The 57,671-nt window shown below is 67.8% G+C and carries 49 protein-coding genes (1 of these 49 only partly in view); 29 read left to right on the top strand and 20 right to left on the bottom strand.

Annotated features, from left to right (window positions below):
- Positions 1–221: 221 nt before the first annotated feature.
- The 3 genes from AC5Y30_RS23870 to dapE are packed head-to-tail and all read left to right on the top strand — an operon-like array spanning position 222 to position 3,305.
- Positions 222–1,031, top strand: coding sequence for a PPE family protein, SVP subgroup (locus AC5Y30_RS23870; RefSeq protein ID WP_499921541.1), 810 nt, complete (start codon positions 222–224; stop codon positions 1,029–1,031).
- 35 nt (positions 1,032–1,066) lie between these two features.
- Positions 1,067–2,209 carry a PPE family protein gene (locus AC5Y30_RS23865; RefSeq protein ID WP_499921540.1) on the top strand — a complete coding sequence of 381 codons (1,143 nt, stop codon included), beginning with the start codon at positions 1,067–1,069 and terminating at the stop codon, positions 2,207–2,209.
- A gap of 31 nt (positions 2,210–2,240) precedes the next feature.
- Positions 2,241–3,305 (top strand): succinyl-diaminopimelate desuccinylase, encoded by a 1,065-nt coding sequence (gene dapE, locus AC5Y30_RS23860; protein WP_499921539.1) that lies wholly within the window; start codon positions 2,241–2,243, stop codon positions 3,303–3,305.
- Here dapE and AC5Y30_RS23855 read toward each other — a convergent pair.
- Positions 3,290–5,428 carry an AAA family ATPase gene (locus tag AC5Y30_RS23855; protein WP_499921537.1) on the bottom strand — a complete coding sequence of 713 codons (2,139 nt, stop codon included), beginning with the start codon at positions 5,426–5,428 and terminating at the stop codon, positions 3,290–3,292. The genes dapE and AC5Y30_RS23855 overlap by 16 nt on opposite strands.
- 88 nt (positions 5,429–5,516) lie before the next feature.
- On the opposite strand from AC5Y30_RS23855, the gene log reads away from it, so the two are divergent.
- The 7 genes from log (at position 5,517) to AC5Y30_RS23820 (ending at position 11,298) form a co-directional block, all read left to right on the top strand.
- Positions 5,517–6,080, top strand: a complete 564-nt coding sequence (gene log, locus AC5Y30_RS23850; protein WP_499921536.1) for a cytokinin riboside 5'-monophosphate phosphoribohydrolase — start codon at positions 5,517–5,519, stop codon at positions 6,078–6,080.
- Positions 6,081–6,154: 74 nt separating this feature from the next.
- Positions 6,155–7,933: a long-chain-acyl-CoA synthetase FadD6 gene (gene fadD6 / locus AC5Y30_RS23845; protein ID WP_499921535.1), complete on the top strand. Its 1,779-nt coding sequence runs from the start codon at positions 6,155–6,157 to the stop codon at positions 7,931–7,933.
- A gap of 202 nt (positions 7,934–8,135) precedes the next feature.
- A complete protein-coding gene (gene folP / locus AC5Y30_RS23840; protein WP_499921534.1) occupies positions 8,136–8,960 on the top strand; it encodes a dihydropteroate synthase in 825 nt (274 codons plus the stop codon).
- Positions 8,957–9,964 (top strand): glucosyl-3-phosphoglycerate synthase, encoded by a 1,008-nt coding sequence (locus AC5Y30_RS23835; RefSeq protein ID WP_499921533.1) that lies wholly within the window; start codon positions 8,957–8,959, stop codon positions 9,962–9,964. The genes folP and AC5Y30_RS23835 overlap by 4 nt, the downstream gene beginning before the upstream one ends.
- A 59-nt stretch (positions 9,965–10,023) precedes the next feature.
- Entirely contained in the window at positions 10,024–10,380 is a 357-nt protein-coding gene (locus tag AC5Y30_RS23830) for a DivIVA domain-containing protein (protein WP_499921531.1), read from the top strand.
- Positions 10,377–10,958 carry a DNA-3-methyladenine glycosylase I gene (locus tag AC5Y30_RS23825; protein ID WP_499921530.1) on the top strand — a complete coding sequence of 194 codons (582 nt, stop codon included), beginning with the start codon at positions 10,377–10,379 and terminating at the stop codon, positions 10,956–10,958. The genes AC5Y30_RS23830 and AC5Y30_RS23825 overlap by 4 nt, the downstream gene beginning before the upstream one ends.
- 166 nt (positions 10,959–11,124) lie before the next feature.
- Positions 11,125–11,298 carry a DUF3117 domain-containing protein gene (locus tag AC5Y30_RS23820; protein ID WP_066995255.1) on the top strand — a complete coding sequence of 58 codons (174 nt, stop codon included), beginning with the start codon at positions 11,125–11,127 and terminating at the stop codon, positions 11,296–11,298.
- An 18-nt stretch (positions 11,299–11,316) separates the two neighbouring features.
- Here the strand turns inward: AC5Y30_RS23820 and glgA are convergent, their stop codons facing one another.
- A complete protein-coding gene (gene glgA, locus AC5Y30_RS23815; protein ID WP_499921529.1) occupies positions 11,317–12,489 on the bottom strand; it encodes a glycogen synthase in 1,173 nt (390 codons plus the stop codon).
- Positions 12,490–12,658: 169 nt separating this feature from the next.
- Between glgA and glgC the strand changes: the two genes are divergently transcribed.
- Positions 12,659–13,873, top strand: coding sequence for a glucose-1-phosphate adenylyltransferase (gene glgC, locus AC5Y30_RS23810; RefSeq protein WP_499921527.1), 1,215 nt, complete (start codon positions 12,659–12,661; stop codon positions 13,871–13,873).
- Between the two features lie 93 nt (positions 13,874–13,966).
- Here the strand turns inward: glgC and AC5Y30_RS23805 are convergent, their stop codons facing one another.
- From AC5Y30_RS23805 to AC5Y30_RS23785, 5 genes are all read right to left on the bottom strand, one after another.
- Positions 13,967–14,641, bottom strand: a complete 675-nt coding sequence (locus tag AC5Y30_RS23805; protein WP_499921526.1) for a methyltransferase family protein — start codon at positions 14,639–14,641, stop codon at positions 13,967–13,969.
- A gap of 7 nt (positions 14,642–14,648) precedes the next feature.
- Positions 14,649–16,292: an ABC transporter permease gene (locus AC5Y30_RS23800; RefSeq protein ID WP_499921525.1), complete on the bottom strand. Its 1,644-nt coding sequence runs from the start codon at positions 16,290–16,292 to the stop codon at positions 14,649–14,651.
- Positions 16,289–17,242: an ABC transporter ATP-binding protein gene (locus AC5Y30_RS23795; protein ID WP_499921523.1), complete on the bottom strand. Its 954-nt coding sequence runs from the start codon at positions 17,240–17,242 to the stop codon at positions 16,289–16,291. Before AC5Y30_RS23795 ends, AC5Y30_RS23800 begins: the two co-directional genes overlap by 4 nt.
- Positions 17,232–17,870: a TetR/AcrR family transcriptional regulator gene (locus AC5Y30_RS23790; protein WP_499921522.1), complete on the bottom strand. Its 639-nt coding sequence runs from the start codon at positions 17,868–17,870 to the stop codon at positions 17,232–17,234. Before AC5Y30_RS23790 ends, AC5Y30_RS23795 begins: the two co-directional genes overlap by 11 nt.
- A gap of 126 nt (positions 17,871–17,996) precedes the next feature.
- Entirely contained in the window at positions 17,997–18,665 is a 669-nt protein-coding gene (locus AC5Y30_RS23785; RefSeq protein WP_499921521.1) for an O-methyltransferase, read from the bottom strand.
- A 201-nt stretch (positions 18,666–18,866) separates the two neighbouring features.
- On the opposite strand from AC5Y30_RS23785, the gene sigE reads away from it, so the two are divergent.
- From sigE to tatB, 4 genes are all read left to right on the top strand, one after another.
- Positions 18,867–19,622: an RNA polymerase sigma factor SigE gene (sigE, locus tag AC5Y30_RS23780; RefSeq protein WP_499921519.1), complete on the top strand. Its 756-nt coding sequence runs from the start codon at positions 18,867–18,869 to the stop codon at positions 19,620–19,622.
- A gap of 129 nt (positions 19,623–19,751) precedes the next feature.
- Complete coding sequence (gene rseA, locus AC5Y30_RS23775) at positions 19,752–20,147, top strand: anti-sigma E factor RseA (RefSeq protein ID WP_499921517.1); 396 nt, start codon at positions 19,752–19,754, stop codon at positions 20,145–20,147.
- Between the two features lie 143 nt (positions 20,148–20,290).
- Positions 20,291–21,805 (top strand): serine protease HtrA, encoded by a 1,515-nt coding sequence (gene htrA, locus AC5Y30_RS23770; protein WP_499921515.1) that lies wholly within the window; start codon positions 20,291–20,293, stop codon positions 21,803–21,805.
- Complete coding sequence (gene tatB / locus AC5Y30_RS23765; RefSeq protein WP_499921513.1) at positions 21,805–22,221, top strand: Sec-independent protein translocase protein TatB; 417 nt, start codon at positions 21,805–21,807, stop codon at positions 22,219–22,221. Before htrA ends, tatB begins: the two co-directional genes overlap by 1 nt.
- A gap of 33 nt (positions 22,222–22,254) precedes the next feature.
- Here tatB and AC5Y30_RS23760 read toward each other — a convergent pair whose 3' ends face one another.
- The 5 genes from AC5Y30_RS23760 to AC5Y30_RS23740 all read right to left on the bottom strand — a co-directional run bounded on the left by AC5Y30_RS23760 (position 22,255) and on the right by AC5Y30_RS23740 (position 27,533).
- Entirely contained in the window at positions 22,255–23,412 is a 1,158-nt protein-coding gene (locus AC5Y30_RS23760; protein ID WP_499921512.1) for an Mrp/NBP35 family ATP-binding protein, read from the bottom strand.
- Between the two features lie 62 nt (positions 23,413–23,474).
- Complete coding sequence (locus AC5Y30_RS23755; RefSeq protein ID WP_499921510.1) at positions 23,475–24,881, bottom strand: lytic transglycosylase domain-containing protein; 1,407 nt, start codon at positions 24,879–24,881, stop codon at positions 23,475–23,477.
- Positions 24,882–24,988: 107 nt separating this feature from the next.
- Entirely contained in the window at positions 24,989–25,531 is a 543-nt protein-coding gene (locus tag AC5Y30_RS23750; protein ID WP_499921509.1) for a DUF1003 domain-containing protein, read from the bottom strand.
- Positions 25,528–26,835 (bottom strand): magnesium transporter MgtE N-terminal domain-containing protein, encoded by a 1,308-nt coding sequence (locus AC5Y30_RS23745; RefSeq protein ID WP_499921507.1) that lies wholly within the window; start codon positions 26,833–26,835, stop codon positions 25,528–25,530. Before AC5Y30_RS23745 ends, AC5Y30_RS23750 begins: the two co-directional genes overlap by 4 nt.
- 71 nt (positions 26,836–26,906) lie before the next feature.
- On the bottom strand, positions 26,907–27,533 hold the full coding sequence (locus AC5Y30_RS23740; RefSeq protein WP_499921505.1) for a DUF4190 domain-containing protein: 627 nt from the start codon (positions 27,531–27,533) through the stop codon (positions 26,907–26,909).
- A 224-nt stretch (positions 27,534–27,757) separates the two neighbouring features.
- Between AC5Y30_RS23740 and AC5Y30_RS23735 the strand changes: the two genes are divergently transcribed.
- The 6 genes from AC5Y30_RS23735 to AC5Y30_RS23710 are packed head-to-tail and all read left to right on the top strand — an operon-like array spanning position 27,758 to position 33,247.
- Entirely contained in the window at positions 27,758–28,282 is a 525-nt protein-coding gene (locus AC5Y30_RS23735) for a YflT domain-containing protein (protein WP_499921504.1), read from the top strand.
- A 24-nt stretch (positions 28,283–28,306) separates the two neighbouring features.
- Positions 28,307–29,719: an extracellular solute-binding protein gene (locus AC5Y30_RS23730; RefSeq protein WP_499921502.1), complete on the top strand. Its 1,413-nt coding sequence runs from the start codon at positions 28,307–28,309 to the stop codon at positions 29,717–29,719.
- Between the two features lie 44 nt (positions 29,720–29,763).
- Positions 29,764–30,651, top strand: a complete 888-nt coding sequence (locus AC5Y30_RS23725) for a carbohydrate ABC transporter permease (RefSeq protein WP_499921594.1) — start codon at positions 29,764–29,766, stop codon at positions 30,649–30,651.
- Positions 30,641–31,480, top strand: a complete 840-nt coding sequence (locus AC5Y30_RS23720) for a carbohydrate ABC transporter permease (RefSeq protein WP_499921500.1) — start codon at positions 30,641–30,643, stop codon at positions 31,478–31,480. Before AC5Y30_RS23725 ends, AC5Y30_RS23720 begins: the two co-directional genes overlap by 11 nt.
- Positions 31,481–31,484: 4 nt before the next feature.
- Entirely contained in the window at positions 31,485–32,663 is a 1,179-nt protein-coding gene (locus AC5Y30_RS23715; RefSeq protein WP_499921498.1) for an ABC transporter ATP-binding protein, read from the top strand.
- Positions 32,660–33,247 (top strand): suppressor of fused domain protein, encoded by a 588-nt coding sequence (locus AC5Y30_RS23710; protein ID WP_499921496.1) that lies wholly within the window; start codon positions 32,660–32,662, stop codon positions 33,245–33,247. Before AC5Y30_RS23715 ends, AC5Y30_RS23710 begins: the two co-directional genes overlap by 4 nt.
- A gap of 76 nt (positions 33,248–33,323) precedes the next feature.
- Here AC5Y30_RS23710 and corA read toward each other — a convergent pair whose 3' ends face one another.
- Positions 33,324–34,424, bottom strand: coding sequence for a magnesium/cobalt transporter CorA (corA, locus tag AC5Y30_RS23705; protein WP_499921495.1), 1,101 nt, complete (start codon positions 34,422–34,424; stop codon positions 33,324–33,326).
- A gap of 190 nt (positions 34,425–34,614) precedes the next feature.
- Here corA and AC5Y30_RS23700 point away from each other — a divergent pair, with 190 nt between their 5' ends.
- From AC5Y30_RS23700 to AC5Y30_RS23690, 3 genes are all read left to right on the top strand, one after another.
- A complete protein-coding gene (locus AC5Y30_RS23700; protein WP_499921493.1) occupies positions 34,615–35,604 on the top strand; it encodes a malate dehydrogenase in 990 nt (329 codons plus the stop codon).
- Between the two features lie 72 nt (positions 35,605–35,676).
- Positions 35,677–36,885 (top strand): NAD(P)-dependent malic enzyme, encoded by a 1,209-nt coding sequence (locus tag AC5Y30_RS23695; protein ID WP_499921491.1) that lies wholly within the window; start codon positions 35,677–35,679, stop codon positions 36,883–36,885.
- Entirely contained in the window at positions 36,882–37,751 is an 870-nt protein-coding gene (locus AC5Y30_RS23690) for a glycine betaine ABC transporter substrate-binding protein (RefSeq protein WP_499921489.1), read from the top strand. The genes AC5Y30_RS23695 and AC5Y30_RS23690 overlap by 4 nt, the downstream gene beginning before the upstream one ends.
- 4 nt (positions 37,752–37,755) lie before the next feature.
- On the opposite strand, the gene AC5Y30_RS23685 is transcribed toward AC5Y30_RS23690, so the two are convergent.
- The 3 genes from AC5Y30_RS23685 to AC5Y30_RS23675 all read right to left on the bottom strand — a co-directional run bounded on the left by AC5Y30_RS23685 (position 37,756) and on the right by AC5Y30_RS23675 (position 43,349).
- The gene (locus AC5Y30_RS23685; protein WP_499921487.1) at positions 37,756–38,583 is read right to left on the bottom strand and encodes an SDR family NAD(P)-dependent oxidoreductase; all 828 of its coding nucleotides are present in this window, start codon (positions 38,581–38,583) and stop codon (positions 37,756–37,758) included.
- A 93-nt stretch (positions 38,584–38,676) separates the two neighbouring features.
- Positions 38,677–42,387 (bottom strand): multifunctional oxoglutarate decarboxylase/oxoglutarate dehydrogenase thiamine pyrophosphate-binding subunit/dihydrolipoyllysine-residue succinyltransferase subunit, encoded by a 3,711-nt coding sequence (locus AC5Y30_RS23680; protein ID WP_499921485.1) that lies wholly within the window; start codon positions 42,385–42,387, stop codon positions 38,677–38,679.
- Positions 42,388–42,569: 182 nt separating this feature from the next.
- Complete coding sequence (locus AC5Y30_RS23675; RefSeq protein ID WP_499921483.1) at positions 42,570–43,349, bottom strand: hypothetical protein; 780 nt, start codon at positions 43,347–43,349, stop codon at positions 42,570–42,572.
- Positions 43,350–43,620: 271 nt separating this feature from the next.
- Here AC5Y30_RS23675 and AC5Y30_RS23670 point away from each other — a divergent pair, with 271 nt between their 5' ends.
- Complete coding sequence (locus AC5Y30_RS23670; protein WP_499921482.1) at positions 43,621–45,600, top strand: MFS transporter; 1,980 nt, start codon at positions 43,621–43,623, stop codon at positions 45,598–45,600.
- Positions 45,601–45,605: 5 nt separating this feature from the next.
- Here AC5Y30_RS23670 and AC5Y30_RS23665 read toward each other — a convergent pair whose 3' ends face one another.
- Together AC5Y30_RS23665 and AC5Y30_RS23660 are read right to left on the bottom strand one after the other, a co-directional pair.
- Positions 45,606–49,022 carry a TM0106 family RecB-like putative nuclease gene (locus AC5Y30_RS23665; protein WP_499921480.1) on the bottom strand — a complete coding sequence of 1,139 codons (3,417 nt, stop codon included), beginning with the start codon at positions 49,020–49,022 and terminating at the stop codon, positions 45,606–45,608.
- A gap of 51 nt (positions 49,023–49,073) precedes the next feature.
- Positions 49,074–49,658 (bottom strand): LppP/LprE family lipoprotein, encoded by a 585-nt coding sequence (locus AC5Y30_RS23660; protein WP_499921479.1) that lies wholly within the window; start codon positions 49,656–49,658, stop codon positions 49,074–49,076.
- Between the two features lie 229 nt (positions 49,659–49,887).
- Between AC5Y30_RS23660 and AC5Y30_RS23655 the strand changes: the two genes are divergently transcribed.
- Positions 49,888–51,591, top strand: a complete 1,704-nt coding sequence (locus tag AC5Y30_RS23655; RefSeq protein ID WP_499921478.1) for a DEAD/DEAH box helicase — start codon at positions 49,888–49,890, stop codon at positions 51,589–51,591.
- The gene (locus AC5Y30_RS23650) at positions 51,588–52,739 is read left to right on the top strand and encodes an acyltransferase family protein (protein WP_499921477.1); all 1,152 of its coding nucleotides are present in this window, start codon (positions 51,588–51,590) and stop codon (positions 52,737–52,739) included. The genes AC5Y30_RS23655 and AC5Y30_RS23650 overlap by 4 nt, the downstream gene beginning before the upstream one ends.
- A gap of 199 nt (positions 52,740–52,938) precedes the next feature.
- Here the strand turns inward: AC5Y30_RS23650 and AC5Y30_RS23645 are convergent, their stop codons facing one another.
- Together AC5Y30_RS23645 and AC5Y30_RS23640 are read right to left on the bottom strand one after the other, a co-directional pair.
- The gene (locus AC5Y30_RS23645; protein WP_499921475.1) at positions 52,939–53,520 is read right to left on the bottom strand and encodes a TetR/AcrR family transcriptional regulator; all 582 of its coding nucleotides are present in this window, start codon (positions 53,518–53,520) and stop codon (positions 52,939–52,941) included.
- The gene (locus AC5Y30_RS23640; RefSeq protein ID WP_499921473.1) at positions 53,520–54,761 is read right to left on the bottom strand and encodes a cytochrome P450; all 1,242 of its coding nucleotides are present in this window, start codon (positions 54,759–54,761) and stop codon (positions 53,520–53,522) included. The genes AC5Y30_RS23645 and AC5Y30_RS23640 overlap by 1 nt, the downstream gene beginning before the upstream one ends.
- A 333-nt stretch (positions 54,762–55,094) precedes the next feature.
- On the opposite strand from AC5Y30_RS23640, the gene AC5Y30_RS23635 reads away from it, so the two are divergent.
- Positions 55,095–55,760 (top strand): TnsA-like heteromeric transposase endonuclease subunit, encoded by a 666-nt coding sequence (locus AC5Y30_RS23635; RefSeq protein ID WP_224112302.1) that lies wholly within the window; start codon positions 55,095–55,097, stop codon positions 55,758–55,760.
- Positions 55,757–57,671 carry the 5' portion of a TnsB C-terminal domain-containing protein gene (locus AC5Y30_RS23630; RefSeq protein ID WP_499921593.1) on the top strand. The gene runs 215 nt beyond the window's last position, so 1,915 of the gene's 2,130 nt are visible here — the first part of the coding sequence; the start codon lies at positions 55,757–55,759; its stop codon lies off the right edge, out of view. Before AC5Y30_RS23635 ends, AC5Y30_RS23630 begins: the two co-directional genes overlap by 4 nt.

The raw sequence follows: 57,671 nt of genomic DNA, 5'->3' as shown, positions 1-57,671 counted from the left end.
AGTCACCCCGGCCTGCGTCCAAAGACCCACGCGCGCAAGATAATTCGTCACCGCGGGATGCGTCGCCCGCGGCCGGGGACGCTCGACGGTGGCGGTCTCAGCAGGTCAAGGCGTGAATTTCGGCGTATCGGGTACGCAGCTTCCGGGGTCGTTACCGGCCTAGCCGCAGGTCCCTTTGTCGCCGGCCCGTCGTGGCCGCCCGATTGCGCGAGGAGAAGAACATGTCCTTTGTCACCACACGGCCCGAGGCGCTGTTGTTCGCGGCGAGCACCCTCGAAGGCCTCGGCTCTTCGATGGCCGCCCAGGACGCCGCGGCCGCGGCTCCCACCACGAGCATCGCTCCCGCGGCCGCCGACGAGGTGTCCGCTTTGCAGGCGGCGCAATTCTCCGCCTACGGCGCGTGGTACCAGCAGGTCAGCGCCCAGGCGAAGGCTGTTCACCAGACGCTGGTGAACAACCTGGACAGCAACGCCGGCTCGTATGGAACGACGGAAGCCGCGAACAAAGTCACCACCAGCGCCGCGGCGCTGCCCGCCGCACCGGCCGCTGCCGCCGACCCACCCCCCGGGGACGCCGCGGCCGGCACCCTCATCGAGTGGGGTCAGAACACCGGTGCCGCCGCCTCGGACTTCATCACCTTGGGCGAGGGGCAATTCGCTCCCGTCCCCGGCGCGGCCGGTATCCCCAACTTCACCGGCGGGCTCGCGTCAGCAACCCCGGCAAGCGCGCCCGCCCCGGCGGCGCCGGCAGCCATTGGTGGGGCGCCGTTGCTGGCGAGCATGGGCCGCGGACCCTCGATCGGCGCATTGTCGGTACCACCGAGCTGGGCGGCAAGTGGTGTCCCCGAGGTCAGCTCCACCCCGGTGACGCTGACCGGCGCCGGGTTCACCAGCGCCGCGCCCCAGGCGACGACGGTGAGCGCCATTCCGGGTGGCGTGCCGTCGATGGCCACCGCCGGACGCGGCGGCTACGGCCTCGGCGCGCCCCGCTACGGCGTCAAGCCCACCGTGATGCCCACGCCGGCCGTCTAACAACCCGCAAGGTCAGCAAGAACAGGAGCACGACAATGACTTTCGACTTCGGAGCACTGCCCCCAGAAATCAATTCCCTGCGCATGTACACCGGCGCGGGCGCCGGTCCGATGATGGCCGCGGCCGCGGCTTTCAGCAGCCTGGCAGACGAACTGAGCACGACCGCCTCGGCCAGCCAGGCGGCGATTGCGAATCTGACCGGCGAGGAGTGGATCGGACCGTCGTCGACCGCGATGGCCACCGCCGCCGCGCCGTACGTGATGTGGATGCACACCACCGCCGCGCAGCTGCAACAGGCGGCCGCCCAAGCCATGGCATCCGCGGCCGCATACGAGGCGGCCTTTGCGATGACGGTGCCGCCACCGCTGGTCGCGGCCAACCGGGCCCAGCTGGCGGCCCTCGTCGCGACCAACGTTCTGGGACAGAACACCCCAGCCATCGCGGCCACCGAGGCGCAGTACGGCGAGATGTGGTCCCAAGACGCCGCCGCGATGTACGGCTACGCCGCGGCGTCGGCGGCCGCGGCCAAGTTGAGCCCGTTGACATCGCCCGCGCCCACCAACAGCCCGGGTGGGCTCGACGCGCAGACGGCGGCCACGGCCGCGCAGACCAGTGGGCTGCGCTCGGTCGTCTCCAATGTGCCCAACGCCGTGCAGTCGTTCGCGGCGCCGGCCGCACCCGCCGCGCCGGGCGCGAGCGCGCTGGACAGCGTGCTGGGCGATCCGCTGGTGTCCAATATCGGCAACGCCGGATTCGACGTGGTGTCGTGGAACGTGTTCAACACGATGGTGTCCAACATCTTGTACAACCACACCCTCGACGCGGCGGCTTCCGCCAGCGTGGCCGGCGACCTGGGCGGCGTGGTCGGCTCCGGCGCCCTGGTCAGTGCCCCGGCGCCGGTCAGCACCGCGGGCGTCGGTGCCGCACCGGTGCTGGCGAGCATGGGCTCGGCGTCCCCGGTCGGCGGATTGTCGACGCCGGCCACGTGGTCGGCGGCCACGCCTCGGGTCCCCGCCGCGACCGTCGCGGGTACGGGGTGGACCGCACCCACCGAAGACGCGCACACCACGTGGGCGTCCGGCATGCCGGCGGTCGCCTCGGCGGGGCGGGGCGGCTACGGCGTGGGGCCGCGCTACGGCGTCAAGCCCAAGGTGATGCCCACGCAGTTGCTCGTCTAGCCCGCGCTTGCGATCGCCTACCCTAAAGACCGTGCTGGACTTACGCGGCGATCCGATCGCGCTGACCGCGGCGCTGGTGGACATCCCCAGCGAATCGCGGGACGAAGCGCGGCTGGCCGACGAGGTCGAGGCCGCGCTGCGGGCCCAGACCTCCGGGTTCGAGATCATGCGCAACGGCGATGCCGTGCTGGCGCGCACGCACTACCAGCGGCCGTCGCGAGTGCTGCTCGCGGGGCACCTGGACACCGTGCCGGTGGCCGCAAACCTGCCCAGCCGGCGCGAGGGCGGTGACCTGTACGGCTGCGGCACGGCGGACATGAAATCCGGCGACGCGGTCTTTCTGCATCTCGCCGCCACCGTGGCCGACCCGGTGCACGATCTGACGCTGGTGATGTACGACTGCGAGGAAATCGAGGCCGCCGCAAACGGATTGGGCCGCATCGAACGCGAGCTGCCGGACTGGCTGTCCGCCGACGTGGCCATCCTGGGTGAGCCGACCGGCGGCTACATCGAGGCCGGCTGCCAGGGCACGCTGCGCGTGGTGGTCAGCGCCACCGGGACCCGCGCCCATTCGGCGCGATCCTGGTTGGGAGACAACGCCATTCACAAGCTCGGCGCTGTGCTCGAGCGGCTTGCCGCGTACCAGGCGCGCAGCGTCGACATCGACGGCTGCGTCTACCGTGAGGGCCTGTCGGCGGTGCGCATCGACGGCGGCGTGGCGGGCAACGTCATTCCCGACGCGGCCGCGGTGACGGTCAACTTCCGTTTCGCGCCCGACCGTTCGCTGCCCGACGCGCTGCAACACGTGCACGACGTGTTCGCCGGGCTCGACGTGCACATCGAACAGACCGATGCGGCGGCGGGCGCGCTGCCCGGACTTTCCCAGCCCGCCGCCAAGGCCCTGGTCGAAGCGGCGGGTGGCAATGTCCGGGCCAAATACGGCTGGACCGACGTGGCGCGGTTCGCCGCATTGGGCATACCGGCGGTCAATTTCGGGCCCGGTGATCCCAACCTGGCGCACAAGCGCGACGAGCGGGTCGCGGTCGCCGACATCACCGCCGCGGTGGACGTGCTGCGCGGCTACCTGAGCGGCTGAGCCTCCCCCGCCGCACACCGCTGCGCCTGGGCGGCGGCGTCGGCGGCGGCCGCGTGCATGCCGATCGACGTCAGCTCTTCCGACACGGCCCGCAGCCCCGCGTCGTCGCCGGCGGCCAGCGCGCGGGCATGGGACAACGCGAGTCTGCCTGCGACACAATCGATCTCACCACAGAGCCGAGCCAGGGGATCGGCGGCCCGGATGTCGCCCAGCCGCACGGCCTCGTGCCAGACCCGCACCGCCGCACCCCGCTGCCCGCCGCGTTCGGCCATCCGGGCGGCGTCACGCGCGGCGGTCACCGCGCCGTGCGTGTCCCGTACCAGGGCCAGCCGCCAAGCCCGCGCCACACCGAGCTCCGGCGCGAACAGGGCCGACTTGGTTCCGTGCCGAGATTCGGCCCTGCTCAATGCCTTTGCCGCGGCCGCGGTGTCGCCCTGCTGGGCCAGCGCGGTGGCAAGCAGGGTGAGCGACAGCGGCCCCCACGAGTAACCGGTGCGCTCCAGGGTGGCGGCTGCCGGGACCAATAATGCTGCCGCAGAGGCGAAATCGCCACCGGCGATGAGCGCATGCGCCAGCAGCACCTCGCCGATGGCGCGGCCCGGCTGTTGCAGTTCGGCGAAGTCGGTGAACTGCTGCGCGACGTGGCGGGCTTGCTCGTGCCGCCCGGCCATCAACAGAGCGGTGGTCTGGCCTAGTCCGATCGTGAAGCGCAGCAGCCCAGGGTGTTCGGCGGTCAAGGCGCGCTGCGCCAGCGGCTCGACGTCGTCGAATCGACCCTCGCGTGCCGCGCACAACGCGGCCGCGCTGGCCGCCCAGGCCACCGCCTGGTCATCGGCCGCCGGCGACGCGAGGACCTCGGCGGCGACTTTTACGGCATGCCCGACATTGCCGGCGTTCATCGCGAAGGTCGCGCTGAGCGCGTCGAGCGTGGTCCGCGGGCCGATGTCGGTGACTCGGTTGCGCACCGTCCGCAGGAACGCGGTGGCGCGCTCCGGTTCGCTCAACATCCAGAACTGGTTGGCCGCGCGCAGCAGGGCCCAGTCCATCAGCGCCGCTTCGGTCAGCGCGGTGGAGTCGACCTCGGCCAGCACCGAATCGGCTTCGCGGCCACGGCCCTGCCAGCCCAGGGCATGCGCCAGCGCGAGCCGCGCCGATAACCCGCCCGACCGCAGCAGCGCCCAACGGGCCAGTCGTTCGCCCAGCGTCAGGTCGCCCAGCCGCAGCGCCTGCTGGGCGGCGGCGACGACGTCGGTCACGCGCGGGGGAGTGTCGCTGTCCAGCGCCAGCGACACCAGCCGCAACCGGTCGCTGAGGTGCTCGGACGGTCGCTGCGACAGCAGCCGGACGAGGTCGGTGCGTCGTTGCCGGGCCTCGTCGGGGTCGAGCCCGGCCCGCGTCCGCTCGGCGAACAGCGGGTGGGCCGTGTAGACGACCGGGTCGTCGGAGGATCCGCCCCGCGCCCGGGTCTCCGCGGCACCCCACGTCACCGCGTCGTGCACCGCGCCTTCGCCGGCGAGTGCGGTCAAGTCGGCGGCCGTCAGCGGCTCCGCGACCGCCAGATAATCCAGGACCGAGCGCGCCGCGGCGGGAAGCTCGTCGAGGAAGGTCTCGATCTCCGCCGGCGCGGTCGCCCCGGCGGGCGGCTCGATGTCGACCCGGGTCAGCAGCCCGTCGTTCCACAGCGCCGCGATCGCTTCGGGAGCGGGATCGGCGCGGGCGGTGACGATGAGCCGTCCCGCGCCGTCGCGCGCCAGCTGGTAGACCAGCGTGGCCGACAGCACGTCGAGGTGGTGGGCGTCGTCGACGACGAGCAACAGGTCGTCACCGCCCAGCGACGCCCGGGCGGCCCGCAGCAGTGCGGCCGGCTTGCCGATGTCGGAGATCTGCACCAGATGGCTGAACGCCCCGAACGGGACCGCGCGTTCGGTCGGGGTGCCGGTGACCCAACGGACGAGCGTGTTCGGGTGCCGATCCGCGAAACGCTCGGCGGCCACCCGGGCCAGGGTGGATTTGCCGACGCCGTCGGGCCCCAGCACCACCGCCCCCCGGGCCCCGTCGGCCAGAGCCGCATCCAGCCGCTCTGAGGCCGTCGCATGTCGGGGGACGTTCCATCGAATCGGCACCGCCGAATTTTATGGTGCGAGAGCCGGGCGGCAAGGCGAAAGCCCCAGATATGACGGCCCGGATGCGGTTGGTCTACCTTTGGCGGATATGCCCGGCCAACGCGATGCATCAGCCGAGTGGTCGGTGTGCGTGTACTGCGCATCAGGCCCCGAACATCCCGAATTGCTCTCAGTCGCAGCGGAACTCGGTGAGGCGATCGCCGAGCGCGGCTGGACGCTGGTGTGGGGCGGGGGCCGGGTGTCGGCGATGGGCGCGGTGGCGAGCGCGGCGCGCGCCCGGGGCGGCCGAACCGTCGGCGTCATCCCGAAGGTCTTGATGCGCCGCGAGATCGCCGACGTGGAATCCGACGAGCTGATCGTCAGCGACACCATGCACGAACGCAAGCAGGCCATGGAAGACCGCGCCGACGCGTTCATCGCGCTGCCCGGTGGCATCGGCACCCTCGACGAGTTGCTCGACGCATGGACGACGGCCTTCCTCGGTCTGCACGACAAACCCATCGTGCTGCTGGATCCCTTCGGCCACTACGAAGGGCTGTGGACCTGGTTGTGCGGTTTGCTGGACAGCGGCTACGTCTCCCAGGCGGCGATGGACCGGTTGGTGCTGGTCGACAAGGTGAGCGCGGCGCTGCAAGCCTGCGCACCGGGCTGAGGCCGCCGACGGGTTTGCCACCCCTACTAGGCTGTCCGCCGAGCTTGCCTTTGGAAACGAATCGAGGGGATCACGTGTCCGATCGTGACGGTGGAGCGCGCACGGCGGTCAAACTGACCGACATCGCATTCCGGGCGCCGGCCGTGCTGGCCGACCTGCCGGTGATCGCGCGTGGCGCGATGACCGGGCTGCTGGCCCAGCCGGGCTCCAAGAAGTCGATCGGCACGGTGTTCGCCGACCGGGCCGCCCGCTACGGCGACCGGATCTTCCTGCGGATGGGCGATCAGCAACTGACCTACCGCGACGCCAACGCCGCCGCCAACCGATACGCCGCCGTGCTGGCCGCGCGCGGCGTCGGTCAGGGCGATGTCGTCGCCATCATGCTGCGCAACTCGCCCAACACCGTGTTGGCCATGCTGGCCGCGGTCAAGTGCGGCGCGGTCGCCGGCATGCTCAACTACCACCAACGCGGCGAGGTGCTCGCGCACAGCCTCGGTCTGCTGGACGCCAAGGTGCTCATCGCCGAGACGGATCTGGTCAGCGCCGTGGCCGAGTGCGGCGGCTCGGGCAGCACCGAGACGCTGACCGTCGAGGACTTGGAGCGGTTCGCGCTGAGCGCGCCCGCCACCAATCCCGCCTCGGCGTCGGCCGTGCACGCCAGGGACACCGCGTTCTACATCTTCACTTCGGGCACAACGGGATTCCCCAAGGCCAGCGTCATGACGCACCTGCGGTGGCTCAAGGCGCTCGCGGCGTTCGGCGGTATCGGATTGCGGCTCAAGAGTTCCGACACCCTCTACTGCTGCCTGCCGCTCTACCACAACAACGCGCTGACGGTGGCGTTGTCGTCGGTGATCAATTCGGGGGCGACGCTGGCGCTGGGCAAGTCGTTCTCGGCGTCGAAGTTCTGGGACGACGTGATCGCCAACAAGGCCACCGCGTTCATCTACATCGGCGAGGTGTGCCGGTACCTGCTCAACCAGCCGGCCAAACCCACCGACCGCGCGCACAAGGTGCGCGTGATCGCCGGAAACGGGCTGCGCCCGGAGATCTGGGACGAGTTCACCGAGCGATTCGGCATCGCGCGCGTCTGCGAGTTCTACGCCTCCAGCGAGGGCAACGCGGCGTTCATCAACGTCTTCAACGTGCCCCGCTCCACCGGCGTCTTCCCGATGCCGCTGGCCTACGTCGAGTACGACCCCGACACCGGCGCCCCGCTGCGCGACGACAACGGGCGGGTGCGCCGCGTGCCGGCCGGCGAGCCCGGTTTGTTGCTCAGCCCGGTCAACCGGCTGCAGCCCTTCGACGGCTACACCGACCAGGAGTCGAGCGAAAAGAAGTTAGTGCGCAACGCCTTTCGTGAGGGCGACTGCTGGTTCAACACCGGCGATGTGATGAGCCCGCAGGGCATGGGCCACGCCGCGTTCGTCGACCGGCTCGGCGACACCTTCCGATGGAAGGGCGAGAACGTCGCCACCACGCAGGTCGAGGCGGCGCTGGCGTCCGACGACTCCGTCGAGGACTGCACCGTCTTCGGGGTCGAGGTTCCGCGCACCGGCGGGCGCGCCGGCATGGCCGCGGTCAAACTGCGCGGGGGCGCCGAGTTCGACGGGCAGTCGCTGGCCCGCGCCGTGTACGACCAGCTCCCTGCCTACGCGCTGCCGCTGTTCGTGCGGGTGGTGGAGTCCATCGAGCAGACCACGACCTTCAAGAGCCGCAAGGTGGAGCTGCGCGAGCAGGCCTACGGTTCCGACGTGAAGGACCCGCTGTACGTGCTGGCCGGGCGCGATAAGGGCTACGTGCCCTTTTACGACGAGTATCCCGACGAGGTAGCCGAGGGCAAGCGTCCGTAGGGCGCGACCCCTGCGCTGACGTCGCCCGTGCGCTCGCGGCGACGACACGCCGCGACAGCGCGCCCTGGCCGTACACTCGATCCCCCGGGCCGCGCGCGACGCGGCGACCGGGCACCATATACGTGTGCACTCGACACCGCCGGCGCCAGCCGGCCGTCCAACTCTGTGCGGCCGCCCGGTCGCAGGCGATCGTGCGCTGATCATGGCGATCATCAACCGCACCCCGGACTCGTTCTACGACAAGGGCGCGACCTTCAGCGACGAGGCTGCCAGGGCGGCCGTGCACCGGGCCGTCGCCGACGGCGCCGACGTCATCGACGTCGGCGGTGTCAAGGCCGGCCCCGGTCAAGAGGTCGATGCCGACACCGAGATCGCGCGGCTGGTGCCGTTCATCGAATGGCTGCGCGACGCCTACCCGGACCAGCTGATCAGCGCCGATACCTGGCGTTCCGAGGTGGCCAAGGTGGCCTGCGCGGCCGGGGCGGATCTGATCAACGACACCTGGGGCGGCATCGACCCGGCGCTGCCGGAGGTGGCCGCCGAGTTCGGGGCGGGCCTGGTGTGCTCGCACACCGGCAACGCGCTGCCGCGCACGCGCCCCTTCCGGGTGAGTTACGGAATCACCACACGCGGCGTGGTCGACGACGTCATCGCCCAGGTCACCGCGGCCGCCGAGCGGGCGGTGGCGTGCGGAGTGGCCCGTGATCGGGTATTGATCGACCCCACCCACGACTTCGGCAAGAACACCTTCCACGGGCTGCTGCTGTTGCGCCACGTGAGCGATCTTGTCGAGACCGGGTGGCCCGTGCTGATGGCTTTGAGCAATAAGGACTTCGTCGGGGAGACTCTGGGGGTGGAATTGACCGAGCGGCTCGAGGGGACGTTGGCGGCCACCGCGCTGGCGGCGGCCGCCGGCGCCCGGATGTTTCGGGTACACGAGGTCGCGGCCACCCGGCGGGTGCTGGAAATGGTCGCCTCGATCCAGGGCACCCGGCCGCCGGCGCGCACCGTGCGGGGCCTGGCATGACGACATCTGACCTCGTCGCCGGCCATGTCGCCGACGCCGGCATGCTCGCCGCACGCCCCGGCGACGTCTGGCTGGCCGACCGCAGCTGGAACCGGCCGAGCTGGACCATCGCCGAGCTGGAGGCCGCGAAGGCAGGGCGAACCATCTCGGTGGTGCTGCCGGCCCTCGACGAGGAAGAAACCATCGAGTCGGTGATCGAGAGCATCTCACCGCTGGTCGATGGGCTGGTCGACGAGCTGATCGTGCTGGACTCCGGCTCCACCGACGACACCGAGATCCGCGCCGTCGCCGCAGGCGCCCGCGTCGTCAGCCGCGAGCAGGCGCTGCCCGAAGTGTCGATCCGGCCCGGCAAGGGCGAGGCGCTGTGGCGCTCGCTGGCGGCCACCCGCGGCGACATCGTGGTGTTCGTCGACTCCGACCTGATCGATCCGCACCCGATGTTCGTGCCCTGGCTGGTCGCTCCGCTGCTCACCGACGACCGCATCCACCTGGTCAAGAGCTTCTATCGACGGCCGTTGCGCGGCAGCGAGCTCGCCGATCTCGGCGACGTGGCGACCGACGCGAGTGCCACCGGCGGTGGGCGGGTGACCGAGTTGGTGGCCCGGCCGCTGCTCGCGGCCCTGCGTCCGGAACTGGGCTGCATCGTGCAGCCGCTCGGCGGCGAATACGCGGCCACCCGCGAGCTGCTGACCTCGGTGCCGTTCGCCCCGGGCTACGGCGTGGAAATCGGCCTGCTGGTGGACACGTTCGACCGGTTGGGGCTGGACGCGATCGCCCAGGCCAACCTGGGGGTCCGCGCGCACCGCAACCGCCCGCTGGCCGAGCTTGGCGTGATGAGCCGACAGGTCATCGCGACCCTGCTGTCGCGTTGCGGGATCCCGGATTCGGGCGTAGGGCTGACGCAGTTCACGGCCGACGGCCCCGAGGGCTACGGCTACACACAGCACACGTCGCCGGTGTCGCTGGCGGACCGACCGCCGATGCAGGCGATCAGGCCGCGTTAGCCGCGCGCGAGGTCACGCTGACCGCCGCCCTGTCGGCGGCGTAGGGCAATATCGGTCACGTGGCGTTGGTGTTGCTGTACCTGGTGGTCCTGGTGCTGGTGGCGGTCGTGCTGTTCGGCGCCGCCAGCCTGTTGTTCGGTCGCGGCGAGCAGCTGCCGCCCCTGCCGCGGGGGACGACGGCCACCGTCCTCCCCGCGTTCGGGGTGACCGGCTCCGACGTCGACGCCGTCAAGTTCACCCAGGTCCTGCGCGGTTACAAGACCAGCGAGGTGGATTGGGTGCTGGATCGGCTCGCGCGCGAGCTCGAGGCGCTGCGCGGACAACTCGAAGCTGTGCACGCGTCGAGCGCGGGGCACCAGACCGAGGACGAATCGGGGGAACCAGACGACGGCGAGGATCGTCAGGATTCAGTGTGAATGAAGACAAACTGGTTCGCTGCGGTTGGGCGACCGCGCGGCCCGGACCCGATTTCGAGCTCTATCGCGATTACCACGATCGCGAATGGGGCCAACCGGTGCGCGACGGCGTCTCGTTGTTCGAGCGGATGAGCCTGGAGGCCTTTCAAAGCGGCCTGTCCTGGCTGATCATCCTGCGAAAAAGGGAGAACTTCCGGCGCGCGTTCGCCCACTTCGACATCACCACGGTCGCTGAATACTCCGATGCGGATGTGGAGCGGCTGATGGCGGATCCGGGAATCGTCCGCAACCGCGCCAAGATCGAGTCGACGATCGCCAACGCGCGCGCGGCCGCCGAGCTGGGCGGTCCGGCGGATCTGGCGGACCTGCTGTGGTCGTTTGCGCCATCGCCGCGGTCACGCCCGGCCAACCCGTCCCAAATCCCCTCGGCCACCGACGAATCGAGGGCCATGGCCCGTGAGCTCAAGCGGCGCGGGTTTCGGTTCGTCGGCCCGACCACCGCCTATGCGCTGATGCAGGCGACCGGGATGGTCGACGATCACATTCGTGATTGCTGGGTGCCCGCAACCGCCCGTTGAGCACACAGATGCGGGTCTTTGTTCAAGTGGCGACCTGGATAGGGAACAATGGGGGGGTGATAAGGCAGTTCGATGCCGGGCATGGCTTGAATTTCGCTGGCGGGGCATGCTCGGCGCCGACCAGGTCCGCACGGGCGGGCCAGCTCGAACCCGGAGGGAGCACTCGATGGCGGCGATGAAGCCCCGGACCGGAGACGGTCCTCTGGAAGCAACCAAGGAGGGGCGCGGCATCGTGATGCGAGTACCACTTGAGGGAGGCGGTCGACTTGTCGTCGAGCTGACGCCCGACGAAGCCGCTGCCCTCGGTGACGAACTCAAGGGTGTCACAAGCTCCACCTAGGGCCTGCCGCCGGCGGCGCTATGCACACACCTTTCGATAGATCTCCACGGTCTGCTCGGCGACGTGGGCCCAGGAGAACTCTTCGACGCAGCGCTGGCGTCCTGCCTCGCCGTAGCGTTGCGCTTTCTCCCTGTCGGCGATCAACTCGTTGACCGCATCGGCCAATCCGGCCTGATAGTCCCGCGGGTCGTCGGGACCGTAATGCACCAGCGTCCCGGTGATCCCGTCGGCGACCACCTCCGGAATCCCACCGACATCGGAGGCCACCACCGCCGTCGAGCAGGCCATCGCCTCCAGATTCACGATGCCCAACGGCTCGTACACCGAAGGGCACACGAAAACCGATGCCGCCGAGAGGATTTCGCGCAGATCCCGGATGGGCAGCATCTCCCGGATCCAGAACACCCCCGTGCGGCCGGCGGCCAGGGCGGCCACCGCGTCGCGAATCTCGTCGGCGATCTCCTGGGTGTCGGGAGCGCCGGCGCACAACACCACCTGCGCCTCCGGGCTGAATCGGTGGGCGGCCGCCACCAGGTGCGCCAGTCCCTTCTGCCTCGTGATCCTGCCCACGAACACCACGATGGGCCGGGCCGGATCGACGCCGAGTTCACTCAGCATCGATCCGGTTCGAACCGGCCCGGCCGGGTACCAGACGTCGGTATCGACGCCGTTGCGGATGACGTGCACGGCACTGGGATCCAGTGCGGGATAGACACGCAGAACGTCCTCGCGCATCGCGGCGCTGACCGCGATGACGGCGTCCGCGGCCAGCACCGCGGTCTGCTCGACCCAGCTCGAGATCCGGTAACCCCCACCGAGTTGCTCGGCCTTCCACGGGCGCAGCGGCTCGAGCGAATGCGCGGTCAAGACGTGCGGGACGCCGTAGAGAAGGGAGGCCAGATGCCCGGCCATGCCGGTGTACCAGGTGTGTGAATGCACCACGCTGGCCCCCTTCGCCGCATCGGCCATCATCAGGTCGGCCGACAGAGTCGACACCGCCTGGTTCGCGCCCCGCAGCCGCGCGTCGGGCTCATAAACGTGCACTCCCGGAACGCCCGGACGCGGTGCTCCCATGCAGTGCACGTCGACCGCGCAGAGCCGGCGCAGCTGGGCGACGAGTTCGGTGACGTGTACTCCCGCTCCGCCATACACCTCCGGTGGGTACTCGCGCGTCATCATGGCCACCCGCATACCCGAACGGTAGTTCGGCGACCGGGCCCGCCGCGAGTCGGGTTCGCCACACCGTGGGGCGCTCTCCGCGGTGTGCGCAGCCAAATACCTTGACGGACAGCCCCACAGAACGTCGTTAATCACCCCGTCCCCCTGGCAGCCCTCCGCAACGGCCGATAGGTTTGAAACCATGAGGGAAGCGCCACACGTGCTGGGCATCGTCCTGGCCGGCGGTGAGGGCAAGCGGCTGTACCCGCTGACGGCGGACCGCGCCAAGCCCGCAGTTCCCTTCGGCGGGGCCTACCGACTGATCGACTTCGTCCTGTCCAACCTCGTCAATGCCCGGTATCTGCGTATCTGCGTTCTCACCCAGTACAAGTCGCATTCACTGGACCGTCACATCTCGCAGAACTGGCGGTTGTCCGGTCTGGCCGGCGAGTACATCACTCCCGTGCCCGCGCAGCAGCGGCTCGGCCCGCGCTGGTACACCGGCTCGGCCGATGCGATCTACCAATCGCTGAACCTGATCTATGACGAAGACCCCGACTACATCGTGGTTTTCGGTGCCGACCACGTGTACCGGATGGACCCCGAGCAGATGGTCCGGTTCCACATCGACAGCGGCGCCGGCGCGACGGTGGCCGGCATCCGGGTGCCGCGCAGCGAAGCGACCGCGTTCGGCTGCATCGACTCCGACGAGTCGGGCCGCATCCGCAATTTCATCGAAAAGCCATTGGATCCGCCGGGGACCCCGGACGACCCCGAGCAGACGTTCGTATCGATGGGCAATTACATCTTCACCACCAAGGTGCTCATCGACGCGATCCGCGCGGACGCCGACGACGACCACTCCGACCACGACATGGGCGGCGACATCATCCCGCGACTGGTCGACGACGGGATGGCCGCGGTGTACGACTTCAGCGACAACGAGGTGCCCGGCGCCACCGATCGTGACCGCGCCTACTGGCGGGACGTGGGAACGCTGGACGCGTTCTACGACGCCCACATGGACCTGGTGTCGGTGCATCCCGTGTTCAACCTGTACAACAAGCGCTGGCCGATCCGCGGCGAGTCGGAGAACCTGGCGCCGGCCAAGTTCGTCAACGGCGGTTCCGCGCAGGAGTCGGTGGTGGGCGCGGGCAGCATCATCTCGGCGGCCTCGGTGCGCAACTCAGTGCTCTCGTCCAACGTGGTGGTCGACGACGGAGCGATCGTGGAGGGCAGCGTGATCATGCCCGGCGCCCGGGTCGGCCGCGGCGCGGTGGTGCGCCACGCGATCCTGGACAAGAACGTCGTCGTGGGGCCGGGCGAGATGGTGGGTGTGGATCTGGAAAGGGACCGGGAGCGCTTCGCGATCAGCGCCGGCGGTGTGGTCGCGGTGGGCAAGGGCGTCTGGATCTAACGCACCGGCGATGCGATTTGATCCGGGCGCGAAAGACGTTGATTTGCAGCGCGTAGCGCAGCGCGCGAACGCCTTCGGCGGCTGATCCGGCGGCTACCAGAGGTAGGGCACCAGCCGGTAGCGCACGCGCCGCGCGTATTCGCGGTATCCGGGTAGTTCCCGGACGAGCAGCTTTTCCTCGTCGAGGATGCGCAGCGCCAGCACCAGGGCGCCCGCGGGGACGAAGAGCAAACCCCAATAAGAGCCCAGCGCCAAGGGGATACCGATCATCATGGTCACGTTCCCGACGTACATCGGGTGGCGGACGAACTGATAGAGGCCCCGGGAAGCGACCGTCTGGCCGGCTTCCACCGTGACTGTGGCTGCGGCATAACTGTTTTGGGCGATCACCAGCATGGCGATGCCGAGGCCCGCCGCCACCAGCACGTCGCCGAGCAATGACACCAGGGGAGGCACCGACGACCAGCCGAACCGATGATCGAGAGCGCTGAACACCATCGTCGCGAAAAGGCCGAGAAACGAGCCGGTGATGATGAACTTCTGCGCCTTCCGGGGTTCCGCCCGCGGACCCGCGCGCATGCGGCGTTGCAGGGCCGCGGGATTGGTCCGGGCCAGGTAAACGGTGGGGATCAGCGTCGCAGCCGTGAACACGGCGACAAAGAGCCACGCCTGCCAGTAGTGCAGCGTGCCGGCTGGCAGTAGCAGGATCAGGGCCAGCGAGAGGATGCCCCACACCGATGACGCCGCTATACGGATGCCGGTTTTCATCATGCTCCTAGTTGCGTAGATCGCGGCGTCGAAAAGCCATGGCCCCCAGCGTCATCAGCCCTATGTCGATGGCCGACAGCCAGAGCAGGGGTACGACGGTGAAATCGGCGCCGATCCGCGGTATGTGCGCGAAGGGCTCCGCGTCGAGCAACCACTGGGAGAACCCGGCCAACGACCCGATCAGGTATAGGGAGATGAAGACGATCAGGACACCCCAGGCCACCGGCGTCAGGCGTGGCGCAATGCCGAACACGCAGACGGTGACGGCCGACAAGAGCCACACCGCGGGCAGCTGGACGGCCGCGCTTGCAACGACGGTGGGCAGTTCGGCGCCGACGTCGCCGACCGCGACGCCATAGACGACACCGGCGGTGATTCCGCTGGCCAGTATCGCGACCGCGGAGCCAGCTAGGGCAATCACCAGATGGCTTGCCAGCCAACGGGTTCGCGACACCGCGCCGGCCAGCACCGTTTCGGCCCGCAGGCTCGACTCCTCCTGGTGAAGTCGCAGGGTGAGCGAGACGGCGAACGCGGCGGCCACCATGCCCATCATCGCGAACGCCACGGCAATGAACGCCTCCTCGAGAGCACTGGTGCCGCCCATCCGTGCGACGATGTCGCGCGCCCCGCCACTGTCACCCAGCTCGTCGCCGATCCCGTGCACCACGCTGCCGATCAGCAGGCCGTACAGGCACAGTCCCACTGTCCACAGCAGCAGCGCGGCGCGGTCGAGCCGCCACGCCAGCCCGAAGGCGTCGCCCAGCGCGGGCGCCGCGGTGGCGGGGCCGGGGCGTTCCGCGACAAGCCCGGCGCCGACGTCGCGGCCGGCCAACAGCCGATACGCCAGGGCGGTCAGCGCGGCCGTCGTCACCAGGTGCAGCAGCAGCACCCACCAGCGATCGCCGGCATACGGTTTGACCTGAAGCGACCAACCGAGGGGAGACAGCCACGACAGCGTGCCGGCACCGGCGTCACCAACGGCACGCAGGGTGAACGCGGCGCCCAGCACGCAGAAGGCCGCCCCGCGGGCGAACCGGGCGCTCGGCGACAGCTGGGCGGCCACCGCGGCGACGGCGGTGAACACCAGGCCGGTGCAGGCCAGCGCGGCCCCGAATGCCAGCGAGCCGGCGGCCGGGACGTCGGTGCTCAGCAGGCCGACAGCACCGATCGCGCCGGTCGCAATCGAGGCTCCGAACGACAGCAGCAGCGCCGCGCTCAGGGCGGCGAAGCGGCCGATAGCGGTCGAATCCACCAGCTCCGTCCGCCCGTTCTCCTCGTCGGCGCGGGTGTGCCGGATCACTGTCAGGATGACGGCCACCGCGATCAGCGTGTGAAACATCCCGGCTTTCCAAATACCCACGGCGCCAAGGCTGTCGTTGTAGACCTGGCCGTAGAGGGCGCGCTGGGCCGGGCTGGCCATGATGGAGGCCTGGAACCCGGCGCGGGCGGAAGTGGTGGGGTAGATTTTCGCGATGCTGCCGACGTACACCGTCGCCAACGGCACCGACAGCAGCAACACCCATAGCGGCATCGAGATCCGGTCACGCCGCAGATAGAGCCGCAACATGGCGAGCGTGCCGGAAAAACTCGAACTCTTCTGCGGCACAGGCGATGCCGACGCGAATGGCCGGTCCAGCGTAGTGGTGCTCATGACAGCGACACCTTGGCCTCGTCGCGGCCGTGCCGACCGTCGCCGTCCGATGTGTCGTAGTGGCGAAGGAAAAGCTCTTCGAGGGTCGGCGGCTGGCTGACCAGGCTGCGCACCCCGGCATCGCCGAGCACGCGGATAAGCTCGCCCAGGCTTTCGCTGTCGACCTGGGCGCGCAGCGTGTTGCCCTCGACGCTGATGTCCTCGACACCCTTGATCCGGCTGAGATCGCCTGGATCGCCGGTCATTTCGGCCTTGATGGAGGTGCGGCTCAGGTGCCGCATGGAGCTCAGCGAACCGCTTTCGATGGTCTTGCCGGCGCGGATGATCGTCACCCGTTCGCACAACGCTTCCGTTTCGGCCAGGATGTGGCTGGACAACAACACCGTCGCACCCCGGTCGCGGGCCTGCGCCACGCACTGCTGAAACACGTTCTCCATCAAGGGGTCCAGCCCACTGCTGGGTTCATCCAGGAGCAGGAGCCTGGCCTGGGACGAGAACGCCGAGATCAGCGAGACCTTCTGGCGGTTGCCCTTGGAGTAGGTGCGGACTTTCTTGTGCGGGTCCAGGTCGAAGCGTTCGATCAGCTCGGCGCGCCGTTTCTTGTCGATGCCGCCCCGCATGCGCGCCAGCAGGTCGATGGTTTCGCCGCCGGTCAACGACGGCCATAGCGTCACATCGCCTGGTACGTAGGCGATGTGACGGTGTAGGGCGACGGCCTGGGTCCATGGGTCGCCGCCGAACAGCCGCACGCTGCCGCCGTCGGCCTTCGCCAAGCCGAGCAGGATGCGAATGGTCGTCGACTTCCCGGCGCCGTTGGGGCCGAGGAACCCGTGTACTTCGCCTTCCTGCACCGTGAGGTCCAGGCCGTCCAGCGCCCGCACCGCACCGAAACTCTTGGTGAGACCGTGGATCTCGATGGGCGCAGTACGAATGGATGTGTCACTTGGCATCGGATTCTCCTTGATCTTCAGCGGCCAGGAATGCGTCGTACATGGTCCGGTCGGCCAGCAGTCCCTCGGTGTAGACCTCGAGTGCGGGCAATATCATGTCGCGTGAGTAATCGCGCAGTACTGCGCGCAGATCCGTTGGCGTTTCATGCATTTGGATGTAGAGAAGAAAGCCGCCGCCGCCCGTGATGGCCAGGTACCTGGCCCGCGCTTTCGGGTCGCGGCTGGGCTTGATCGTCCCGGCGCGCACGCCCTCTTCCATGTATTCCTCGGCGTTGTCGATCATCCTGCGCCACAGCATGTTCGCCAGTTCTCCACCGGTCTGCATGCTGCGCACCAGATACGCCATCAGTGGCGCGAACTCCTCGATCTCGGCCATCTGGGCGAACCAGGTGGCCGGGTCGTTGGATTGCAGCGCCTCGGACTTGGTGCCGCGGATGGTCTCGGCGATGTAGTCCTCGCAGGCCTTGCGCAGGCCGTCCTTGGAGCCGAAGTGGTGGATCACCAGCGCGGCACTCACGCCGGCAGCTTCGGCGATGGCGCGAAGCCCGACGCCGAACCCGTGCTCGCCGAATTGCTCGATGGCCGCATCGCGGATCCGGGCGGCTGCCGTCAAGTCGGCTGAACGCATGTTCAGGACATTAAACGCACGTTCAGTCGTCGGTCAAGGAAGACACGCGTCAAGATTTCGTAAAGGCGTGGCGGGCACCCCAAAAAGGGTGGTCAGCGGCAAATAGGGCGGTCCGAGTCGGCCGGATCAGTCGCGGACGGCGGCCAGGATGCCGTCGCCGAGCGGCACCAGCGCCGGGGTGAGGCGCTCGTCCTCGGCGATCAGCCGCGCCGCCTCCCGCACCGCGACCACCTCGGCGTCGCGGGCGGCCGGGTCACCCGCACGGCCGCCCAGCGCGGCGCGGTGCACCACGATCACGCCGCCTGGGCGCAGCAGCCGCACGCCCTCGACGACGTAGTCAGGCTGATCGATCGGGTCGGCGTCGATGAACACCAGGTCGTAGGACTCGTCGGCGAGCCGGGTGAGCACCTCCTGCGCGCGGCCACCGATCAGCCGGGTGCGCGATTGACCGACGCCGGCTTCGGTGAACGCCTGCTTGGCCAGCCGCAGGTATTCGGGCTCGATGTCGATCGTCGTCAAGACGCCGTCGTCGCTCATGCCGGACAACAGCCACAGCCCGCTGACGCCGGCACCGGTGCCCACCTCCGCGACGGCCTTGCCGCCACTCAGCTTGGTGAGCAGGCTCAGCAGCGCGCCGACCGCCGGTGTCACCGCGCCGGCGCCGATGTCCTCGGCCCGCTCCCGCGCGGCCGCCAACAGCGCGTCTTCCGATATCGAGCTTTCGGCGTGCGCGAAGAGCGATTCGGCCCGGCTGGGCGCTGCCTGGCCGGGGGCTTCTGCGTCGGTGCCGTCCATGCGGGCAGCGTATTCCACTTCGGCGCGCAGTCCGACAGGCGCGCCTGAATCAGATCGGGGTGACACGCCCAACTGTCCAACTGCGTTTAAGGTCACTGCGCGATGGATATCTCCTGCACAGCGCAGGTAACGATACGGTTTCTCAGGGTCAGCTCAGATTGTTCATATACCGCACATACTCCGGTACGCGACGGTAGCCCTATGGATCGCGGAGGGCGTTGGACCGGGAATACCGAATGGGAACTACCTGTTGCCGCCAGTGACGAAGTGCCATTGTTCGGCACGCCGGATTCGGAGGATTTGATCATCACCACGCTTCTCAGCCCGTCCAGCATGTCTCATGCGCAGGAGCTCCCCGCCGACGAGTGGGTGGAGCCGTCCGACGTGCTGCAAGGGACTGCGGTGTTCGACGCGACTGGCGACAAGGCGGCCATGCCGTCCTGGGACGAGTTGGTGCGCCAGCACGCCGACCGGGTGTACCGGCTGGCCTACCGGCTTTCCGGCAATCAGCACGACGCCGAGGACCTCACCCAGGAGACCTTCATCCGGGTCTTCCGGTCGGTGCAGAACTACCAGCCGGGAACGTTCGAAGGGTGGTTGCACCGCATCACCACGAACCTGTTCCTCGACATGGTGCGCCGGCGCTCGCGCATCCGGATGGAGGCGCTGCCCGAGGATTACGAGCGGGTGCCCGCCGACGAACCGAACCCCGAGCAGATCTACCACGATTCCCGGCTGGGCCCCGACCTGCAGGCCGCGCTCGATTCGCTGCCGCCGGAATTTCGTGCCGCCGTCGTGCTGTGTGACATCGAGGGTCTGTCCTACGAGGAGATCGGTGCCACGCTGGGCGTCAAACTGGGCACGGTCCGCAGCCGCATTCACCGCGGCCGCCAGGCGCTGCGGGACTACCTGGCCGCGCATCCCGATCACGACGCCGTGCGCGCCAAGTCGGCGTAATCGCCGACCGCCCGCCTAACGGTCGGGCAGCTATTCAGCGGCTTTGCGGTCTTGGCCTCGGCATCGCGCGCCCTCTCGCGTTACATTCGAATAAGGCGGCGTTAAGAAATGAATGGCGAGGAGTTGGTGATGCCCGATCGTGGACATGTGTTCCGTCGCGCGTTTTCCTGGCTCCCCGCTCAGTTCGCCTCCCAGAGCGACGCGCCCATCGGGGCACCGCGCCAGTTCGGATCCACCGAGCACCTGTCCGTCGAAGCGATCGCGGCGTTCGTCGACGGCGAGCTCCGGATGAACGCGCACCTGCGGGCCGCGCATCATCTGTCGTTGTGCGCCCAGTGTGCGCGCGAGGTCGAGGACCAGAGCCGGGCGCGCGCTGCGCTGCGCGATTCGTGCCCCATCCGCATCCCCAGCACGCTGCTCGGCATGCTCGCCGACATTCCCTATGAGTCGCCCGACGACTCCTCCGCGCAGGCAACCGACCGCTTCGCCGACCGTGACGGACGTGAGCGGCGCAAGCGCCGGTAGCGTCCAGCCCACCCCACACGCGGTTCATGCCGACCGGCGGCGCGCCGTGGATACTAGGGTGGACACGGACAACGCCGGTGCCGCGGGTTTCGCTTGGCAAAGGCCTGTCTCGAGCGCTCAAGTAGAGGATCCAAAGGGATAACGTGACCTCCGACCAAGGCTACGACCAAGCAAAAGACAGCGGTAGCCGCTTGGCGCCGCGCCCCATCTCGCGTCCGCCGGTCGACCCCGCATCGAGCCGGGAGTTCGGTCGTCCCGCCGGCCTACGCGGGTCGTTCGTGGCCGAACGGGTCCGTCCGCAGAAGTACCGTGACCAGGCCGAATTCCGGCCGAGCGACCGACCGGCCGACCCTGTCCTGCAGGAGGCGTTCCACCGTCCGGACGGCAGCCCCGACTCGCTGCAGCGCCATCCGGTGGACGCCAACGCGTTGGCCGCCGAGAAAGACGGTGCCGAGCCCGAAGAACTCGACGATCCCTGGCGAGACCCGGGGGCCGCGGCGGCGTTGGGCACCCCGGCGGTCGCGCCCTCGCGGTCCGGGACCGCGCTGGGCTACGGCGGCAAACTTGGTGTGCGCGACGTGTTGTTCGGCGGCAAGGTGTCCTACCTCGCGCTGTTGGTCTTGCTGCTGATCGCGTTGGTCATCGGCATGCTCGGCGGCGTGATCGGTCGCAAGACGGCCGAGGTCGCCGAGGCGTTCACCACCTCCAAGGTGACGTTGTCGACGAACGGCAACGGAGAAGGCCCGGCCGGACGCTTCGCCAAGGTGGCCGCCGCGACGGCGGGCTCCGTGGTGACCATCGAATCCAAGAGCGACCAGGAGGGCATGCAGGGCTCCGGCGTGGTCATCGACGGCCGCGGCTACATCGTCACCAACAACCACGTCATCTCCGAGGCGGCGAACAACCCGAGCCAGTTCAAGACGACGGTGGTGTTCAACGACGGCAAAGAGGTGCCGGCGAACCTGGTCGGCCGCGACCCCAAGACCGACCTGGCCGTGCTCAAGGTCGACAACGTCGACAATCTGTCGGTGGCGCGCCTCGGCGATTCCGACAAGGTGCGGGTGGGTGACGAGGTCCTGGCCGCGGGTGCGCCGCTGGGCCTGCGCAGCACCGTGACGCACGGCATCATCAGCGCGCTGCACCGACCGGTGCCGCTGTCGGGGGAGGGCTCGGACACCGACACGGTGATCGACGCGCTGCAGACCGACGCGTCGATCAACCATGGCAACTCCGGCGGTCCGTTGATCGACATGGATTCGCAGGTGATCGGCATCGATACCGCGGGTAAGTCGTTGTCCGACAGCGCAAGTGGGCTGGGATTCGCGATCCCGATCAACGAGGCCAAGCAGGTCGCCGAGACGCTGATCAAGGATGGCAAGATCGTGCACCCCACGCTGGGGGTCAGCACCCGGTCGGTGAGCAACGCGATCGCCTCCGGCGCCCAGGTGGCGAACGTGAAGGCCGGCAGCCCCGCGCAAAAGGGCGGAATCCTGGAGAACGACGTCGTCGTCAAGGTCGGTAACCGCAAGGTGGCCGACGCCGACGAGTTCGTCGTCGCCGTGCGGCAGTTGACCATCGGCCAGGATTCCCCGATCGAGGTCGTCCGCGACGGCCGGCACGTCACGCTGACCGTCAAACCAGACCCTGACGGCAGCTGATGTTCGGCAGCCTGAGCTGGGAGCACATGCTCGTCCTCGTCGTGGTCGGGCTGGTGGTCCTTGGGCCGGAGCGGCTGCCGGGCGCCATCCGGTGGACGTCGAACGCCTTGCGTCAGGCGCGTGACTACCTCAGCGGCGTGACCAATCAGCTGCGCGAGGACCTCGGCCCGGAGTTCGACGAGCTGCGCGTTCCGCTCAGCGAACTGCAGAAGCTACGAGGCATGACGCCGCGTGCGGCGCTGACCAAGCATCTGCTCGACGGCGACGACTCCTTCCTGACCGGCAGCTTCGACAAACCGGTCAACGGCGCGCCGCCGCACATCGCGCCGTCGGACTCCGCCGCGGCGAACGGCCAGGCGATGGCGGCCGAACAGCGGCCCAGCGGTCACACGCCATTCGACGCCGACGCGACCTGAGCGCCACCGCGCGCCGCGGGCGTCGTCAGAGCCTCAGCGCCGCGTCGGGTCGAGCCCCAGCGATACGCCGGCGAGCCCGCGCTTGCGCGACGACAAGCTGTCGGCCACTCCGCGCAGCGCCTTGCCGACCGGCGAATCGGGTGCGCTGAGCACCAGCGGCGTGCCGGAATCGCCCGCGGCCACCAGCTCGGGATCCAGCGGGATCTGCCCCAGCAGCGGCACGTCGGCGCCGACCGCCCGGGAGAGCCGCTCGGCCACCTGCCGGCCTCCGCCCTCACCGAACACCTGCAGCGTGGAGCCGTCGGGCAGGGTGAGCCCGGACATGTTCTCCACGACGCCGACGACGCGCTGCCGGGTCTGCAGCGCGATGCTGCCGGCCCGCTCGGCCACCTCGGCGGCGGCCAGCTGCGGCGTCGTCACCACCAGGATCTCGGCGTTCGGGATCAGCTGCGCCACCGAGATGGCGATGTCCCCGGTCCCCGGCGGCAGGTCGAGCAGCAGCACGTCGAGATCGCCCCAGTAGACGTCGGCCAGGAACTGCTGCAGCGCGCGGTGCAGCATCGGCCCGCGCCACACCACCGGGGTGTTGCCCTCGGTGAACTGAGCGATGGAGATGACCCGCACCTCGTGCGCGATGGGCGGCAGGATCATCGACTCGACCTGGGTGGGCCGGTCGGTGGTGCCCATCATCCGGGGGATGGAGTGGCCGTGGATATCGGCGTCCAGCACCCCGACCGACAGGCCGCGGGCCGCCATCGCCGCCGCCAGATTGACCGTGACGGTGGACTTGCCGACCCCGCCCTTCCCGGACGCGACGGCGTAGACCCGGGTCAGCGAATTCGGTTGGGCGAACGGGATAACCGGCTCGCGGGCATCGCCGCGCAACTGCTTGCGCAACTCGGTGCGCTGCTCGTCGTTCATCACGTCCAGGGTGACTTTGACCGCGCCGGTGCCCGGGACGTCGGCGACCGCCTGGCTGACGCGGTCGCTGATCTCGGTCTTCTTCGGACAGCTGGCGGTGGTCAGGTAGATCGCGACATGCACCGCGCCGTCTGGCTCGGTGTCGATGCTCTTGACCATGCCGAGTTCGGTGATCGGACGCCGCAGTTCGGGGTCGATCACCTTGCCCAGGGCGGTGCGGATCGCCGCGCTCAGGTCGGCTGCTGAATCGGAAGAGTCATGGCGGGACATCACCGCCGAGTGTAGGCGTGCGCGACGATCCGGTTTCGCGGCGACCCTTCGCCACGGGCTGGTTAGCTGGCCGAAACCGGTCCCGGGTGCTTCGGCTTGAGGACGCCGGGCGCCGCGCCCGACGGGCCGGCGGACTTGGGCGCCTGCGCCGCCTGGGAGGGCGCGGCGGCTGGGGGCGTTGACGCCGCGACCGGGGGCGCCGGCGGTGGGCCGGCATCCGGGGGTGGTGCGCCGAACGGCGGCGGCGCCGGGGGCGCGATCGGCGGCGGCGCAGGGGGCGGGGCGCCGAACGGCGCCGGCGCCGCTGGTGGCGGGGCACCGAATGGCTGTGGAGGTGCGAACGGCTGCGCCGGACCCGTGGGTGGCGTGCCCTGCGAACCGATGCAGATCACCGTGCAACCGGGAACCCGGGCGGGCGCCTGCGCAGGCGCGGGCGTCATCCACGGGAACGTCGGCTGGGAACCGGGGAGCCCCGGGCTGCTCAAGTCGATCAGCGGAATGCGGGCCAGCGGGTCGTCGAGCGGCAGGCCGTTGATGTTCATCGGCAGGTTGGGGCCGAGCCCTTCGGCGTGCTCGAGGTGCGCGTCGCCCAGCGGCGGCGGCGGCCCGGTCATCGGCGGCAGGTCGACGGGCACGACGCCGGTGGCGTAGGCCGCCGCCCAGCCCAATACGTTCTGCGCGTAGGGCATCGAGTTGTTGTAGCGCAGGATCGCGGTCAGCACTTGCGACTGCTCACGCAGGTTGAGTCCGCCGCTGCACAAGTATCGGGCGGCCGCCAGGGTGGAGTCGAAGATGTTCTGTGGATCCGCCACGCCGTCGCCCTTGCCGTCGGAGGCGTAGCGCGCCCACGTCCCCGGCAGGAACTGCATCGGCCCCATCGCGCGGGCGTAGGTGACGCGGTTGCCCGCGCTGCTCTGGATGATGGTCTCGTTGCCGGGCAGCGAACCGTCCAGGGACGGACCGTAAATCGGGGTGATCGCGGTGCCGCGTGAGTCGACCGCACCGCCGCCCGCGTGGCCCGACTCGATGCGCCCGATTCCGGCCAACAGGTTCCAGCTGACGCCGCAGCCCGGCGCGGCGACGGCCATCTTCTGTTCCGCATTGCGGTAGGCGGCGAGCGCGATGCTCGGAATGCCCAGTGCGCCACGCGCATTCACGATCATCGCCGGCGGCGGAGCGGACAACGCGGGCCCGGCGACGTGAAAGGCGGTGGGGCCCCGGTCCATCGCGACGACGGCGGGCCCGGTGAGATCGGGGAAGGTCGGGGAGACCGCGGCCACCGGGGTGACGGCGGCATGCCGCGGCGGCATTCGCACCGGAAGGGAGGGAGCCGCTGCGCTGACCGCCCCCGCGAAGACCAATGGAGCAATCATTGCCACGCCGAAAATCGGCTTGCGCGTGTTCCGAAGTGCTCGCTGCCGCAGAGACGCGGCGGCGGGGCTTTCACCCCGGCTTCCCCCTATGCGCACTCGACCGTCCTAGATGTGTGAGCTGGGTCAACTTTCTGTTAGCTCGGTGAACCAGATCACCATACATAACTCTTGTGACACGAGTGGCGCAATGGTCGAAATGGTTCTCACCTGGATTTCTTAGTCGTTCGCTCGAGGGCGTCGCCGTCCGAAATCGTGTCGCCAGCTGCGCTTTCCGGCTGCAATCCAGCCAACATCTCGCGCAAATCCTCGAGCTCGTGGCGCAGGTATTCACGCGTCACCACCTCGCCGACTGCCAGTCGCACGGCGGCTAGTTCGCGGGCCAAGTACTCGGTGTCGGCCTTGGTTTGCGCGGCCCGGCGGCGATCGTCTTCCAGTGCGACGCGGTCCCTGTTCTCCTGGCGGTTCTGGGCCAGCAGGATCAGGGGCGCCGCGTAGGCGGCCTGCGTGGAGAAGGCCAGGTTCAGCAAGATGAACGGATACGGGTCCCAGCGCAGTCCCACGGCGAACAGGTTCAGCGCGATCCACACGAAGACCACGACCGTCTGTAGCAGTAGGTAGCGGCCGGTGCCGAAGAAGCGTGCGATCGACTCGGTGAACTGCCCGACGGTATCGGGATCCAGCCGCGGCGAGTACCTGCGCGACGTCCGGGGCGTGTACAGCCCCCGTGGTGTCGTGGACTTGCTCACGCGGGTCCTCCCAGTCCTTCGAGCCGGCCGGCGGTGTCGAGTTCCTGCATATCCACCCGCCAATCGTGCGGCAGCAGGTGATCGAGCAGGTCGTCGACGGTGACCGCTCCCAACAGATGGTTCTGGTCGTCGACGACGGGTCCGCACACCAGGTTGTACGCGGCGAGGTAGCGGGTCACCGAGACGAGCGGCGTCTCCGGCGTCAAGGTGAGCAGGTCGCTGTCGACGATCCCACCGACCAATTCGCCGGGTGCCTCCCGCAGCAGTCGCTGCAGCGTCACACAACCCAGGTAGCGCCCGGTGGGCGTCGCCGTGGGCGGCCGCACCACGAACACCATGGACGACAGCGCGATGCTGAGATCCGGATCGCGGACGCGGGCCAGCGCCTCGGCGACGGCCGTGTCCGCCGTCAGCACCACCGGGTCCGAGGTCATCAATCCGCCCGCGGTATCGGGCGAGTGGGTGAGCAGGCGGCGCACCGAGGCCGAATCCCCGGGATCCATGCGGGTCAGCAGCATTTCCGCATCGGTCGGATTCAGCACGCCGAGCAGGTCGGCGGCGTCGTCGGGGTCCATCTCCTCGAGCACGTCGGCGGATCGCTCGGTGCCCAGCTGCGAGAGCACCTCGGCCTGGTCCAGCTCGGGCAGTTCCTGCAGGATGTCGGCCAGCCGGTCGTCGTTGAGCGCCTTGAGCACCTCGTAGCGACGCTTGGCCGGCAGCCCGCGGATGGCGTCGGCCACGTCGACCGGTTTGCGGCCCTCGAACTGGTCCAGCAGTTGCGCCACGCCTTGGCCGGGCAGCGCCAGGGCCGAGGGCGTCAACCCCTGCACGCTGTGCCAGTCGACGACGTGGACGGGGCCCCGCCGTCCCAGCCGGCGCTGGCTGCGCACGGCGACCCGGCTCACCATCCAGTCGCGCGTTCGGATCTGCTCGATGCCCAGGTCGGTGACCACCACGTCCAGGCCGGCCAACTCGGGCAATTCGGGGTCGTTGACCTTGACGACGGTGTCGAGCACCTGGCCGATCGCGAGCACCTCCCCGGGCCGTTGAACGAAATGACGCAACGACACATTGCCGGTGCTCAGCGTCACGGCGTTGGGCTCGATGGAGGCGACGCGCAAAATCGGGATGAAGATGCTGCGCCGCGTCGCGAGGTCGACGACCAGTCCGAGCACCCGCGGTTGCTGGCGAACGATGCTGATGCTGATCACGACATCACGCACTCGGCCGACGGATTCGCCGAGCGGACCCAACACCAACATCCGCGCCAGCCGCGCGACGTACACCCTGCTGACCGATCCCATGGAAGTAAAGCCTAGGCAGCCGTCGGCCCGGTGACAGACAACCCCGCTGCGGCCGAGCTGGGTCTGATGCGCTAACGCGTGTGCATCGCGAAGAGCAAAAACACCAAAGTCACGCCCAGCGTGGCGATTCCGATGACGATGCCGGCAACCGCCAGGCCGAAGCCGTCCTGCCGGGTTCGCTTGATCTGTCTCACGGCGATCGCACCGAGCACGATGGCCACGATCGACCCGACGCAGCACAACAGGCCGGTGAACGAAGAGATGAGAGAGGCGATCGCCAGCGCGTTCGTCCCAGGCTTCTGGGGCGGGACAGATCCATAGCCACCGTGATAATCGGGCGTCGGGTAGTAGCCGCCCTGATAATCCGGCGTCGGGTAGAAGCCGCCCGAATAAGCGGGCGGCCCGTAGGTGGGCGGGCCGCCATAGGGCGGAGGCGGCGGCGGATAGGCCGGTGCGCCATAGCCCGGCGGCTGCTCGTACCCGGGCGGCGGAGCAACGGGCGGCGGGTACGGCGGTGGATAGCCGGATACGTGTTCGGGGTTTGGCGGCGGGTACGGCGGCGCGGATTCGGGCGGCGGCGCGGCGGGCGGATGCCAGGGCGCGGTCGCGTCCGGCTGCTCGCCGGCCGCGCCGCCGGCGGGCGAGTCGGCCTTGTCGTCGTGGCCACCCTCGCCGAAGCCGCGCCCGGGTGCTGTCATGGTGTTCAACCTAGCCCATGCGCAGGTGGCGGTTGCCGCCGCGAATCGCCGACGGGCACACCGACATTTCGGGGCCGGCAGCAGCGAAATCCCGGCTCGTCGCGGCCGGGGCCCGACTTTGCAACGCGGGACGCAGCATGTTTTCGCAGGTGACGAAACGTCGGTGGATAGGGTGGACAGGCTTGAGATGAAACCACGGCCGACGCGGAGGACAATGAGCGGCGATGACTAATCCTTTCCAGCCGGGGCAGGTTCCCGGCGCTACGCCTCCGGGCGCGGCGGGGCGCCGTGGGACGCCGGGACTGCCGACGCCGCCGCGGGGCTGGCCGGTCGGGTCCTATCCCACCTACGCCGAGGCGCAGCGCGCCGTCGACTACCTGTCGGACCAGCAGTTCCCGGTGCAGCAGGTGACCATTGTCGGCGTCGACCTGATGCAGGTGGAGCGGGTCACCGGCAGGCTGACGTGGCCGAAGGTGCTCGGCGGCGGCGTGCTCAGCGGAGCGTGGCTGGGGTTGTTCATCGGCCTCGTGCTGGGCTTCTTCAGCCCGAACCCGTGGGGGGCGCTGGCCACGGGTCTGGTCGCCGGTGTCTTCTTCGGGCTGATCACTTCCGCTGTTCCCTATTCGATGGCCCGCGGCACAAGGGATTTCAGCTCGACCATGCAGTTGGTAGCCGGGCGGTACGACGTGCTCTGTGATCCGCAAAACGCAGAGAAGGCGCGGGACCTGTTGGCGCGCTTGGCGATCTGAGGCGCGCGCGAGAGGTGTGAAGCAGTGGTGAGTCGGCGCGGGCGCGTGCGCCGGACGGGCGCAATCGCGCTCGCGACGGCGATCATCGCCGGGGGGCTGGCGGCGTGCGGTTCCGGGGGCCACGGGCTGGTCATCAGCTTCTACACGACGGCCGCCGACGGTGCGACGTTCACCGCGGTGGCCCAGGACTGTACGAAACAATTCACTGGCCGCTTCGCCATCCAGCAGATCAGCCTGCCCCGGGCCCCCGGCGAGCAGCGTTTGCAGCTGGCCCGCCGGCTGACCGGACACGACCGCACGCTCGACGTGATGTCGCTGGACGTGGTGTGGACGGCCGAGTTCGCCGAGGCCGGTTGGGCGGTGCCGTTGTCCGACGATCCAGCAGGGCGAGCCGAGGCCGACGCGACGGCGGACACGTTGCCGGGGCCTTTGTCGACTGCGCGCTGGCAAGGCAAGCTGTTCGGAGCCCCCGTCACCACCAACACCGAATTGCTCTGGTATCGGCCCGATTTGGTGTCTCAGCCGCCGCGAACCTGGGACGACATGGTGGCCGAGGCCACCAGATTGCACGACGCGGGGCAGCCCAGCTGGATCGGCGTGCAGGCCAACGAGGGCGAAGGTCTTGTCGTCTGGTTCAACTCGCTGTTGGTCAGCGGGGGCGGCCAGGTGCTCTCCGAGGACGGGCGCCGCGTCACGCTCACCGACACGCCGGTGCACCGGGCCGCCACCGTCAACGCGCTGCGCATCCTCAAGTCGGTGGCCGTCGCGCCCGGCGCCGATCCGTCGATCAGCCGGACCGACGAGAGCACCGCGCGGTTGGCGGTCGAGCAAGGTCGGGCCGCGCTCGCCGTCAACTGGCCATACGCGCTGGCGTCCATGCTGGAGAACGCGGTGAAGGGCGGGGTGCCCTTCCTGCCGCTCAACCGGAATCCGGAGCTGGCCGGCAGCCTCAACGCCGCCGGCACGTTCGTGCCCAACGACCAGCAGTTCCGGATTGCCTATCAAGCCAGCCAGCAGGTGTTCGGCTTCGCGCCGTATCCCGGTGTGGCGCCGGGCCGTCCGGCCAAGGTGACCATCGGCGGGGCCAATTTGGCGGTGGCGAGCACCACCCGTCACCGTGCCGAAGCATTCGAAGCCATTCGCTGCCTGCGTAATCTGGCGCACCAGAAGTACGTATCGATCGAAGGCGGCCTGCCGCCGGTGCGCACGTCGCTGTATTCCGATCCGCAATTCCAGAGCAAGTACCCGATGTACACCATCATTCGCCGGCAGCTCACCGATGCCGCGGTGCGCCCGGCGACGCCGGTGTACCAGGGTGTGGCCATCCGGCTCGCCGCGACGCTGAGCCCGATCGCCCAGATCGACCCCGAGCGGACCGCCGACGAGCTCAGCACCCAGGTGCAGAAGGCGATCGACGGAAAAGGATTGCTTCCGTGACGCGCGCTGTCCCCGAAACCGGCGCCGCGCGAACGCCTTCCGCGATGCCACGACTGCGCGGCAGGCCGCCCGAACAGCGGCTGGCACTCCTTCTGGTCGCACCGGCGGCGATCCTGATGCTGGTGGTGACGGCGTATCCGATCGGCTACGCCGTGTGGTTGAGCCTGCAGCGCAACAACCTTGCCGTCCCCAATGACACCGCGTTCGTCGGCCTGAACAACTACGTGACGATCCTGACCGACCGGTACTGGTGGACCGCGCTGGCGGTGACCCTGGGCATCACGGTGGTTTCGGTGTCCCTGGAGTTCGTCCTGGGCCTGGCGCTGGCGCTCGTCATGCACCGCTCCGTGGTCGGCAAAGGCCTGGTGCGCACCGCGGTCCTGATCCCGTACGGCATCGTCACCGTGGTCGCGTCCTACAGCTGGTATTACGCGTGGACGCCGGGCACCGGTTATCTGGCGAACCTGTTGCCGCAGGGCAGTGCGCCGCTGACCGATCAGATCCCGTCGCTGGCGATCGTCGTCCTCGCCGAGGTCTGGAAAACCACGCCGTTCATGTCGCTGCTGTTGCTGGCCGGCCTGGCACTGGTCCCAGAAGATCTACTGAAAGCCGCCCAAGTCGACGGGGCCGGCGCGTGGCGGCGGCTCACCGGAGTCACGCTGCCCATCATCAAACCGGCTGTGGTGGTCGCCCTGTTGTTCCGGACCCTGGACGCGTTTCGCATCTTCGACAACATCTACGTGATCACCAACGGCGCCAACAACACCGGATCGGTGTCGATGCTCGGCTACGACAACCTGTTCAAGGGCTTCAATGTCGGCCTCGGCTCTGCCATCAGCGTGCTGATCTTCCTGTGTGCCGGTCTGATCGCGTGGGTGTACATCAAGATGTTCGGCGCGGCGGCGCCCGGGGGCGACGTCGATGGCAGCTAACGGGGCGGGTGCCCGGCGCACCGCCATCTGGGCCGTCATCGACACCCTGGTGGCGGTGTACGCGCTCGTTCCGGTGCTGTGGATCTTCAGCCTGTCGTTGAAACCGAGCTCAACGGTCAAGGACGGCAAGCTGATTCCGTCATCGGCATCCTTGGACAACTATCGCGGCATCTTTCGCGGCGACTTCTTCAGCTCGGCGCTGATCAACTCCGTGGGAATCGGGTTGATCACCACCGTGATCGCGGTGGTGCTCGGTGCGATGGCGGCGTATGCCATTGCCCGGCTGCGCTTTCCGGGCAAACGGTTGCTGGTGGGGACCACCCTGCTGATCACCATGTTCCCAGCGATCTCGCTGGTGACACCGCTGTTCAACATCGAACGATTCATCGGCTTGTTCGATACCTGGCCCGGCCTGATCCTGCCGTACATCACCTTCGCGCTGCCGCTGGCGATCTACACGCTGTCGGCCTTCTTCCGGGAGATCCCTTGGGATCTGGAGAAGGCGGCGAAAATGGACGGCGCGACGCCGGCTCAGGCGTTCCGCAAGGTGATCGTGCCGCTGGCGGCGCCCGGCGTGGTGACGGCGGCGATCCTGGTATTCATCTTCGCCTGGAACGATCTGCTGCTGGCGTTGACGCTGACGGCCACCAAAGCGGCCATCACCGCACCGGTGGCGATCGTGAACTTCAGCGGCAGTTCCCAGTTCGAGGAGCCGACCGGCTCGATCGCGGCGGGTGCCGTCGTGATCACGGTTCCCATCATCGTGTTTGTTCTAATCTTCCAACGACGAATCGTCGCCGGGTTGACCTCCGGCGCGGTGAAGGGATAACTCGATGGCCGAGATTGCGCTGGATCACGTCAGCAAGAGTTACCCCGACGGCGCCACGGCGGTGCATGACCTGAACCTCACCATCGCCGACGGCGAATTCCTGATCCTGGTGGGCCCTTCCGGCTGCGGCAAGACCACGACGCTGAACATGATTGCGGGGCTGGAGGACATCTCGTCCGGCGAGCTGCGCATCGGCGGCGAACGGGTGAACGAGAAGGCGCCCAAAGACCGCGACATCGCGATGGTGTTCCAGTCCTATGCGCTGTATCCGCACATGACGGTGCGGCAGAACATCGCCTTTCCCCTGACGCTGGCCAAGATGAAGAAGTCCGAGATCGCCCAGAAGGTCGAAGAGACCGCCAAAACCCTTGACCTGACCGATCTTCTGGACCGCAAGCCCTCGCAGTTGTCGGGCGGTCAGCGACAGCGGGTGGCGATGGGTCGCGCCATCGTGCGCCATCCCAAGGCGTTCCTGATGGACGAGCCGCTGTCCAACCTGGACGCGAAACTGCGGGTTCAGATGCGTGGCGAGATCGCCAGGCTGCAGAAGCGGCTGGGCACCACGACGGTCTACGTCACGCACGACCAGACCGAGGCCATGACGCTGGGCGACCGCGTGGTGGTGATGCATTCCGGTGTCGCGCAACAGATCGGCACACCGGACGAGCTGTACGAGCAGCCCGCCAACCTGTTCGTCGCCGGCTTCATCGGCTCGCCGGCGATGAATTTCTTTCCCGCCACGCTGACGCCCGTTGGACTCAAGCTGCCGTTTGGCGAGGTGATGCTGGCCCCGGAAATCCAAGAGGTGATCGGCCGGCATCCGGAACCCGCGAACGTCATCGTCGGCGTGCGCCCCGAGCATCTGTCCGACGCCGCGCTGATCGACGGCTACCAGCGCATCAGGGCGCTGACCTTCCAGGTGAAGGTCGACTTGGTCGAGTCGCTGGGCGCTGACAAGTACGTCTACTTCTCCACCGCGGCGTGGGCCGCGCACTCGGCTCAGTTGGACGACCTGGCCGCCGAGTCGAACGCCCATGAAAACCAGTTCGTGGCAAGGGTTCCCGCAGAATCGAAGGCGGCCATCGGACAACCGATCGAGCTGGCGTTCGACCCCGCCAAGCTGGTGGTCTTCGATGCGGATTCCGGTGTCAACCTGACGATCGCGCCGTCGGAGTCACCGTGACGTCGGATCAGGTGCGCGCACACCTGCGGGCTTACTTCACCGACGTCGCGCCCGATGCGGCGAGCGTGACGTTTCTGGGCACCGAGACCATCGAGGTGTTGCGTTTCCGCGAGCCGGACCACACGGTGCACTACGTCACGCTCGGATGCTCGCGCCACCCGATGACCGAACCGACGCTCGACATCGCCGATCCCTTGCGCGGTCCGCGCGCCGAAATCGTGCTGCAGTTGCGCGATCCCGGTCCGGTGACCGGCGTTGCGCGCAGCATGGCGATCCTGGCGGCGACGCCGGCCGTCGACGGTGTGGTGCTGGGCGCCGACGCGCTGATCGATCTCGGCTCGCCGATCTGGGCGTCCCCTTCTTCGCGCGTGCCGTTCACCGCTGTCCTGTTGGGCCGCAGCGGGATTGGCGATCTGCCGCTGGACCCGCCCCGCGACCCGGTGCAGTTCCTGTCGGCGACTCCCATCACCGCGACCGAAGCGGCGTGGGTGCGGCTCAAGGGCGCCGCGGCGATGCGCCAGGCGTGGGAGAACGACGGCGTCGACGTGCTGGATCCGAAACGCCCAGCGGCACAACCCCGCTGATGACGGACCAGCAGACGCAAAAGTCCGCGACACGCCGACGATTCGGGCGCTTTTGTGTCTGCTCGCCGACAAACCGTTACAGCCAGTTGTTGCGGCGGAACTGGAAATACAGTCCGACGCAGGCGACGGCCATCACGGCCATGATCGCCGGGTAGCCCCACGTCCAATTCAGCTCGGGCATGAAGTGGAAGTTCATCCCGTAGATGGCGGCGACCATGGTGGGAACCGCCAAGATACCGGCCCAGGCCGCCATCTTGCGCATGTCGTTGTTCTGCTGCATGCCGACCCGAGCGAGTGCCGCCTGGATCAGCGAATTGAGCGTGTCGTCGTAGCTGGCGATCTGGTCGGCGGCCTCGGAGTGGTGGTCGGCGACGTCGCGCAGATAGCGCCGCACCTCTTTGGAGATCACGTCCTTGTTGTCCATCTGGATGCGATGGAACGCCGTCGACAGCGGATTGACGCACCGGCGCAGTTCGACCACCTCGCGCTTGAGCAGATAGATCGGTTCGACGTCGATCTTGCTGCCCGGCGCGAACGCCAGCCCCTCGATGCCGTCGATGTCGGACAGCATCAGGCTGCTCACCTCGAGATAGTGGTCCACCACATGGTCGGCGACCGCGTGCATCACCGCGTAGGGGCCCAGCCGCATCTGCTCCGGGTCGCTGTCCATCCGCTTGCGCACGTCCGACAGTCCGCCGTGTTCGCCGTGCCGCACCGTGACCACGAAATCCCTGCCGACGAAGACCATGATCTCTCCGGTCTCGACGATCTCGCGGGCCAGCACCACCGATTCGTGGGGCACGTAGTTGACGGTCTTGAGCACCAGAAACAAAGTGTCGTCGTAGCGCTCCACCTTGGGCCGTTGATGCGCGCACACCGCGTCTTCCACGGCCAGCGGGTGCAGCCCGAACACGTCGGCCACTTCCTGCATCTCGGACTGATTGGGTTCACGCAAGCCGACCCACACGAAGGCGTCGTGCCCCGACGTTTCGATCTCGTGCACCTTGTCCAGGGCGGCCGCGTACCCGAGCTTGCCCGGCAACCGCTCGCCGTCGGCGTAGACGGCGCAGTCAACCAGCGTCTCCTTGGGCGGTTCGGGGGCCGGGTCCGGCTTGGGGTGCGGTTCGTGCGCAAGGGGCCGAAGCGCTTCGGGCAATGCGTCAAATCCTTGGAACACATCCACCTCCCACCGTGCGCAGCTCCCACCGGGCGGTGGTCAATGGTACGCGTTCCGGCTGATCGAAACGCGACGATCTGGTATCGGGAAAGCCCTGGTAGCGGACCGGACATCGGCGGCCGACAAGAGTGCGCTAGTTTCGAGCCGAAACCCGAACCTGCACGAACATCTCCACAAGGAGTACATCGACGTGAGCGCAAGTCCTCTCAAGGTCGCCGTCACCGGCGCCGCCGGCCAGATCGGCTACAGCCTGTTGTTCCGCCTGGCGAGTGGCTCGCTGCTGGGCCCCGACCGCCCGATCGAGCTGCGTCTCCTGGAGATCGAGCCCGCCCTCAAGGCGCTCGAGGGCGTCGTGATGGAGCTGGACGACTGCGCATTCCCGTTGCTGTCCGGTGTCCAGATCGGCGCGGACGCGAACAAGATCTTCGACGGTGTGAACCTCGCGCTGCTGGTCGGGGCGCGGCCGCGCGGCCCGGGCATGGAGCGCAGCGACCTGCTGGAGGCCAACGGCGCCATCTTCACCGCGCAGGGCAAGGCGCTGAACTCGGTCGCCGCCGACGACGTCCGCATCGGCGTGACCGGCAACCCGGCCAACACCAACGCGCTGATCGCGCTGAGCAACGCCCCGGACATCCCGAAGGAGCGGTTCTCCGCGCTGACCCGCCTGGACCACAACCGGGCGATCTCGCAGCTGGCCAAGAAGACCGGCGCGGCGGTCACCGACATCAAGAAGGTGACCATCTGGGGCAACCACTCGGCCACCCAGTACCCCGACATCTTCCACGCCGAGGTCGGCGGCAAGAACGCCGCCGAGGTGGTCAACGACCAGAACTGGATCGAGAACGACTTCATCCCGACGGTCGCCAAGCGCGGCGCGGCGATCATCGACGCGCGCGGCGCCTCCTCGGCGGCGTCGGCCGCCTCGGCCACCGTCGACGCCGCCCGGTCCTGGCTGCTGGGCAGCCCGGAGGGGGACTGGGTCTCGATGGCGGTCTACAGCGACGGCTCCTACGGCGTGCCGGAGGGCATCGTGTCGTCGTTCCCGGTGACCACCAAGGACGGCGACTGGTCGATCGTGCAGGGGCTGGAGATCGACGAGTTCTCCCGCGGCCGCATCGACAAGACCACCGCCGAGCTGGTCGACGAGCGCAGCGCGGTCACCGAGCTGAAGCTGATCTAGCGACGGCGGGGCGGTGGTATGACCCACCTCACCAATTAGGGCTACTAATGGGTAGTCAGTACGCTGAAGCGCGTGTCCGAGTTGCTTGAATCGATACAGACGCAAGCCGGGAACGGCGTGATCACCGACGCGGAGATCTTCGAGGCACACGTAGGCGGCAAGCTTTCCGTAGGCCTGACATCCCCGCTGGACACCCAGCGCGCTCTGTCGATCGCTTACACCCCCGGCGTGGCACAGGTCAGCCGTGCGATCGCCGCCGACCAGACCCAGGCCGCCCGGTACACCTGGGCGAACCGGCTGGTGGCCGTGGTCAGCGACGGCAGCGCGGTACTGGGCCTGGGCGACATCGGGCCGTCGGCGTCGCTGCCGGTCATGGAGGGCAAGTGCGCCCTGTTTCAGGCGTACGGCGGGCTGAACGCCATCCCCATCGTGCTGGACACCAAGGATCCCGACGCGATCGTGGAAACACTGGTGCGCCTGCGCCCGACGTTCGGCGCAGTCAACCTGGAGGACATTTCGGCGCCGCGCTGTTTCGAGATCGAGCGTCGTCTCATCGAGGCGCTGGACTGCCCGGTGATGCACGACGACCAGCACGGCACGGCGATCGTGGTGCTGTCCGCGCTCATGGGGGCCAGCAAGGTGCTCGGTCGCGACATGGGCTCGCTGAAGGTGGTGGTGTCCGGAGCCGGTGCGGCCGGCGTCGCGTGCACCAATCTCCTTATGGTGATGGGTGTTTCGGATATCACCGTGCTCGACTCGCGTGGGGTTCTGCACACCGGTCGCGACGACATGAACGACGTCAAGGTGGCTCTGGCGCGGCGCACCAACCCGGCCGGCCTGACCGGCAGCCTCGCCGAAGCCATCCGGGGCGCCGACGTGTTTCTGGGATTGTCGGGGGGCGTGGTTCCCGAAGAGATGATCGCCACCATGGCGCCCGGCGGGATCGTGTTCGCGCTGTCCAACCCGGACCCGGAGATCCACCCGCATATCGCGGCCAGATACGCGGCGGTGGTGGCCACCGGCCGTAGCGATTTCCCGAATCAGATCAACAACGTGCTTGCCTTCCCCGGGGTGTTCCGCGGTGCGCTGGAAGCCGGCGCGCGCCGCATCACCGAAAAGATGATGGTCGCCGCGGCCGAGGCGATCTTCTCCGTCGCCAGCGACGATCTGGCGCTCGACCGGATCGTCCCGAGCCCGCTGGACACCCGGGTCGGGGAAGCCGTCGCCAGGGCGGTGGCACTGGCCACGGATGCCCCAGACACTTCCGTCGCCCGGGGGTGAGGGTCGGCAGGCTGGCGGTGCCGCTGCTCGCCGCCGCACTCGCTGTGGCCGGTTGCGCACCCGGCACCGCGGACCGTCGTGCCAGCGCCGAAGTCGTGGTCGGATCCCGGCCTGACGCCGATTCGGCACTGCTGGCCGGCGTCTACGTCGCCGCCCTGCGGTCATACGGTTTCGGTGCGCGGGCCGCGGCGGCGGCCGAGCCGAAGCCCCAATTGGATTCCGGCGCATTCACCGTCGTCCCCGCCCTCACCGGCCGCACGTTGCAAGCTTTGCAGCCCGGCGCGACGGCGATGTCGGACAAAGACGTCTACCGCGCAATGATCGCTGCGCTGCCCGAAGGAGTGGTGGCGGGCGACTACACGACGGCCGCCGAAGACAAGCCCGTGTTGCTGGTCAGTGGGCCCACCGCCAAGGCGTGGGGCGGTAGTGATGTCAGTGCGGAGTTGAGCACGCTGCCCCGCCACTGCGATGGCCTCGTTGTCGGGACGGTCGCCGGACATCAGGAACCGTCGACGGTCGGCTCCTGCCGGCTTGCTCAGCCGCGCGAATTTCCCGATGCCGCAACGATGTTCGCTGCAATTCGGAGCGGACAGCTGACGGCGGGGTGGACCACCTCGGCCGACCCCGGCATCCCCGGCGACCTGGTCGCGCTGGCCGACGGCAAACCCGCGCTGATCCGTGCCGAGAATGTGGTGCCGCTTTATCGCCGCAACGCGCTCAGCGATCGGCAGCTGCTGGCGATCAACGAAGTGGCCGGCGTGCTGGACACCGCGGCGCTGGTCGAGATGCGCCGGCAGGTGCATACCGGTGCCGATCCGCAGGCGGTGGCGGCCGGCTGGCTGGCCGAGCATCCGCTCGGCCGCTGAGGCTTTAGACCTTCGGCATCAACCGGCCCATGACCGGGCCGAAGAGCTGCTGGTAGTACGGGCCCGCGACCCGCACCATCACGTCCAGGAGTTTGGCGTCCGTGCCAACCAGAACCCGCGCCTTCTTCTTGCGGACCGCGTCCAGGATGATCGTGGCGGCGCGTTGCGGGCTGGTCCTGGCGAGTCGCTTGTCGAACAGCTTCGCGAGCTGCTCGGGGTCGAGCCCCTCGGCGGCCGTCGCGTTGCGCGCGATCGCGGTCTTGATGCCACCCGGGTGCACCGTGGTCACCGCCACCGGGTGGCCGGCCGCGGCCATCTCCTGTCGCAGCGCCTCGGTGAAGCCACGCACGGCGAATTTGGCCGAGTTGTAGGCCGCCTGCCCGGGCACCGAGAAGAGCCCGAACACGCTGGACACGTTGACGACGTGCCCGTCGCCGGACGCGATCAGGTGCGGCAGGAACGCCTTGGTGCCGTTGACGACGCCCCAGAAGTCGACGTCCATCACCCGTTCGATGTCTTTGAACTGGCTGACCTCGACGTCGCCGGTGAAGGCGATGCCGGCGTTGTTGTAGATCTGGTTGACCTTGCCGAAGTGCTCCTTGACGCCGTCGGCGTAGGCCAAGAAGGCCTCCCGCTCGGTCACGTCGAGGCGATCGGACTTGAACGACGCGCCGATCGCCTTGAGCTGTTCCTCGGTGTGGCCCAGGCCCTCCAGGTCGACGTCACTGATCGCCACTTTGGCGCCCGAGCGGGCCAGCTCCACGGCCAGCGCCTGCCCGATACCTGAACCCGCGCCCGTCACCACCGCGACCTTGCCGGCGAACCCTTGCATGAGCACCCTTCCTTCTCGGCACGTTTGCGTCGAGGCTAGCCGGTACCAGCGGTCCCCGGTTCCCGCGGGTCGCAGATCCAGCGATCACCCCGGTCAGCCGAAGGCCGTGTCGATGATCTCCTGCTGCTCGACCGCGTGCACCTTCGACGAGCCCGACGACGGGGCCGACATCGCCCGGCGCGAGATGCGCTTGAGCCCGGTCAGCTTGTCGGGCAACAGCTCCGGCAGCTCCAGCCCGAACCGGGGCCACGCGCCCTGGTTGGCCGGCTCCTCCTGCACCCAGAAGTACTGGTTGACGTTCGGGTAGCGGTCCAGCGTCTCGCCCAGCCGCCGCTTGGGCAGCGGGGCGAGCTGTTCGATCCGCACGATCGCCACGTCTTCGCGGTTGTCCTTGGCCTTGCGGGCCACCAACTCGTAGTACAGCTTGCCGCTGGTCAGCAGGACACGGGTGACCTTGCTGCGATCACCGATGCCGTCCTCGTAGGTCGGCTCTTCGAGCACCGAGCGGAACTTGATCTCGGTGAAGTCCCGGACGTCGCTGACCGCCGCCTTGTTGCGCAGCATCGACTTCGGTGTGAACACGATCAGCGGCCGCTGCACGCCGTCGAGGGCGTGGCGCCGCAACAGGTGGAAGTAGTTGGACGGCGTCGAGGGCATCGCGATCGTCATCGAACCCTCCGCCCACAGCTGCAGGAAGCGCTCGATGCGGCCCGAGGTGTGGTCGGGCCCCTGACCCTCGTGACCGTGCGGCAGCAGCAGCACGACGTTGGACAGCTGGCCCCACTTGGCCTCACCGGAGCTGATGAACTCGTCGATGATCGACTGCGCGCCGTTGACGAAGTCACCGAACTGGGCCTCCCACAACACCAGAGCGTCCGGATTGCCCACCGTGTAGCCGTACTCGAAGCCGACGGCGGCGTACTCCGACAGCGGTGAGTCGTAGACCAGGAACTTGCCCCCGGTCGGGGTGCCGTCGGCATTCGTCGTCAGCAGTTGCAGCGGCGTGAACTCCTGGCCGGTGTTGCGGTCGATGATCACCGAGTGCCGCTGGGAGAAGGTGCCGCGCTTGGTGTCTTGACCCGACAGCCGCACCAGCTTGCCTTCGGCAACCAGCGAGCCCAGCGCCAGCAGTTCGCCGAAGGCCCAGTCGATCTTGCCTTCGTAGGCCATCTCGCGCCGCTTCTCCAGCACCGGCTGCACCCGCGGGTGTGCGGTGAAACCGTCCGGGGCGGCCAGGAAGGCGTCACCGATGCGGGCCAGCAGCGCCTTGTCCACCGCGGTGGCCAGGCCCGCCGGCAGCATCTGGTCGGCCTCGACCGATTCGCTCGGTAGCGCGCCGTGTTTCTCCAGCTCACGGACCTCGTTGAACACCCGCTCGAGCTGGCCCTGGTAGTCGCGCAGCGCGTCCTCGGCTTCTTTCATCGAGATGTCACCGCGGCCGATCAGGGCTTCGGTGTAGCTCTTGCGGACCCCGCGCTTGGTGTCGACGACGTCGTACATCGCGGGGTTGGTCATCGACGGGTCGTCGCCCTCGTTGTGCCCGCGTTTGCGGTAGCACAGCATGTCGATGACGACGTCCTTCTTGAACTCCTGCCGGAAGTCGACGGCCAGCTTGGCCACCCACGCGCACGCTTCCGGGTCGTCGCCGTTGACGTGGAAGATCGGCGCCCCGATCATCTTCGCGACGTCGGTGCAGTACTCGCTGGACCGCGAGTACTCCGGCGCGGTGGTGAAGCCGATCTGGTTGTTGGCGATGATGTGGATGGTGCCGCCGACGCGGTAGCCGGGCAGGTGGGTCAGGTTCAGGGTTTCGGCGACCACGCCCTGACCGGCGAACGCGGCGTCGCCGTGCAGCATCATCGGCACCACCGAGAACGCTTTTTCGTCGCCCTGGTCTTCGGCGCCGTGGTCCAGCAGGTCTTGCTTGGCCCGCACCAGACCCTCCAGCACCGGGTCAACGGCTTCCAAGTGTGACGGGTTGGCGGTCAGCGACACCTGAATGTCGTTGTCGCCGAACATCTGTAGGTACACGCCGGTGGCGCCCAGGTGATACTTGACGTCCCCGGAGCCGTGCGCCTGTGCCGGGTTGAGGTTGCCCTCGAACTCGGAGAAGATCTGCGAGTACGGCTTGCCGACGATGTTGGCCAGCACGTTGAGCCGGCCACGGTGCGGCATCCCGATAACCACCTCGTCGAGTCCGTGCTCGGCGCACTGGTCGATCGCCGCGTCCATCATCGGAATGATGCTTTCCGCGCCTTCCAGCGAAAACCGCTTCTGGCCAACGTATTTGGTCTGCAGGAAGGTTTCGAAGGCCTCGGCGGCGTTCAGCTTGCTCAGGATGAACTTCTGCTCGGCCACCGTCGGTTTGACGTGCTTGGTCTCGACGCGCTGCTGCAGCCATTCCTGTTGTGAGGGTTCGAGAATGTGGGTGTACTCCACGCCGATGTGGCGGCAGTAGGCGTCGCGCAGCAGGCCCAGCACGTCGCGCAGCTTCTTGTACTCGCACCCCGCGAAGCCGTTGACTTTGAACACCCGGTCGAGGTCCCACAGCGTCAGGCCGTGGTTGAGGATCTCCAGATCGGGGTGGCTGCGGAACCGGCTGCCGTCCAGTCGCAGCGGGTCGATGTCGGCCATCAGGTGACCGCGGTTGCGGTAGGCCGCGATCAACTCCATCACCCGGGCGTTCTTGTCGACGATCGAATCCGGGTTGTCGGTGCTCCAGCGCACCGGGAGGTACGGGTTGCCCAACTCGCGGAAGATCTCGTCCCAGAACGCGTCCGAGAGCAGCATCTCGTGGATGGTGCGCAAGAAGTCGCCGGATTCGGCGCCCTGGATGATGCGGTGGTCGTAGGTCGACGTCAGGGTGATCAGCTTGCCGATGCCCAGTTCGGCGATGCGTTCCTCGCTGGCGCCCTGAAATTCTGCGGGGTACTCCATGGCGCCGACGCCGATGATGGCGCCCTGGCCCGCCATCAGCCGCGGCACCGAGTGCACGGTGCCGATGGTGCCCGGGTTGGTCAGCGAAATGGTAACGCCGGCAAAGTCTTCGGCGGTCAGCTTGCCGTCGCGGGCTCGCCGCACGATGTCTTCGTATGCGGTCACGAACTGGGCGAAGCGCATGGTTTCGCAGCCCTTGATCCCGGCGACCACCAGGGAACGCTTGCCGTCTTTGCCCTGCAGGTCGATGGCCAGGCCGAGGTTGGTGTGCGCCGGCGTCACCGCCGTGGGCTTGCCGTCGATCTCGGCGTAGTGCCGATTCATGTTCGGGAACTTCTTGACCGCCTGCACCAGCGCATAGCCGAGCAGGTGGGTGAACGAGATCTTGCCGCCGCGGGTGCGCTTGAGCTGGTTGTTGATGACGATCCGGTTGTCGATCATCAGCTTGGCCGGAACGGCGCGCACACTGGTCGCCGTCGGCACGTCCAGCGATGCCGACATGTTCTTGACGACGGCCGCCGCGGCACCGCGCAGCGTCTGCAGCTCGTCGCCCTCGGCCGGCGGGGGAGTCGGGGCTTTGGCCGGTCGGGGCGCGACCCCGTTGCCGGCCGCGGGGGCCGCGGGCTTGGCGGGCTCGGTGGTCTGCGGGGCCGCCGGGGCCGGCTTCGCCGGGGCAGGGGCGGCGGCCGGCGGCCCATCGGCGCTGGTCGGGGCGGCCGGCGCGGATTCGCCTGCGGGGTCGGGGTTGTAGTCGACAAGGAATTCGTGCCAGCTCGGATCGACGGACGAGGGGTCGTCGCGGAACTTGCGGTACATCTCCTCGACCAGCCATTCGTTTTGCCCGAATGGTGAACTTATGTTGCTCACGACCGCAGTTCGCCTCAATCCTTCTGTTCCGCAAGCGCATTCCCGCGGCGCCTGCACCCTTGTCGGTCCCGGACGACCGAACACCTCACACCGACGGCGATACCCATTGTTCCGCCCTATAAAGGCTAACCTTTCGCCGCCGATCCGCCAGGTCGACCGGGTAACAGGAGGACGGCCGGGCGCTAGCCGGCTTCGTGGACCGGGGGCACCAGGTGCAGCGCGCGGGGCCACCGCGCGGGCGGGGCGCCGAACGCCCGGTTGGCGTTGCGGATCATCTTCTTGCCGGCGAGGTAGTTGCCGATGGCGCCCACCACGACCCCGATGCCCACCGGCAGCAGTTTGCCGAACAACAGCGCGCCGCGCCGCACGGTGTACTTGCGGACCCACGACTTGAGCAGTCGTGAGTTCAGCTTCGACATCGACGACAGCGGCAGGGCGGCCAGTCCCTCGGAGATCCAGCCGCCGTTGGTACGGCGCGGACCGATCAGCTGCGCGACGGCGTGCTCGCTGTTGTCGCCGGCGAGGATCGCCAGCACCAGCGCACGGCGGCGTTCCCGATGATCGGCCGGGATGTCGTAAACCACCGCCACCGCCAACACGAAGAACGCGGTGGCCTCCAGGAACGTCACCGTTTCGGCGGCCGCCGCCGACAGGGCGCTGATCGTGCCGATGCCGGGGACGGTCGCGGCGGCCCCCACCGCAACACCGCCGGCCGTCACGATGGCCAGGTATCGCTTCTGCAGCTTGGCCAGGATCTCCGCCGGGCCGGCATTCGGGTTCGCGTTGCGCAGCCGGGTCACATAGGCCTCGGCGGCCGGGCCCTGCAACCACGAGCTCCGCTCGATGACCTGCGCCAATGCCCGCGCGGACATCTTGGGTCGACCGTCGTTGGCGGTCGGCTGCTGTCCCGCGTCGGACATGGTGAAGAACCGGTTCGGCGACCTTTTCCGTCGACCCCGCATATTCTCTCTCCTGCAGATGGCGTCCCCCCAGGCTAACGCGCCCGTGGCAAATCCTGACTCGTTATGCACCCCGACCGGGTCCTTGGCTGCCGGCCTATTGCCTTACCGGGAATAATGCGGGCTGGATGTCTGCGACGGTCCGTGCCGTTCGCCGGTCCTCATGCTGTTTACCGCGCCGGGCGCGGTGTATCACCTGCGGGGCGGGTCGATGAGCCGGGTCGATTCGGCTGAGCGGCATCGCCGGGAGCGAAAGCGAAACGAGGTGGGGTGGATGACGACGGCTACGCCCCGCACGCCCGGGGGAAGCGCGAGGCCGTCACCGGCCCGGGTCGCCAACCGCTGGGACTTCCTTACCCGGAGTTCACCGCAGTCGCAGAACCCCTGGAACCCGCTATGGGCGATGATGATCGGCTTTTTCATGATCATGGTCGACTCGACCATCGTCGCGATCGCCAACCCGACCATCATGGGCAGCCTGCGCATCGGCTACGACACCGTGGTCTGGGTGACCAGCGCCTACCTGCTGGGCTATGCCGTCGTGTTGCTGGTGGCCGGGCGCCTCGGTGACCGGTTCGGCCCCAAGAACCTCTATCTGATCGGTCTGGTCGTGTTCACCGCCTCCTCGGTGTGGTGTGGGCTGGCCGGCAGCGCCGCCATGCTGATCGCGGCGCGCGTGGTGCAGGGCGTCGGCGCCGGGCTGCTGACCCCGCAGACCCTGTCGACCATCACGCGGATCTTTCCGGCGGAGCGTCGCGGCGTCGCGGTGAGCCTGTGGGGTGCCACCGCCGGTGTCGCCAGCCTGGTGGGCCCGCTGGCGGGCGGTGTCCTGGTCGACGGGCTGGGTTGGCAGTGGATCTTCTTCGTCAACGTGCCCATCGGCGTCCTCGGGCTGGGGCTGGCGTATTGGCTGATTCCGGTGCTGCCCACCCAGTCGCATCGCTTCGACCTGATCGGGGTTGCGCTGTCCGGCATCGGCATCTTCCTGATCGTGTTCGGGCTGCAACAGGGTCAGGCAGCGCACTGGCAACCCTGGATCTGGGCGTTGATCGTGGCCGGCGTCGGGTTCATGACGGCCTTCGCGTTCTGGCAATCGCTCAACGCCCACGAGCCGCTGATTCCGCTGGTCATCTTCAGCGACCGCGATTTCAGCCTGTGCAACGTCGGGGTCGCCATCGTCTCGTTCACCGCCACGGCGATGATGCTGCCGCTGACGTTCTACGCGCAGGCCGTGTGCGGGCTCTCGCCGACGCGCTCGGCCTTGTTGATCGCGCCGATGGCGATCGCGAACGGCGTCTTTGCGCCACTCGTCGGCAAGATCGTCGATAAATACCATCCGCAGCCCGTGCTCGGTTTCGGTTTCTCGGTGCTGGCCATCGCGCTGACCTGGATCACGTTCGAGATGACGCCGACGACGCCGATCTGGCGACTGGTTTTGCCGTTCTTCGCGATGGGCGTCGGGATGGCTTTCGTGTGGTCACCGTTGACGGCCACCGCGACGCGTAACCTGCCGCCACACCTGGCCGGCGCGGGCTCCGCGGTGTACAACTCCGTGCGCCAGCTCGGTGCGGTGCTCGGCAGCGCGGGCATGGCCGCGTTCATGACGTGGCGGATCACCGATGAGATGCCGCGCCGGCCGTCCGGCGACGCGGTGGGCGAGGACGCGCTCACCCTGCAGCTGCCCGGGTTCCTGCGCGACCCGTTCGCCGCCGCGATGTCGCAGTCGGTGCTGCTGCCGGCGTTCATCGCGCTGTTCGGGATCATCGCCGCACTGTTTGTGGTGGGCTTTGCGCCGTGGCCCGGCAAGGGCGACGGCAGGGGAGGCGACGATCCGCCCGGCCCTGACGACGACGTCGTCGACGACGACTACGACGATGACGAATACGTCGAATTCCTTCTGGTGCGCGAATCCGACGTCGAGCAAAGGAGTCATCCCGAGCCGCCCCGGCAACCGGTCGAACGGCCGCGCCCGGCGACCACCGGGGTCTCGCGACGCGGCCCGGCCGCGCCGGCTCAACCAATCGGCCACGCCCACAACGGTTCTCATGTGGATAGCGGTAAACGCCTTCGACAGGTGGCCGTGCGGCGCCCGCCCAACTCCCTCCCGCCGGGCGATCGGCTCACCCGGCCGCCGCGCCGCCAACACACGGCGGGGCGGCAGTTTTCCGAGGGTGAATCGTTGCGAGGCCAGCATCACCGCCCCGATCCCGACGATGACCCCACCGGTCCGGGCCGGCACTCGTCGACCGGTTAGCCCGTTCACCGCAGAACGGGCTGCGTGAGAGCCAGAAAGGCGCCCAGGTCGATCAGGCCCTCGGGGGTGGCGGGCAGATATTCCGTCAGCGACGGGGAGCGCACGATCACGGCCGCGTACTGAGCCCGGCTTACCGCGACGTTGAGCCGATTCCTGTTGAGCAGGAACGAGACCCCGCGGGGCGCCACGTCCATTGACGACACCGTCATCGAGATGAAAACCACCGGTGCCTGCGCGCCCTGGAACTTGTCGACCGTCCCGACCCGCACTCCAACCAGACCTGCGGCGCTCAACCGGTGACGTAACAGCGCCACCTGGGCGTTGTAGGGCGCCAGCACCAGCACATCGGTGGCGGCCAAGGCCCGGATGCCGTGTTCATCGGTCCACGACGCGCCGAGCAGCTGGTCGATCTCGGCGACGATCGTGTCGGCCTCCTCGGGGCTCTCGGTCGAATTGCCTTGATGCTCAACCGGAAGCAGCTGCACACCGGGCTGATAGCCGTCGAGCCGGCGGGCGGCGGTGCAGTCGTGGGAATGCAGCCTGTTCTCGTAGGAGAGCGCCGAAACCGCGGCGCAGACCGCCGGATGCATGCGGTAGGAGAGGTCCAGAAAGTAGCCGCGTTCGTCGGGCAGCGTGCGCTGACCGTCGACCAGCCACTCCAGCGCGGAGGCGTCCACCGGCTCGGGATGAGTGCCCTGGCTGACTTGCGGCAACTGCTGCGGATCCCCGAGCAGCAGCAGGTTTGCGGCGGCCGGGGCCACGGCGATGGTGTTGGCCAAACAGAATTGGCCCGCTTCGTCGATCACCAGCAGATCCAGGCTCCCCGGCGGTATCCGATTGGCGTTGGCGAAATCCCATGCCGTTCCGCCGATCACACAACCGGGTGTGTCAGCGAGGAACGCGGCGTAGGCGCCGCCGTCGATCTCCCGCCAGCGCGGTGCCCGGTGGTCGTTGCGCTTCTTGGCGATCCGTTGCGGATCCAGACCGGCGTCGATGACACAGTCCAGCACGTTCTCTACGGTGGCGTGTGACTGTGCGACCACACCGATCCGCCAGCCGTGTTCGGTGACCAGATCCTGGATCACGCGCGCCGCGGTGTGCGTCTTGCCGGTGCCGGGCGGACCGTGCACCGCAAGGTATGACGAATCGAGATCCAGTAGCGCGGCGGTGATGTCGGCGACGGTGTCGTCGCTACGGGGGAGGGCGGTGCCGCCGCGCAGACGGGGCGCGGCACGCAGGAGCACGTCGACGACGGCGCTGCGGGGCAGTTGCGGCAATCCGGCGGCCACGCGGGTCGCGGTCGCCTCGATCGAATCCCGCAGGGCCGTCGTCGGGATGGGCGGGCCTGGGGTCAGTGCGAACGGCAGCTGGTGAAAAGTGTTGCCGTCGCTGCCAACTCGTTCGAGTACCACCACTTCGGCTGGGACCGCCGGATCGTCGGCCTCGACCACCGAGACCCGCCCGGCCGCCCGCCGGTCCGGGCTGTCGGTCATGCCGGGCGGAGCAGGCGGGTGGTAGAGCGCAAAGACCTCGCTCTTCAAGTCGCCGCGCGCCAGCTCACCGCGCAGCCGCAGCCGCCGCTGCGGTTTGCGCGCGCGTGGCGGCGTGTGCCAGTCGACGCTGACCGACACGTGCTCGGCGACGAAAACATCGGTGTTATCCGCCCACTCGTCGATCGGGAAGTTCAGCCGGTCGAAGTGCGCCCACCAGAAGGGTTTGTCCTCGCGCCGGTGGTAGCCGCGCGCCGCGGCCAGCAGGGCCACCGCCGTCTGCTCGGGCGTGCGGTCGTCGACGCCGGCGGCACCGGCGAACGCCGACAACGTCATCGCCAGTTGGTCGCGGTCATCGACGGTGTTGCCGTCCGTCACGGCCTGGGCGCCGATCGGCAGGACGCCGGATTCGTACGCGCGCAACATCAACCAATTCCGCAGTTTTTGTGTCGAGGAGCAGTCGTAGTGGTTGTAGTCCTCGATCTCTTTGAGCACCGATGCGGCCTCGTCGCTGCGGCCGTCCGCCTGGAGTTCGCAGTAGCGTGCGTAGGAGGTGATCGACCCGGTGGCCGTGGTCACGTCACCCACGCGCAGCTGAGCCCCCATGTAGAGCGGCTCCAGCGCCTTGAGGCTGAAGGACTCCGCACCGGTGCGAATGCTCCTGCGCACCAAGGGGTAAAGGTCGACCAGCGTACCGCTGCGCAGCAGTTCGTCGACTTCGTCCTCGCCAATCCCATAGCGTCCGGCGAGTCGCAACAACGCGGTCTTCTCGTAGGGCGCGTAGTGATAGATGTGCATGTTGGGGCGGCGCTTGCGGCGTTTGGCCACCAGCGCCAGGAAGTCGATCAGCGCCTTGCGTTCGTCGGCCCGGTTATGCGCCCACAACGGGCGAAACTTCCCCGCCGGCCCGGCTTCGAGCACACCGAACAGATATTCCAGGCCCCACTCGCGGCCATCGGCGGTCCACAGCGGGTCGCCTTCGAAGTCGAAGAACAGGTCCCCGGGGTCGGGCTCGGGCAGCAGGGTCAGCGGCTGCGGGTCGATGACCTCGACCTGCGGAACGCCGGTTTCACGTTGGCGGACTTGCAGTTTGGCCTGGACGGCGAGCTTGCTCAGCGCGCCGGCCGCCAGGCCGGGAACGGGTCCGCGAAGATCGGCCAAGTCGGCGACGGTGCTGATCCCGGCATCAAAGAGCTTGTCGCGCTGGCTCACTCGCATGCCGGCCACCAGCAGCACGTCGTCGGACGCCCGTAACTGCTCGAGGCACAGTGGGCACCGAAAGCAGGCGGCAACACCCTCGTCGTCCCAGCGGACCGTGGCGTCGCCCGCGTAGTGCTCATCGAGGAGGCGCTGCAGGCGGGCCCGCTGCAAGCGGTAGACGGGGATCAGGTCGTGAACCCGGTGCCGCACAGTGGTTCCATCGCCCAGCCGCAGCTCGGCCTCGGGCGCAACGGGGACGCCGGAGGCGGCCAACGCGTCGGCATAGGCGGCAAGCTGTAACAGCGCGGTCACCTTGGCCGAGCGGGCCAGCTTGGTGTCCACGACCCGGTACCACTCGCCGTCACGCACCAGGAAGTCGGCGAAGCCGACGAAGCGGCCGTCGAACATGGCGGCTTGATACACCACCGGCGCCCGGTCGGCGACGGCGCGCCGGGTAGCGTCGGCGGCCGCCGCCAGGCCGGCGGGGGTGTACGCGGGGCGGCCGATGATCGCGACGGCCTGTCCGAAGCGGTCGCGCAGCGAGGCCAGTTCCCGTCGCTCGTGCTCGCTGCCGAGGTCGGCCGTCCGCGTGAGCAGCTCGTCCTCGGCGGTGACGGGAGCGGCCCCGCGGCCTAGCTTCGCGTCGAAATCCCGCAGCAGCGCGAATTCGCAGCGGGCTGCGGCGGCCAGATCCGATGCGCTGTAGATGATGCTGTCGCCGGAGACCAACACGCGAGCCACAGTAGGCCAGCGCCCCGACAGGAGGGTGGCGCGTGCCCCGGATCAGCGCGCGGGCGTGTTGCCGATGAGGTCGACCGCGTTGCCGTTCCAGTGGAATTTCACGTCGGTGTTCAAGCCGTTGATCCCGCTGGGATAGGTCAGCGCCACCGTGTCGCCCGTTGTCTGCGCCGCGTCAACGCCGTTGAATCCGTAGGTGTCGGGCACGCCCTGTGGGATGAATTGGCCAAGATGGAACAGCACCGCCCGGGTGGTCGGACTCACCGCGTTGGTGTTGGCCTTGATGATGATCGCCGACAGCTGCGCGCATTGGTTGTAATTGCCGGCGAGCGGTTCAGGGTTCCAGGGCTGCTGGCTGCGCGGGTCGCGAGGCAGCTCGGAAACCACCTTGGCGATGGTGGGCGAGGCGAGGTTGACCGCGCAGGGATCGGCCGGCGGCGCGTTGCCTGGTGGCGCGGCCGCGGGGAGAGTGGCCGGAGCCGTGATCGACGCGACCTCCGACGGGGTCCTGGCCTGGGGCGTCTTGGCAGCGGTGGAGTCCCCCGAACCGCAGCCGGTCATGGTGAGGGCGATGAGAGCGACAGCGGCCGAGCCGGTCAGTGGCTCGGCACGACACGGTAGCGACCACACATCGACGCACCGTACCGTCAATGGGCCCGCGACTGTGGCAGGCAGGCCGGGTGTGCCGACGATCACCCGCAGCGCTCAACTCCGTTGAGCTCGCGATCACACTGGGCTTTCTGGTGGTGACCCGCAGCGCTCAACTCCGTTGAGCTCGCGATCACCACTGGGCTTTCTGGTGGTGACCCGCAGCGCTCAACTCCGTTGAGCTCGCGATCACCACTAGACTCCTTGGACGATGACCCTCTCGGACAGCTCGACTGAAGCTGCCTCAACCACGTTTGCCGACCTGCAGATCGATCCCTCGGTCCTGCGGGCGATCGCTGACGTGGGCTACGAGTCGCCCACCGGCATTCAGGCGGCGACCATCCCGGCGCTGATGGCGGGCTCCGACGTCGTCGGGCTGGCCCAGACCGGAACCGGCAAGACCGCGGCGTTCGCGATCCCGATCCTGTCCAAGATCGACGTCACCAGCACCGCCACCCAGGCGCTGGTGCTCGCCCCCACCCGGGAACTGGCCCTGCAGGTGGCCGAGGCGTTCAGCCGGTACGGGGCCCACCTGCCCAAGATCAACGTGCTGCCCATTTACGGCGGATCCTCCTACACTGTGCAGCTGGCCGGGCTGCGCCGCGGCGCCCATGTGGTCGTCGGCACCCCGGGCCGGGTCATCGACCACCTCGAGCGCGGGACGCTGGACCTGTCCCACGTCGACTACCTGGTGCTCGACGAGGCCGACGAGATGCTCACCATGGGATTCGCCGAAGAAGTCGATCGCATACTGTCCGAAACCCCGGAATACAAACAGGTTGCGTTGTTCTCGGCGACCATGCCGCCCGCGATCCGCAAGATCACCACCAAGTACCTGCATGATCCGCTCGAGGTCAGCACCAAAGCGAAAACCGCTACGGCCGAGAACATTTCGCAGCGCTACATCCAGGTCGCCGGCCCACGCAAGATGGACGCGCTGACCCGGGTGCTGGAAGTCGAGCCGTTCGAGGCGATGATCATCTTCGTCAGGACCAAACAGGCCACCGAGGAAGTCGCCGAAAGGCTAAGGGCCAGGGGATTTTCCGCGGCCGCCATCAACGGAGACATCCCGCAAGGTCAGCGCGAGCGCACCGTCGCCGCATTGAAGGACGGCAGCATCGACATCCTGGTCGCCACCGACGTGGCCGCGCGCGGGCTCGATGTGGAGCGGATATCGCACGTGCTCAACTACGACATCCCGCACGACACCGAGTCATACGTGCACCGGATCGGGCGCACCGGTCGGGCCGGTCGTTCGGGAACGGCGCTGCTGTTCGTTTCCCCGCGCGAGCGCCACCTGCTGAAAGCGATCGAAAAGGCCACGCGTCAAGCGCTCACCGAGACCGCATTGCCCACCGTCGAGGACGTCAACGCCCAGCGGGTGGCCAAATTCGCCGATTCCATCACGACCGCGCTCGGTTCGCCCGGAATCGACCTGTTCCGCAAGTTGGTGCAGGACTACGAACGCGAGCACGACACGCCGATGGCCGACATCGCCGCCGCGCTGGCGGTGCAGTCGCGCGACGGCGAGGAATTCCTGATGTCGCCCGAACCGCCACCGGAACGGCGCGAGCGGCGCGCAGAACGGCGTGAGCGTCCCGAAAGACCAAGAAATGCCAAGCCTTTCGCCACCTATCGCATCGCGGTGGGCAAGCGGCACAAGATCGGCCCTGGCGCGATCGTCGGGGCCATCGCCAACGAGGGCGGGTTACATCGCAGCGATTTCGGCCACATCGCGATCGGACCGGATTTCTCACTGGTGGAGCTGCCGGCCAAGTTGGGCAAGTCGACGTTGAAAAGGCTTGAGCACACCCGGATTTCGGGGGTGTTGATCAACCTTCAGCCGGAGCGCTCGTCCACCAACAAGCCCCACGGCCGAGATGGTGGGAAGCCGCGCAGGAAACACGGCGGATGACGCTGTCGGAAGAGCAAGACGCCCAGGGCGGGCTCGAGCAGACCTCTCGCGTAGACCGGATCGCGTCCCTGACGGGCATCCGCGCGGTCGCGGCGCTCCTCGTCGTCGGCACCCACGCTGCATATACCACCGGCAAATACACGCACGGATATTGGGGCCTGGTCGGTTCCCGAATGGAGATCGGGGTGCCGATCTTCTTCGTGCTCTCCGGCTACCTGTTGTTCCGCCCGTGGGTGAAGTCGGCGGCGCGAGGCGGAGCGCCGCCGTCGCTGAGTCGCTATGCGTGGCACCGGGTTCGCCGAATCATGCCCGCCTACGTGATCACCGTCTTGTTCGCCTATGTGCTCTACCACTACCGGGATGCCGGGCCGAACCCGGGACACAGCTGGCTGGGGCTGGCGCGCAACCTGACGCTGACGCAGATCTACTGCAACGGCTACCTGGGCAAGTATCTGCACCAGGGCCTGACCCAGATGTGGAGCCTTGCGGTAGAGGGCTCGTACTACGTGGTGCTGCCGCTGCTGGCGTACCTGTTACTGGTGGTGATCTGCCGGCGACAATGGCAGCCGAAACTCGTCCTGGGCGCCCTGGCGGGAATGGCGTTGGTCAGCCCCGCCTGGCTGGTCCTGGTGCACACCGATCACTGGTTTCCCGACGGCGCACGGCTGTGGCTGCCCACCTACCTGGCGTGGTTCCTCGCCGGCATGATGCTGACCGTGCTGCAGGAGATGGGAGTGCGCGCCTACGGCGTCGTGGCCATACCGCTGGCGGTCGTCTGCTATTTCATCGTGTCAACGCCCATTGCCGGCGCGCCCACGACCTCCCCGGCGACGCTGAGCGAAGCGTTGTTCAAGACGTGTTTCTATGCCGTCATCGCCGCACTCGCGGTGGCACCACTGGCCCTTGGTGGCCCTGCCAGTGCTCAAGGCTGGTATTCGCGAATACTGGCCAGCCGCCCGATGGTGTGGCTGGGCGAGATCTCCTACGAGATTTTCCTGATCCACCTGATCACCATGGAATTCGCGATGGACTACATCGTGGGCGCCCGTGTTTACACCGGATCGATGCTGTACCTGTACGTCGCGACGCTGGTCGTGACGATCCCGCTGGCGTGGCTGTTGCACCGGTTCACCCGCGTCCGTGATTGAGGCGGCGCCGTCGGTCGGAGGCGGCGCCGGGCGCCGCCGCGCACCGTTCGTAACAGCGGCCCCGGGCGTCTCGCCGCGGGGTGGACAGGCGATTGCCCGCCTCACAGCGACAACCTCGTTAGCCGGTGTGACCAGCGGAAACGGGTTGTCGCTAGGAGGCGGGCAATTCCAATAGTGGTGTCGGGCGCCCGGAGCGGGCTTAATCGCGCGCGGCGACCGGCGTGACGATCGGGACGACGAACTCTTCGATCATCGCTCGCTCGTCGGCTTCGTCGTGGCCGGGGTGGGTCAGCAGCGAGACGATCACTCGCACCATCCAGCGACCGCGACGTTCGATGACCGCGGGATCGTCGGGTCCCAGCGAATGCAGGAACGCCACCGCCAATGCCGCGATGACTTCGGACTGTCCGGCCAGTTCGCCACCCACCGGCGGACGGGTGGTGGCGAACCAGGAAGCCAGCGCCGGGCTTTCGCGAACCATCCTCAGTGTGACGAGGATGCTCGCGACCAACCGTTCGCGCGGATCCCCGATGTCGCCGGTGCGCGCGATGATTTCGCGACCCAGCCGGTGGGTTTCCCGGTGCACATAGGCAGTGCGCAGCGCCTCGCGGTTGTCGAAATACCGATACAGCGTCGCACGGGAACACCCAGCGGCCCTGGCGATTTCATTCATGCCGACCGAATCCGAGTCGCGCTGGGTGTACAGCCGCTCGGCCGCGTCGAGTATCCGGTCGACGGCGGCTTCGTTGGGGTGCGGGGAAAGCCAGTCGCTCCCAGGCATCAGGACTTCATCCGAATCGGCACCGACAGCGGGCGCCGGACGTAGCTGCCGCCCGCCCAGATGATGCCGGATTCGTCCACCTCGAAGCTCGGGCAGCGGGTCAGGAGTTCGGTCAGCGCCACGCGGGACTGCATCCGAGCGGCGGCGGCGCCCAGGCAGTGGTGGGCGCCGTGGCTGAACGTCATGATGTTGCGTGGACAGCGGGTCACATCGAGTTCGCCTGCGTCCGAACCGTATTGGCGTTCGTCACGGTTGGCCGAACCGTACAGCAGCAACACCCGGCGGCCGGCCGGGATGGTCGTCGCACCGACGGTCACGTCACGGGTGACGGTGCGGGCCAGCCCCTGCACGGGTGAGGTCATCCGCAGCAACTCCTCGACCGCGTCCGGGATGCGGTCGAGGTCGTCCACCAGCAGCTGACGTTGGTCGGGTCGTTCGTGCAGCAGCGGCATCGAACCGCCGAGCATGCCGGTGACGGTGTCGTTGCCGCCGGTGACCATGGTGAACGTGAACGCCAGGATCGACAGGGTGCCGGCGATGTCACCGTCTGCCCCGACGCCGGCGGCCACCAGGTGCGAGATCGTGTCGTCCTCGGGATCGCTCCGGCGCCGTTCGATCAGCCCGGCGAAGTAGGCCATCATCGACCCGACCGCGTCGCCGACCGTCTCGAGCGCACCGGCGACGCCGCCATCGGCGGTGTTGGCCGCGACGATCGCCTGGGTCCAACCGTCGAATTGGGCCCAATCTTCCTCCGGCACACCGAGATAGTGCGCCACCACCATCGACGGCAGCGGCTTGAACAGCTCCGCGACGATGTCGCCGCCACCGGCCGAGCGCAACCCCTCTATGCGCTCGACGACGAACTCCCGCACTTTGGGCTCCACCGCCTCGACCTGCCGTGGCGTGAAGCCGCGCGAGACCAGCTTGCGGAATTGGGTGTGCACCGGAGGATCCTGCATCACGAACGGCGGATTATCCTGCAGCCCAATCATTTCCAGGTCGCCGTAGTTGACGGTCAATCCCTGTGCCGACGAATAGGTTTCGTGGTCCCGGGCCGCGGCCCACACGTCGGCGTGCCGGGACAGCACGTAGTAGTCATCGCCGGGATGGTTCGCCGGAACGACGTGGTGCACCGGATCGTGATCTCGCAGAGCGCGGTACATCGGCCACGGATTGGGCCACGTGTCGGCGGTGGCCAGCTGAAACTTGACCGGCGCTTCGTGAGACATAACAGCAGCCATGTCTCATTCGTACGACAATGGGCCCAAGATGTCAACCAGGCTTCTCTTGCATGCCACGCTGGCGTGACGCTCGTGTAGGTTCTCATTTTGCATGGCGAACTTCTCACAGGAATGGCGAACGCTTGGCGATTCCGTCATGAAGTTGAGAAAGTAGTTAGTCGCGCTAGTTGGTGCACCGCGCTTATTAACACTGTTTTCGCGCCAAAACCCGCAGAAGGTGAGACGCTGGGGTGTCGCGGTTAACCGCGTGGTGTGGTGATGTCGGAATCAGTCAGGGTTGATTTGAGTTCCGCGGCCGTTGCGTATCGGTCTGCGGCGGGGGAGCAACGGTGTGTGCCGGCTGGTGAGGTGTCGCCGGCAGCATTGTTTCGCGCAGCGCCGTGGCGCACGTTCCGCTGGTATTTCGGGCAGCGTCACTACTCGGGCACGTATTGGTCGGCGACTGAGCGCGATCACGTCATTTACGAGTCGCGCCTGGAGCTGGCGAACCTTATCCTGGCAGATTTTGATGTGACTGTGCATCGCATTGTGGCGCAGCCTTTTCGATTGACCGCCGAGGTCGACGGGCAGGAACGGCGCCACATTTTGGATTACCTTTGGGACAGCGACGAAGGACCGGTTGTGGTGGACGTCGTGCGCTCCGAAAGGGTGACTAATCCACGGATCGTGAGGTTGTGCGCGTGGACGAAGGACATCGTCGAATCGTTGGGCTGGTCCTACTTGGTGGTGAATGAGCCGGTCGCCGTGCGCCTCGCCAACGTGCGTTTCCTGGCGGGCTATCGGCGCGAGTGGCTCATAAACCAGGACGTTCTAGCTGAATTGCGTTGTCGGCGAGCAGATCTCGCCGGTCGGTCAATCGACGAGGCTGAAAAGCTCATCGAGGGACACCCGCGACCACTGGTCCGTTCGGCGTTGCTGAGCATGCTGTGGCGCCACGAGCTCGAGGTAAACCTAGATGTTCGGCTTGAACGATCAACAGTGCTTGAGTGGGCATCGTGAAGCCCGCCGCTGTGCGCATAGGTGTGGGCACGCAATTCATCTATGACGGGGAGGTCCTGGAAGTCATCGAGATGCATCCGGTCGCCGGCATGCCGGAGGTCCTTGCGAGAGAGCTGCGACGGGACACGGTGCACCGTTTCGCGCTCGATGAAGTGAGACCCTCTCAGAGATGCCGTCTCTTGAGCGACGACCTCGACATCGAAATCACCGGCTCCACCGAATACCCGCCATCGGTTAAATGGGCCGCGGTGTCCGAGCAAGCGCGCTGCGATGCACGTGATCGCGCAGCACACGTGCGCGAGGTTGTGACGGGTTATCGATCCGGTTCCGCTGCAACGGCGCTACCGCACGAACCGCGGTCTGCTTACAAAAGCGCCAATCCGCGGATGAAACGTCTCGCCGTCAAGGCGAACGAGCTGGGCATCGGACGGCGTACGATCGAGCGCTGGGTTAGCGCCTATGAAGCCGAGGGCGAGGTCGGATTGCTGTCGGCGAAGGCGATTCATTCTGCTCTGGGCAGCAACAAGTTCGCGTTATTCGAACAGACCGCATCAGACATCATGCGCGAATACACGGACTTGTCGAAGCCGACGATGGACCTGATCATCAACCACGCCGAAGCACGATTGAACGCCACCTACGGTAAGGGTGTCGTGCGGTTGCCCTCACCAGCTACGGCGTATCGAATCTTGCGACGGCTTGAGCTGACCCAACCACTGTTTCGGCCGAGCACCAAGCGCATCCGTGACATCGCGGCCCGCCCGGATCGGCCGTACGGACAGTTGCACCCTTCCCGGCCGGGCGAGTACCTGCTGATGGACACCACACCGCTTGATGTGTACGCCATGGATCCACACACCCTGAAATGGGTAGGTGTGGAACTCACCGTGTCGATGGACTGGTACTCGCGGTGCATCACCGGTATGCGATTGAGCCCGACGACGAAGTCGATCGATGTCGCTGCAGTCCTTTATCAATCATTTCGCCCAGCGCCGGCCGGTGCGGACTGGCCCGCTGAGGCCGTGTGGCCACCGCACGGTGTGCCACGATCAGTGCTGGTCGAAGACGAAGCGCTTCACTGCAAAAGCGTGTTCGCGGCGGCGCCCGCAATCGTGCCGGAGACACTGGTCGTTGATCACGGCAAGATCTACGTCTCAGAGCAAGTGGCGAGCACCTGCCGGCAACTTGGCATCTCGATCCAACCCGCACGTGTGCGTGTCGCGTACGACAAAGGCCCCGTGGAGCGGTTCTTTCTGACCGTCCGTCAAAGGTTCTTGCAGGAGCTGCCTGGCTACAAGGGCCCTGATGTGTACTCCCGCGGCGCCGCTCCAGAACGAGAGGCCTTCTTCTTCATCGACGAGTTGGAGGCACTACTTCGTGAATGGATAGCCGTCTGCTACCACAATAAGCCGCACAACGGTGTTGGAGAGGTTGGCCTGTGGAAACTGGGACTGAGCCCGGCGCAAATGTTCGAGCATGGCGTCGCGCGCGCCGGGTACATCGAGGCGCCGCGCGAACCCGACTTCGCCTATAACTTCCTGAAAGTGGAATGGCGGACGATTCAGCATTACGGTGTTCAGGTCGACAACCGTATCTACCGCGGTTCTGGACTGACGGGATATCGGCCGGGGGAGAAGAGTTCCTTTCGAGAACATCACGGGCAGTGGCCGTTTCATGTCGACCCTAACGACGTGCGCTTCATCTACTTCTTCGACCACAAATCGACCCGTCGGTGGCACGCGTTGATGTGGGATCATGCCGACCTGTGTGATGGTCCAATGAACGAGGACGGGCTGTTGTTCGCCCGTGAACTGGTGAAGGCTAAACACCGGTATTTCGATGACAAATTGGCATTGTCTGAATTTCTCGAACGCCGCAACCTTGGTCAAGGACACACCATGGCCGAGCGAC

It is taken from the genome of Mycobacterium sp. NGS27 (assembly GCF_059813005.1).
This window is presented reverse-complemented; position numbering and strand designations above follow the sequence as displayed.

Bases quoted from the DNA above. Each gene is read 5' to 3' on its own strand.
- AC5Y30_RS23870 (WP_499921541.1), top strand. From the start codon at position 222: ATGTCCTTTGTCACCACACGGCCCGAGGCGCTGTTGTTCGCGGCGAGC.
- AC5Y30_RS23865 (WP_499921540.1), top strand. From the start codon at position 1,067: ATGACTTTCGACTTCGGAGCACTGCCCCCAGAAATCAATTCCCTGCGC.
- log (WP_499921536.1), top strand. From the start codon at position 5,517: ATGCCCGGCCAACGCGATGCATCAGCCGAGTGGTCGGTGTGCGTGTAC.
- folP (WP_499921534.1), top strand. From the start codon at position 8,136: ATGGCGATCATCAACCGCACCCCGGACTCGTTCTACGACAAGGGCGCG.
- AC5Y30_RS23835 (WP_499921533.1), top strand. From the start codon at position 8,957: ATGACGACATCTGACCTCGTCGCCGGCCATGTCGCCGACGCCGGCATG.
- AC5Y30_RS23820 (WP_066995255.1), top strand. From the start codon at position 11,125: ATGGCGGCGATGAAGCCCCGGACCGGAGACGGTCCTCTGGAAGCAACC.
- glgA (WP_499921529.1), bottom strand. From the start codon at position 12,489: ATGCGGGTGGCCATGATGACGCGCGAGTACCCACCGGAGGTGTATGGC.
- glgC (WP_499921527.1), top strand. From the start codon at position 12,659: ATGAGGGAAGCGCCACACGTGCTGGGCATCGTCCTGGCCGGCGGTGAG.
- AC5Y30_RS23805 (WP_499921526.1), bottom strand. From the start codon at position 14,641: ATGAAAACCGGCATCCGTATAGCGGCGTCATCGGTGTGGGGCATCCTC.
- AC5Y30_RS23800 (WP_499921525.1), bottom strand. From the start codon at position 16,292: ATGAGCACCACTACGCTGGACCGGCCATTCGCGTCGGCATCGCCTGTG.
- AC5Y30_RS23795 (WP_499921523.1), bottom strand. From the start codon at position 17,242: ATGCCAAGTGACACATCCATTCGTACTGCGCCCATCGAGATCCACGGT.
- AC5Y30_RS23790 (WP_499921522.1), bottom strand. From the start codon at position 17,870: ATGCGTTCAGCCGACTTGACGGCAGCCGCCCGGATCCGCGATGCGGCC.
- AC5Y30_RS23785 (WP_499921521.1), bottom strand. From the start codon at position 18,665: ATGGACGGCACCGACGCAGAAGCCCCCGGCCAGGCAGCGCCCAGCCGG.
- sigE (WP_499921519.1), top strand. From the start codon at position 18,867: ATGGATCGCGGAGGGCGTTGGACCGGGAATACCGAATGGGAACTACCT.
- rseA (WP_499921517.1), top strand. From the start codon at position 19,752: ATGCCCGATCGTGGACATGTGTTCCGTCGCGCGTTTTCCTGGCTCCCC.
- tatB (WP_499921513.1), top strand. From the start codon at position 21,805: ATGTTCGGCAGCCTGAGCTGGGAGCACATGCTCGTCCTCGTCGTGGTC.
- AC5Y30_RS23760 (WP_499921512.1), bottom strand. From the start codon at position 23,412: ATGTCCCGCCATGACTCTTCCGATTCAGCAGCCGACCTGAGCGCGGCG.
- AC5Y30_RS23745 (WP_499921507.1), bottom strand. From the start codon at position 26,835: ATGGGATCGGTCAGCAGGGTGTACGTCGCGCGGCTGGCGCGGATGTTG.
- AC5Y30_RS23740 (WP_499921505.1), bottom strand. From the start codon at position 27,533: ATGACAGCACCCGGGCGCGGCTTCGGCGAGGGTGGCCACGACGACAAG.
- AC5Y30_RS23735 (WP_499921504.1), top strand. From the start codon at position 27,758: ATGACTAATCCTTTCCAGCCGGGGCAGGTTCCCGGCGCTACGCCTCCG.
- AC5Y30_RS23725 (WP_499921594.1), top strand. From the start codon at position 29,764: ATGCCACGACTGCGCGGCAGGCCGCCCGAACAGCGGCTGGCACTCCTT.
- AC5Y30_RS23720 (WP_499921500.1), top strand. From the start codon at position 30,641: ATGGCAGCTAACGGGGCGGGTGCCCGGCGCACCGCCATCTGGGCCGTC.
- AC5Y30_RS23715 (WP_499921498.1), top strand. From the start codon at position 31,485: ATGGCCGAGATTGCGCTGGATCACGTCAGCAAGAGTTACCCCGACGGC.
- AC5Y30_RS23685 (WP_499921487.1), bottom strand. From the start codon at position 38,583: ATGCAAGGGTTCGCCGGCAAGGTCGCGGTGGTGACGGGCGCGGGTTCA.
- AC5Y30_RS23675 (WP_499921483.1), bottom strand. From the start codon at position 43,349: ATGCGGGGTCGACGGAAAAGGTCGCCGAACCGGTTCTTCACCATGTCC.
- AC5Y30_RS23670 (WP_499921482.1), top strand. From the start codon at position 43,621: ATGACGACGGCTACGCCCCGCACGCCCGGGGGAAGCGCGAGGCCGTCA.
- AC5Y30_RS23655 (WP_499921478.1), top strand. From the start codon at position 49,888: ATGACCCTCTCGGACAGCTCGACTGAAGCTGCCTCAACCACGTTTGCC.
- AC5Y30_RS23650 (WP_499921477.1), top strand. From the start codon at position 51,588: ATGACGCTGTCGGAAGAGCAAGACGCCCAGGGCGGGCTCGAGCAGACC.
- AC5Y30_RS23645 (WP_499921475.1), bottom strand. From the start codon at position 53,520: ATGCCTGGGAGCGACTGGCTTTCCCCGCACCCCAACGAAGCCGCCGTC.
- AC5Y30_RS23640 (WP_499921473.1), bottom strand. From the start codon at position 54,761: ATGGCTGCTGTTATGTCTCACGAAGCGCCGGTCAAGTTTCAGCTGGCC.